The 56,642-nt window shown below is 70.4% G+C and carries 47 protein-coding genes and 2 tRNA genes (1 of these 49 running past the window's edge); 17 read left to right on the top strand and 32 right to left on the bottom strand.

What is annotated here, in order from left to right:
- The 5 genes from exoE to GTY96_RS31700 form a co-directional block, all read right to left on the bottom strand.
- On the bottom strand, positions 1–1,240 hold the 5' portion of the coding sequence (gene exoE / locus GTY96_RS31720; RefSeq protein WP_143905788.1) for a polyisoprenyl-phosphate hexose-1-phosphate transferase ExoE. It extends 128 nt beyond the left edge of the window; only the first 1,240 of its 1,368 coding nucleotides appear in the window; it begins with the start codon at positions 1,238–1,240; the stop codon falls past the left edge of the window.
- Positions 1,241–1,351: 111 nt separating this feature from the next.
- Positions 1,352–2,089, bottom strand: a complete 738-nt coding sequence (locus GTY96_RS31715) for a CpsD/CapB family tyrosine-protein kinase (RefSeq protein ID WP_143905786.1) — start codon at positions 2,087–2,089, stop codon at positions 1,352–1,354.
- Positions 2,090–2,126: 37 nt separating this feature from the next.
- Positions 2,127–3,536, bottom strand: coding sequence for a GumC family protein (locus tag GTY96_RS31710; protein WP_143905784.1), 1,410 nt, complete (start codon positions 3,534–3,536; stop codon positions 2,127–2,129).
- Between the two features lie 35 nt (positions 3,537–3,571).
- Complete coding sequence (locus GTY96_RS31705) at positions 3,572–4,720, bottom strand: hypothetical protein (protein ID WP_186002076.1); 1,149 nt, start codon at positions 4,718–4,720, stop codon at positions 3,572–3,574.
- Between the two features lie 84 nt (positions 4,721–4,804).
- On the bottom strand, positions 4,805–5,374 hold the full coding sequence (locus GTY96_RS31700; protein ID WP_143905780.1) for a polysaccharide biosynthesis/export family protein: 570 nt from the start codon (positions 5,372–5,374) through the stop codon (positions 4,805–4,807).
- Between the two features lie 407 nt (positions 5,375–5,781).
- Here GTY96_RS31700 and GTY96_RS31695 point away from each other — a divergent pair, with 407 nt between their 5' ends.
- Positions 5,782–5,973, top strand: a complete 192-nt coding sequence (locus tag GTY96_RS31695; protein WP_143905778.1) for a hypothetical protein — start codon at positions 5,782–5,784, stop codon at positions 5,971–5,973.
- 371 nt (positions 5,974–6,344) lie between these two features.
- Entirely contained in the window at positions 6,345–7,907 is a 1,563-nt protein-coding gene (locus GTY96_RS31690; RefSeq protein ID WP_201756581.1) for an endonuclease/exonuclease/phosphatase family protein, read from the top strand.
- Between the two features lie 44 nt (positions 7,908–7,951).
- On the opposite strand, the gene GTY96_RS31685 is transcribed toward GTY96_RS31690, so the two are convergent.
- Positions 7,952–9,490: a phospholipase D-like domain-containing protein gene (locus GTY96_RS31685; RefSeq protein WP_161666666.1), complete on the bottom strand. Its 1,539-nt coding sequence runs from the start codon at positions 9,488–9,490 to the stop codon at positions 7,952–7,954.
- A 495-nt stretch (positions 9,491–9,985) separates the two neighbouring features.
- Between GTY96_RS31685 and GTY96_RS31680 the strand changes: the two genes are divergently transcribed.
- Genes GTY96_RS31680 through GTY96_RS31665 form a run of 4 tightly spaced genes read left to right on the top strand, consistent with a single transcriptional unit; the run spans position 9,986 to position 13,034 of the window.
- Complete coding sequence (locus GTY96_RS31680; protein WP_143905772.1) at positions 9,986–10,429, top strand: EVE domain-containing protein; 444 nt, start codon at positions 9,986–9,988, stop codon at positions 10,427–10,429.
- Complete coding sequence (locus GTY96_RS31675; protein ID WP_161666665.1) at positions 10,426–11,016, top strand: DUF4291 domain-containing protein; 591 nt, start codon at positions 10,426–10,428, stop codon at positions 11,014–11,016. The genes GTY96_RS31680 and GTY96_RS31675 overlap by 4 nt, the downstream gene beginning before the upstream one ends.
- A 52-nt stretch (positions 11,017–11,068) precedes the next feature.
- Positions 11,069–12,208, top strand: a complete 1,140-nt coding sequence (pheA, locus tag GTY96_RS31670; RefSeq protein ID WP_143905768.1) for a prephenate dehydratase — start codon at positions 11,069–11,071, stop codon at positions 12,206–12,208.
- A complete protein-coding gene (locus GTY96_RS31665) occupies positions 12,201–13,034 on the top strand; it encodes a prephenate dehydratase (RefSeq protein ID WP_161666664.1) in 834 nt (277 codons plus the stop codon). The genes pheA and GTY96_RS31665 overlap by 8 nt, the downstream gene beginning before the upstream one ends.
- On the opposite strand, the gene GTY96_RS31660 is transcribed toward GTY96_RS31665, so the two are convergent.
- Both GTY96_RS31660 and GTY96_RS31655 read right to left on the bottom strand, forming a co-directional pair.
- The gene (locus GTY96_RS31660) at positions 13,024–14,142 is read right to left on the bottom strand and encodes a 3-deoxy-7-phosphoheptulonate synthase (protein WP_143905764.1); all 1,119 of its coding nucleotides are present in this window, start codon (positions 14,140–14,142) and stop codon (positions 13,024–13,026) included. The genes GTY96_RS31665 and GTY96_RS31660 overlap by 11 nt on opposite strands.
- Positions 14,143–14,238: 96 nt before the next feature.
- On the bottom strand, positions 14,239–14,805 hold the full coding sequence (locus tag GTY96_RS31655; RefSeq protein ID WP_161666663.1) for a tetratricopeptide repeat protein: 567 nt from the start codon (positions 14,803–14,805) through the stop codon (positions 14,239–14,241).
- Positions 14,806–15,054: 249 nt separating this feature from the next.
- On the opposite strand from GTY96_RS31655, the gene GTY96_RS31650 reads away from it, so the two are divergent.
- Positions 15,055–16,674, top strand: a complete 1,620-nt coding sequence (locus GTY96_RS31650; RefSeq protein ID WP_161666662.1) for a Na+/H+ antiporter — start codon at positions 15,055–15,057, stop codon at positions 16,672–16,674.
- A 25-nt stretch (positions 16,675–16,699) separates the two neighbouring features.
- Here GTY96_RS31650 and GTY96_RS31645 read toward each other — a convergent pair whose 3' ends face one another.
- From GTY96_RS31645 to GTY96_RS31625, 5 genes are all read right to left on the bottom strand, one after another.
- Entirely contained in the window at positions 16,700–19,432 is a 2,733-nt protein-coding gene (locus GTY96_RS31645) for a N,N-dimethylformamidase beta subunit family domain-containing protein (RefSeq protein ID WP_161666661.1), read from the bottom strand.
- Positions 19,433–19,631: 199 nt separating this feature from the next.
- A complete protein-coding gene (locus tag GTY96_RS31640; protein ID WP_161666660.1) occupies positions 19,632–20,438 on the bottom strand; it encodes an NAD-dependent epimerase/dehydratase family protein in 807 nt (268 codons plus the stop codon).
- 480 nt (positions 20,439–20,918) lie between these two features.
- Positions 20,919–22,586, bottom strand: a complete 1,668-nt coding sequence (locus GTY96_RS31635; RefSeq protein ID WP_143905753.1) for a sigma-54-dependent transcriptional regulator — start codon at positions 22,584–22,586, stop codon at positions 20,919–20,921.
- Between the two features lie 46 nt (positions 22,587–22,632).
- Entirely contained in the window at positions 22,633–23,586 is a 954-nt protein-coding gene (locus GTY96_RS31630; RefSeq protein ID WP_143906052.1) for a GGDEF domain-containing response regulator, read from the bottom strand.
- A gap of 120 nt (positions 23,587–23,706) precedes the next feature.
- The gene (locus GTY96_RS31625; RefSeq protein ID WP_143905751.1) at positions 23,707–23,985 is read right to left on the bottom strand and encodes a glutaredoxin family protein; all 279 of its coding nucleotides are present in this window, start codon (positions 23,983–23,985) and stop codon (positions 23,707–23,709) included.
- A gap of 22 nt (positions 23,986–24,007) precedes the next feature.
- On the opposite strand from GTY96_RS31625, the gene GTY96_RS31620 reads away from it, so the two are divergent.
- Entirely contained in the window at positions 24,008–25,201 is a 1,194-nt protein-coding gene (locus GTY96_RS31620) for a DUF4388 domain-containing protein (RefSeq protein ID WP_143905749.1), read from the top strand.
- Positions 25,202–25,214: 13 nt separating this feature from the next.
- Here GTY96_RS31620 and GTY96_RS31615 read toward each other — a convergent pair whose 3' ends face one another.
- Positions 25,215–26,837, bottom strand: coding sequence for a penicillin-binding transpeptidase domain-containing protein (locus GTY96_RS31615; RefSeq protein ID WP_161666659.1), 1,623 nt, complete (start codon positions 26,835–26,837; stop codon positions 25,215–25,217).
- A 167-nt stretch (positions 26,838–27,004) separates the two neighbouring features.
- Here GTY96_RS31615 and GTY96_RS31610 point away from each other — a divergent pair, with 167 nt between their 5' ends.
- Both GTY96_RS31610 and GTY96_RS31605 read left to right on the top strand, forming a co-directional pair.
- Positions 27,005–27,847, top strand: coding sequence for an ABC transporter permease (locus GTY96_RS31610; RefSeq protein ID WP_143906050.1), 843 nt, complete (start codon positions 27,005–27,007; stop codon positions 27,845–27,847).
- The gene (locus GTY96_RS31605) at positions 27,844–28,755 is read left to right on the top strand and encodes an ABC transporter ATP-binding protein (RefSeq protein WP_143905745.1); all 912 of its coding nucleotides are present in this window, start codon (positions 27,844–27,846) and stop codon (positions 28,753–28,755) included. Before GTY96_RS31610 ends, GTY96_RS31605 begins: the two co-directional genes overlap by 4 nt.
- A 19-nt stretch (positions 28,756–28,774) precedes the next feature.
- On the opposite strand, the gene GTY96_RS31600 is transcribed toward GTY96_RS31605, so the two are convergent.
- Complete coding sequence (locus GTY96_RS31600) at positions 28,775–29,005, bottom strand: sulfurtransferase TusA family protein (protein WP_143905743.1); 231 nt, start codon at positions 29,003–29,005, stop codon at positions 28,775–28,777.
- A 243-nt stretch (positions 29,006–29,248) separates the two neighbouring features.
- On the opposite strand from GTY96_RS31600, the gene GTY96_RS31595 reads away from it, so the two are divergent.
- Positions 29,249–31,204: a DsbA family protein gene (locus GTY96_RS31595; RefSeq protein ID WP_143905741.1), complete on the top strand. Its 1,956-nt coding sequence runs from the start codon at positions 29,249–29,251 to the stop codon at positions 31,202–31,204.
- 98 nt (positions 31,205–31,302) lie between these two features.
- Here the strand turns inward: GTY96_RS31595 and GTY96_RS31590 are convergent, their stop codons facing one another.
- Both GTY96_RS31590 and GTY96_RS31585 read right to left on the bottom strand, forming a co-directional pair.
- Entirely contained in the window at positions 31,303–31,689 is a 387-nt protein-coding gene (locus tag GTY96_RS31590; RefSeq protein WP_120539974.1) for a RidA family protein, read from the bottom strand.
- Between the two features lie 80 nt (positions 31,690–31,769).
- Positions 31,770–33,977, bottom strand: a complete 2,208-nt coding sequence (locus tag GTY96_RS31585; RefSeq protein ID WP_143905739.1) for a RelA/SpoT family protein — start codon at positions 33,975–33,977, stop codon at positions 31,770–31,772.
- A gap of 159 nt (positions 33,978–34,136) precedes the next feature.
- Here GTY96_RS31585 and GTY96_RS31580 point away from each other — a divergent pair, with 159 nt between their 5' ends.
- On the top strand, positions 34,137–35,375 hold the full coding sequence (locus GTY96_RS31580) for an FHA domain-containing protein (RefSeq protein ID WP_143905737.1): 1,239 nt from the start codon (positions 34,137–34,139) through the stop codon (positions 35,373–35,375).
- Positions 35,376–35,534: 159 nt separating this feature from the next.
- Here the strand turns inward: GTY96_RS31580 and GTY96_RS31575 are convergent, their stop codons facing one another.
- Positions 35,535–37,214, bottom strand: coding sequence for a serine/threonine-protein kinase (locus GTY96_RS31575; RefSeq protein ID WP_143905735.1), 1,680 nt, complete (start codon positions 37,212–37,214; stop codon positions 35,535–35,537).
- Between the two features lie 112 nt (positions 37,215–37,326).
- Here GTY96_RS31575 and GTY96_RS31570 point away from each other — a divergent pair, with 112 nt between their 5' ends.
- The gene (locus GTY96_RS31570; protein ID WP_143905733.1) at positions 37,327–38,094 is read left to right on the top strand and encodes an FHA domain-containing protein; all 768 of its coding nucleotides are present in this window, start codon (positions 37,327–37,329) and stop codon (positions 38,092–38,094) included.
- 95 nt (positions 38,095–38,189) lie between these two features.
- Here the strand turns inward: GTY96_RS31570 and GTY96_RS31565 are convergent, their stop codons facing one another.
- Positions 38,190–38,552 carry a TraR/DksA family transcriptional regulator gene (locus GTY96_RS31565; protein WP_120564404.1) on the bottom strand — a complete coding sequence of 121 codons (363 nt, stop codon included), beginning with the start codon at positions 38,550–38,552 and terminating at the stop codon, positions 38,190–38,192.
- Positions 38,553–38,677: 125 nt separating this feature from the next.
- Here GTY96_RS31565 and GTY96_RS31560 point away from each other — a divergent pair, with 125 nt between their 5' ends.
- Positions 38,678–39,559, top strand: a complete 882-nt coding sequence (locus GTY96_RS31560; RefSeq protein ID WP_143905731.1) for a DNA integrity scanning protein DisA nucleotide-binding domain protein — start codon at positions 38,678–38,680, stop codon at positions 39,557–39,559.
- 10 nt (positions 39,560–39,569) lie between these two features.
- Here the strand turns inward: GTY96_RS31560 and GTY96_RS31555 are convergent, their stop codons facing one another.
- The 6 genes from GTY96_RS31555 to dnaK form a co-directional block, all read right to left on the bottom strand.
- The gene (locus GTY96_RS31555; protein WP_143905729.1) at positions 39,570–40,139 is read right to left on the bottom strand and encodes a PspA/IM30 family protein; all 570 of its coding nucleotides are present in this window, start codon (positions 40,137–40,139) and stop codon (positions 39,570–39,572) included.
- A 22-nt stretch (positions 40,140–40,161) separates the two neighbouring features.
- A complete protein-coding gene (locus tag GTY96_RS31550) occupies positions 40,162–42,441 on the bottom strand; it encodes a vWA domain-containing protein (protein WP_161666658.1) in 2,280 nt (759 codons plus the stop codon).
- 35 nt (positions 42,442–42,476) lie between these two features.
- Positions 42,477–45,008, bottom strand: a complete 2,532-nt coding sequence (locus GTY96_RS31545) for an AAA family ATPase (RefSeq protein WP_161666657.1) — start codon at positions 45,006–45,008, stop codon at positions 42,477–42,479.
- A 51-nt stretch (positions 45,009–45,059) separates the two neighbouring features.
- The gene (locus GTY96_RS31540) at positions 45,060–45,467 is read right to left on the bottom strand and encodes a thiol-disulfide oxidoreductase DCC family protein (RefSeq protein WP_161666656.1); all 408 of its coding nucleotides are present in this window, start codon (positions 45,465–45,467) and stop codon (positions 45,060–45,062) included.
- Between the two features lie 27 nt (positions 45,468–45,494).
- Positions 45,495–46,340: a hypothetical protein gene (locus GTY96_RS31535; protein ID WP_161666655.1), complete on the bottom strand. Its 846-nt coding sequence runs from the start codon at positions 46,338–46,340 to the stop codon at positions 45,495–45,497.
- A gap of 218 nt (positions 46,341–46,558) precedes the next feature.
- Positions 46,559–48,472: a molecular chaperone DnaK gene (gene dnaK, locus GTY96_RS31530; protein WP_143905720.1), complete on the bottom strand. Its 1,914-nt coding sequence runs from the start codon at positions 48,470–48,472 to the stop codon at positions 46,559–46,561.
- Between the two features lie 407 nt (positions 48,473–48,879).
- On the opposite strand from dnaK, the gene GTY96_RS31525 reads away from it, so the two are divergent.
- On the top strand, positions 48,880–49,968 hold the full coding sequence (locus tag GTY96_RS31525; protein WP_143905718.1) for a diacylglycerol/lipid kinase family protein: 1,089 nt from the start codon (positions 48,880–48,882) through the stop codon (positions 49,966–49,968).
- 57 nt (positions 49,969–50,025) lie between these two features.
- Here the strand turns inward: GTY96_RS31525 and GTY96_RS31520 are convergent, their stop codons facing one another.
- The 5 genes from GTY96_RS31520 to greB all read right to left on the bottom strand — a co-directional run bounded on the left by GTY96_RS31520 (position 50,026) and on the right by greB (position 54,265).
- Complete coding sequence (locus GTY96_RS31520; RefSeq protein WP_161666654.1) at positions 50,026–50,787, bottom strand: SAM-dependent methyltransferase; 762 nt, start codon at positions 50,785–50,787, stop codon at positions 50,026–50,028.
- An 87-nt stretch (positions 50,788–50,874) separates the two neighbouring features.
- On the bottom strand, positions 50,875–51,192 hold the full coding sequence (locus tag GTY96_RS31515; protein WP_143905714.1) for an HP0495 family protein: 318 nt from the start codon (positions 51,190–51,192) through the stop codon (positions 50,875–50,877).
- A 35-nt stretch (positions 51,193–51,227) separates the two neighbouring features.
- The gene (locus GTY96_RS31510; RefSeq protein ID WP_143905712.1) at positions 51,228–52,547 is read right to left on the bottom strand and encodes a PhoH family protein; all 1,320 of its coding nucleotides are present in this window, start codon (positions 52,545–52,547) and stop codon (positions 51,228–51,230) included.
- 176 nt (positions 52,548–52,723) lie between these two features.
- Entirely contained in the window at positions 52,724–53,719 is a 996-nt protein-coding gene (locus GTY96_RS31505; RefSeq protein WP_143905710.1) for a beta/alpha barrel domain-containing protein, read from the bottom strand.
- 9 nt (positions 53,720–53,728) lie between these two features.
- Positions 53,729–54,265 (bottom strand): transcription elongation factor GreB, encoded by a 537-nt coding sequence (gene greB, locus GTY96_RS31500; RefSeq protein WP_143905708.1) that lies wholly within the window; start codon positions 54,263–54,265, stop codon positions 53,729–53,731.
- A gap of 170 nt (positions 54,266–54,435) precedes the next feature.
- On the opposite strand from greB, the gene GTY96_RS31495 reads away from it, so the two are divergent.
- Positions 54,436–54,508 (top strand) — tRNA-Lys (locus GTY96_RS31495).
- 12 nt (positions 54,509–54,520) lie between these two features.
- Positions 54,521–54,593: transfer RNA gene (locus GTY96_RS31490), tRNA-Glu, on the top strand.
- 163 nt (positions 54,594–54,756) lie between these two features.
- On the opposite strand, the gene GTY96_RS31485 is transcribed toward GTY96_RS31490, so the two are convergent.
- Positions 54,757–55,110, bottom strand: coding sequence for a DUF2019 domain-containing protein (locus GTY96_RS31485; RefSeq protein WP_161666695.1), 354 nt, complete (start codon positions 55,108–55,110; stop codon positions 54,757–54,759).
- The gene (locus tag GTY96_RS31480; protein WP_161666653.1) at positions 55,110–56,618 is read right to left on the bottom strand and encodes a hypothetical protein; all 1,509 of its coding nucleotides are present in this window, start codon (positions 56,616–56,618) and stop codon (positions 55,110–55,112) included. Before GTY96_RS31480 ends, GTY96_RS31485 begins: the two co-directional genes overlap by 1 nt.
- Positions 56,619–56,642: the final 24 nt, after the last annotated feature.

Raw genomic sequence — 56,642 nt, 5'->3', positions numbered from 1 at the left:
ACGCTCCGTAGGGGTAGCGGATCTGCGCCCAGCCCGTGATGCCCGGCTTCACCGCCTCGCGCACGCCGTAGAACGGGATCTGCTGCTTGAGCTGTTCGGTGAACACCGGCCGCTCCGGCCGGGGACCCACGAAGCTCATGTGGCCCAGCAGCACGTTGAAGACCTGCGGGATCTCGTCGATGCGCGTGCGGCGGATGAACTTGCCCACCCGGGTGACGCGGTCGTCGTTGGAGCGCGCCCACACCGCGCCGTTCTTCTCCGCGTCGGTGCGCATGCTGCGGAACTTCCACAGCGGGTACGCCCGGCCGCCCAGGCCCACGCGGTCCTGCCGGTAGAAGACGGGGCCCCGGGAGTCCAGCTTGATGGCCAGCGACACCAGCACCAGGAAGGGCGACGCCATCAGCAAGAGCAGCGACGCCACCGCCAGGTCGAACATCCGCTTGAAGGCCCGCCGCAGCGGCGACACCGTCATCTCATCCGCGAAGGCGAAGTCGCTGGCGCGCAGGAACTGCACCGGGATGCGGCGCAGCACGCGCTCGCAGAAGCCAGCCGCGTCGTACACCCGCCGCCCGTCCAGCCGGCAGCGCAGGAGCGAGTCCACCCAGTTGGCGCCGCGCATGTCGTCCGCGGCCTGCACCACGTAGGAGGCGTTGAACCGGGACGCCGTCGCGTCCAGCGACTCCTCCACCTTGCGCGGGTCCACCAGGGCCACCACGCGGAAGGACCCCTCGCCGCCATCTTCGATGGCGCTCGCCACCGCGCGGGCCTTGAGGCCATCCCCCACGATGAGCACCGCGTCGGGTTCGCCCACCAGGGCGCGGATGGACACGCGCACCACCAGCGTGCCGGCCAGGGCCCCCATCGCGCCGCCCAGCAGCGTCCCGGGGGGCAGCACCACCGGGAGGACCAGCGGCAAGAGCAGCATCACCACGCCCGCCACCATCGCGGTGACGCCCGCGGCCTTGAGGAAGCGGTAGCCGCGCGTGCGGTCCTCGGCCGCGATGCGCAGGTCGTAGAGGTCCAACAGGTACAGCGTGAACTGGAAGGTGACGACGAAGGCCAGCCCCAGCCCCACCAGCGTCGGCCACAGCGTGGCGAGCGGCGGGCGGGTGCCCAGGGGCGCGAAGAGGGCCGCGCACGCCGCGGCTCCCGCGACACAGGCCAAGGCGATCGCCGACGACTCAGCGAGAAAGAACGTCAACTTCTTGGCTGAAAAGTAGTGATGGAAAACGCGAAGCACGTGACTCCTCCAACCCCGACCCGCCGCCACTCCAGGCCCCCCGCCCTTCGCGCCTCATCGGCGCGAGGAGCGGGTTGGGCCACGAAACACCTTCACCGCTGCGTCACCGCGCTACTTCTTCACGTAGTTCTTCAGGTACGGGGTCGCGTTCACTTCCGCCCCGTTGAGCACGCAGCCCACCAGCGCCGCGCCCGCCAGCTGCTCCACCGCCTGGTTCACCACCTTGGAGGGGGTGACGTTGGCGCGGATGACCATCAGCACGCCGTCCATCTGGTGGCCCAGGATGGCCGCGTCCGCGAACGGCAGCGTGGGCGGCAGGTCCACGTACACCTCGTCGAAGCCCTCGCGCACCGCCTTGAGGAACTGCTTCATGCGGGCGCTGGCCAGCACCTGGGTGCTCTCCTCCGGCGTGGAGCCGGCGGGGATGACCGCCAGCTTCGTGGAGTTGAAGCGCCGCACCACGTCGCGCACGTCACACTCCCCGGCCAGCAGCTCCGCCAGGCCCTGCTTGTTACGCATGCCCAGCGTGGGGGCCACCTGCCCCCGGCGCAGGTCCGCGTCCACCAGCAGGATGCGGCGCTCGGGGTTCGCCCGGGCGGCGGCCAGCGCCAGGTTCACGCTCGTCACCGTCTTGCCCTCGCCGGGCATCGCGGAGGTGAGCGCCACCACCTTCATCGGACGCTGCTCGCGCATCCGCTCCAGCCGGTAGTACAGCGTGCGGTATTGCTCCGCGGCCACGGAGGCAGGGGCCGTGAGCGTGACCACCCGCCGGTCCACCGCGTTCGAGGAAGCCCCGCTGTCATCCATGCGCGGCAGGAAGTTCCCGGCCCGCTCCATCGTCGAATCCATCTGGTTTTCTCCAATCCTTTCCATCTGGGGGCGGCAATTAATTCAGGGACGTGGGTGACGAGACGCTGTTCTTGCTGCCGTTCATTGGCATCAACACGCGCTTCTCCGTCTTGCCTTGCATGTTCGGGACCACCGCCAGGACGGGCAGCGTCAGGCGCTCGCGGACCTCGGAGCCGTCGCGCAGGCTGTCGTCGCGCATCTCCAGGACGGTGCCGGTGAGGACCCCCAGGGCCAGGGCCACCAGGGCGGCGATGAGCAGCCCGCTCATGCGGTCCGGGCGGGCCGGCGCGGAAGGCACCCCGGCGGGCGAGATGACGTTGAACAGGCTCTGGGCGCTCTTGGCCTCCAGCTCCTGGGCGATCTCCGCCTCCACCTTGCGGCTCACCACGCTCTGGTACTTGGTGCGGGCGATCTCGTAGTCGCGGTTCATCACGGACAGCTCCTGGGCCCAGCGGGGCGTGTTGTTCAACCGCGCCTGGTAGGCCTCCGCCTGCTTCTGCAGGTCCATGATGTCCTTCTGGATGTTGGCGACGAGCAGGGTCACGCGGGTGCGCTCGTTGCGCTCGGCGGTCATGCGGCCCTCCGCCTCCTTGCGCTGGCCGTTGATGTCTCCCAGCTCACGCTCCATGCGCTTCACTTCCGGGTGGTCCTCCGTCCACTGGGTCTTGGCCTGGGTCAGCGTGCGGGACAGCCCGCTCTCCGCCGTCTCCAGCCGGCCGGCCTCGCTGTCCGCCGCGTTGCGGGCGCGGGCCAGGTCGGAGCGGCGCGCCTCCGCGGTGCGCAGCTCCTCGGACTTGGTCTGCAGCTGGGCGCTGATGCGCTCCAGGCCGCGCATGTTCATCTCCATCTGCTCGGGCAGCTCGCCCAGGTGGTCCACCTTGAAGCGGGAGATCTTGCTCTCCCAGGAGGACACGGCCTTGCCCATGGAGATCATCTCGCCGTTGAAGAGGTCCGTGGCGCGAGCCGCCTGCGCCTGACGGATCTTCAGCGTCTCCTCGGAGAAGATGGCCGGCAGGCGGTTGGTCACCTGCGCCACCACCTGCGGGTCGCGCCCGGCGTAGGTGAGCTCGAAGGCCGTCTCACCCTCGACGCGCACGGTGATGTCCTTGCGCATCTGCTCCACCGCGGCCTCGACGCCCTTCTCGGAGACGAGCTCCGGGTAGAGGTTCATCTCCTCGATGGCCTTCTGCAGCACCGGCCGCGCCAGCAGCTCCTGGCGCACGGTGACCAGCCGCTGTTCGATGAGCTCGCTCACCGTGCGCTGGACCATCTCCTCCCCCGGGCGCTGCGGCTCCACGCGCACCACCACCGATGCCTCATAAATGCTCGGCCGGGTCACCACGATGGCCACGCCCAAGACGAAGATTGCCGCAGCGATCGCCCCCACCAGGGCCTTGCGACGCCACAGCGCCGCAAGCATCTGGTCCGCCGTCATCCCACGCTCCATGATCCGCTCCTCCATGCCTCGAACTCGAAAGTTGCCTACCAAGGTGTCATGACCAGACGGAGGGCGAACACGTTGCGTGTCAGGTCCCCCGCACCGACGACGTCCGCCGCGCCCACCTGCGCGATGCGGTCCACCGCCCCCTGCAGCGCGAGCTTCCGGCTGAGCCGGTACTCGACGCCTCCTCCCACCGCATAGCCCTGCGACACGTTCACGGTGTTCCGCCACTCCTTGTAGTTGTGTCCTGGCGCCGCCCCGTTGCGGAAGAAGCTGGCCGCGCCGAAGGCGGACAGCCGTTGGGTGAACCGGTGCGCGCCAATCAATGACGCGTAGTCCGCCCACACCGCTCCGGAGAAGCCGCTGGCCCCCACCAGGTCGTGCCCCGTCGCGAAGCCCAGGTCGGTGCGCTCACCCTCGCGCATCAGCTCCAGCGACACGCGGGGCAACCACCCACCGCGAGACGAAATCGAGGGCAGGTAGCGCACCGGCCCGGCCCGGACGGTCAGCGTGGTCGGGCGGCCCAGCCGGTAGCGCAGGGCCGCCGCCGCGCTGTGCGCCTGGCTGTAATCACCGTCGTACAGGAAGCCCTGGTAGCGGTACTCCGCGCCCAGGGACAGCCGGCGCGTGGTGCGGTACCACAGCTCCACCGAGGGGGTGTGCGCGTAGCCCGCGACCCGCCCCGGTTCGATGATGCGAGTCGCTTCGAACAGGTAGTTGCCGCGGACATCCATCCGCTCCGTCACGCGCCCCGTGAGCCCCACCCGCGTCTGCGCATAGAAGGTGGGGGACGTGGAGCGCGCCAGGCCGTCGCGCGGCAGCGACGTGGGGTCGGAGACGCGGAACACCCTCGCGCTGGCGTCCAGCCGCAGCCGGCGCGACAGCACGTCGCGGAAGCCCAATCCCAGGCGGTGATCGAAGGTCACCTTGCCGGAGCCGTGCCGGGCCAGGAGGTCCCCGGCGTAGTACGAGTCGAACGTCACCTGCTCGTTCTTCACGTCCAGGCCCAGCCGGGGGGACAGCTTCGTCATGAACTGCCCGTTGGTGCCATTGGCGCCCAGGCGCAGGTCATTGTCGAAGCGCTCCTCCGCCGTCAGGCGCAGTCGCGGCGCCAGGATGGTGGCTGCCTGCGCGGCCGGCGCGGCGATGAGACAGCCTGTAATCACTGCTCGCTTCCAGTTGCCCCTCACCGCCGCCCTCCCGTCCAAACCCACACGCCCACGCTCCCTGCCTCTGGATGTCTGTCTTTCTTTCGACCGCGCGTCCGGCCCCCGTCACGGGACGACGACGGTGTCACCCGGCCGCAGGATGACGCTCTCGCCCTTGGGGGAGACCAGGTCGCTGTAGCGCACCGGGAACTGCCCGCCGTTGCCGTCCGTGCGGATGACGACGATGCCGTCGGAGTTGGCGAAGTCGGTGAAGCCGCCCGCCAGCGCGATGGCCTGCAGCAGCGACACGCGGCCCCGCAGCGGGTAGGCGCCCGGGTGGGCCACTTCGCCCGTCACGAAGACGCGGGTGCTGTTGACCTCGCGGACGATGACCGTCACGCGCGGCTCCTGCACGAACGGCTGGAGGCCCGCCTTGAGCGCCTCGGCCAGCTCCGTGGGCGTCTTGCCCGCGGCCTGGATCTCCCCCACCATCGGAACGGAGATGTAGCCGTCCGGGCGCACCGGCACCGTGCGCGACAGCTCCTGATCCCGCCACACACTCACGTCGAGCACGTCCTCACGGCCAATGCGGTAAGGCTGATCCGCGTTGTCGACCTTCAGCGTTTGCTGGTGAGCACAACCCGACAGGAGGAGCATCCCCATCACCGTCCAGAACCCCGTGCGCCGCATTCCCATCTTCCGCTCTCCTTCGTTCACTGATGTCCGCGCGAGCCACCAATCACACGCCCCGAAGGGCCGGGCGGTGCGCTTCTGGCGGAGGCTCTTAGCAGCGCGTGTGCCAGCGGCCAGGCGGAGGGAAATCCCTTGGAATGCGGTGGGTTACGGCGTGCCACATCGTGCGCACATGGGAGCATCCGGGAAAAATTCCGGTCCCCCCCCGCTGTTCTCGGCTGTGCTTTCTGCCGTTCGGTTCCACGGGGTGGAAGAGGTTTGCCCAACGCGCCCCACGCCACTTCCACCGCGCAAAACGCTTCCTCTGGGGCCCGGGTAACAACACCCCGGCACGGGTCTTGAAGAGTGGATGTGCGTCGGACAGCGGTTGCGGTTCAGGGGTCCAATTCAGTCACCAAGGGGACAGCGGAATGGGCAAGGTGGCAGGGGCGGTGGGGGTGGTCTTCATGCTCGGGACCAGCGTCGTGGGCCTGATGGGGGCCTCGCTGGGCAACGGCGTCGAGGCGGGTGTCCTGGGCATGGTGGGCCTGGCCCTCTATGGAGGCAGCGCGCTCTTGAGCAGCAGGGCGGCGGTGCCCGCTGGCGTCGCGAAGCAGGCTTGAAGCCAGTCCTGAAGGACTGAGGGAGTCACGGGCCTTCGGGCCGGAGCGCGACGTGGGGAGCCCAGGCTTCCCTCCGCGTCCGGTCCGGGGGCCCTTTTTTCTACGCGGGTGAACCCCGTCGCGTTCGAGCCTTCATGGCCAAACCGTGAGGGAACAATGCACCCACCGTGAAGCCGTCTCACGGCGGTTGAAAGAATCTCCTCCCCCGCACAGACGCCCGGCCCTCCCGTGCAGCTTGATTTCACGGCGAGGGCCGGCCTCACACGCCTCGGGGATGACGAATGATTCGCGGTACACCAGGTGAATCAAGCTCGACGAACAGCCTTCGCACGCATCCGCGCGTGCTTCGTGGACTCAGGACACTCGCTCGAATGGCGGGGATGCTCGCCGCCGTCGTCCTGCTGTCCGCATGCCCCGACGGGCGTGGCCCCGCGCAAGGCGGCCCCCGGCTCCCCGAGGGCGCGCTTCCCTCCACCACGGTGGGGCTCGACTACGAGGCTGTGTTCACGGCGTCGGGCGGCCTGCCTCCGCTTCGCTACACGCTGACGCCTCCTCCTGGCTTCTCCTTCTACTTGGGGGAAGGGAGGCTGACAGGTCAAAGCACCGAGGCTGGCGACTTCGCGCTCACCGTCAGCGTGACGGACGCGAATGGCGAAGAGGACACCCGCACCTATCCGCTGAAGGTCTGGCCCTTTCTCGAGGTCGTCAGGGCCACGCTCCCCCCTGCCATCGCAGGCGCCAGCTACGAGCAAGTCCTCGCCGCCGCGGGCGGGGGTCCTCCGCTGCGATGGTCCCTGACGGAGGGCTCGCTGCCGACCGGCGTCTCGCTCTCAGACGATGGAGTGCTGACCGGCCTCCCGCAGGAGCAGGGCATCCATCCCCTCACCCTGCGAGTGCAGGACGCCAACGGCGCGACGTCCGAAGCGCGAATGGAGCTGGTGGTCCTCGGCCCGGACTCGCAATCCGATGGAGGGCCTGCGCCCTCGACCTTCCCGCTGTCGGTGGCCAACTGGAACATCGAGTGGTTTGGGGACACGCAGTATGGACCCAGTGACGAAACGCTTCAGCTGACCAATGCCCAGGCGGTCATCGCCGACGCGGGCGTGGACTTCTGGGGCCTGGCTGAAATCGTCGACACGGCGCACTTCAACGCGTTGAAGGCACGGCTGCCCGGCTACGACGGCTTCCTCGCGAACGACGCTTCTCGCGTGTCGTCCGGTTCGAGCCAATACTCCTCCTCCGACCAGAAGGTGGGGGTGCTCTTCAAGTCGGACGTGGTGCAGGTGCTGCGAGCGGATGTCGTCCTCACGAATTACCGCTACGAATTCGGCACGCGCCCGCCCCTGCGGGTGGACCTGCGCGTCAAGCGGGGCGACACCACCGTGGATGTGACGGCGTTCGTCATCCACATGAAGTCCGCCACCAGCCCGACGGATTACGCTCGCAGGGCAGTCGCCGCCAGGCAGCTCAAGGCCTATCTGGACCTCAACCTGCCCACGCAGCGGGCCCTGGTGGTGGGCGACTGGAATGATGACGTGGACATGTCCATCGTCACCGGCACCGACCCCAGCACCGGTAAGCCGTACGAAACGCCCTACCGCAACTTCGTCGACGACCCGGACAACTACATGTTCACCACCCAGGCCCTGTCTCAGGCTGGCGTGGGGAGCACGGCGAGCCGCAACACGTTCCTCGACCACCAGCTCGTCACCAATGAACTGTGGGCTGATTACGTGACCAACTCGACCACGGTGCTGCGCCCGAACATCTCCCAGTACCGTTACACCACGTCCGACCACTATCCCATCATCAGCCGTTTCAACCTGGGCCAGCATTTCGGGAGTGGGATTGGAGGCACGACAGCTCAGACGGATGACATTCCGGGAGCCCCCCCTCCTGCCCCTGATTCGCGGGGCGTCGAAGCCGCGCCATGAGTCGCCGCTGCGTCGCCAGGAAGACCCGCTCTTGAGCACCCACCTCAGGGCTGGCGCGGCTCCGCTTCCGGAGCCGCGTCGGCCGGCGGCGCGGCGGAGGTGGGCAGGGGCGGCACCTCCTGCTCGGGCCGTGGCGGTTGTTGGGAGCCCTCTGCCTCCTGGCGGCGCAGGCGCAGCGCGCGGCTCCATAGGGCGATACCGGCCCAGACCCCCAGGAGCGCCACCGGCACGGCCACGGCGTGGGGCCAGTACAGCGCCACGCCCGCGAGCGCCAGAGGCACGACCCCCGCGCCGAAGACGACCTTGGACTCCGTGCGGCCCAGCTCGCGGTGGTTGGTGACGGCGGCGCCCACGGTGTTGCCCAGGCGCACGGCGCCCGCGGCCGCGCGGCTCATGCTGCCCCGCCGGCCAGGAGTACCCCGCCGCGCGCGAGGCAGCAGGGGCGCGGCCTTGAGGCGCCGCGCCCTTCCGTCGAGCACCACCTCGGTCGCGTGCTCCAGGTCCTCCAGGTACATGGCCTCCATCCGCTGGGCGAAGGGGCCATCCTCCACCGCGACGTCGATCTCGGAGTTGCCCAGCCAGCTCGCGGGGTTGAGGTTGGACGAGCCCACGCGTGCCCAGGTGCCATCCGCCACCGCCGTCTTGGCGTGGAGCATGGTGCCATTCCATTCATAGACACGGATGCCGGCCTCCAACAGGGGTCGGTAGCCGGCCTGCGTGAGGGGGCGCAGCGCGGGGATGTCACTGCTGCCGGGCACGAGCAGCCGCACATCCACGCCATCGCGTGACGCGGCCCGGAGCGCCTGGACATAGGCGGCGGTGCCCACGAAGTACGCGTCGGTGAGCCACAGCCGCTGGCGCGCGAGCGAGGCGATGAGCTGGTCCACGCGGAACAGGCCCGCGCTCCAGGGGACGCCGGCCACCACGCGCAGGGCCACCTCGCCCATGGGCAGCGAGGCGCGGGCGGAGAGGCAGGCCTCCTCGTCGAGCGGAGCGCCCACCGTGCTCCAGCCCTGGGCGAAGGCACGCACGAGGTCCGCCACCGCGGGGCCGCGGATCTCCAGGCCGGTGTCCCGCCACGGGGCCACGCCCCTGGCCGCGTCGCCCACCCACTTGTGGCTCACGCACAGGCCGGACACGAACCCCACCTCCCCGTCCACGGTGAGCGTCTTGCGGTGGTTGCGGCCCAGCCACGCCAGGGGCCGGTCGAACTGGAAGGGATTGAAGCAGCGCACCTCCACGCCCGCGTCGCGCAGCGTGCGCCAGAAGTGCCGGGACGCGGTGCCCTGACAGCCCAGCCAGTCGTAGAGCACGCGGACCTGCACGCCGTCCCGGGCGCGGGCCATCAGCGCGTCCGCGAAGGCGCGGCCCACGTCGTCGTCCTCGATGATGTAGTTCTCGAAGAGGATGGAGCGCTGGGCCTCGTGGATGGCGCGCAACCACGCGGGGTAGTTCTCGCGCGCGTCGCGCAGCAGGTTCACGGCGTTGCCCGGCATGAGCGGCGCGCCAGCGGCCCGGGAGAAGACCTGCTCCGCCAGCCCATGCTGCCTGCCGCGGATGCCCGAGGATTTCACGAGGGCCACGTTGTGTCTCCTCGGGCCAGCGAGGCGCCCACCCAGGTTCCAGGTGAGGTGCGCTCCGTGAAGGCCCGTCGCAAGGGTCCGGGCCTGGAAGACGCCACCGCCCTCCCCCACGCAGCGGGGGCTCGCCCGGCAGGCTGTCGTCCCCGCGAAAGGGGGTCCGGGGACGGAGGGGTGCGCGGCGAGACGCTGGCTTCCATGCGCGACCTTTCCCCCGAGCGCGGTGCGCCGGGTCCCTCGGTGCGAGGCGATGCGGTTTCTCGTGGGCCACCGGTGCTGCGATCCGGTGGCTCTGCGCTTCCTATCCTTCCCACGTGCCTCGCCCCAAGGACGACTTCGGGACGTTCACGCTTCTTCTCGAATGAGGCCCATGCGCTCCGCGAGCCTCACCCCTACGCACCGTCTTCTCCGGGGCATCGCATGGGGCCAGGGAGACGGCACCGTGGGGCTCTGGTGCGTGACTGACGAAGCACCTGCCCTGCGCTAGGGTGCGCGGCCATGGCGACTCGGCGGTACTGGTTGATCAAGAGCGAGCCCTCCGTCTACGCGTACGCGAAGCTGGAGGAGGACGGCAGCACGGCGTGGACGGGCGTGCGCAACTTCGAGGCCCGCAACAACCTCCGGGCCATGACGCCCGGGGACCTGTGCCTCTACTACCACTCCAACGAGGACAAGGCCGTCGTCGGCGTGGCGCGCGTGCTCTCGAAGCCCGGGCCCGACCCCACCGCGCCCGGCGAGGACTGGGCCTCCGTGGACATGGGCCCCGTCGTCGCCTTCACCACCCCGGTGACGCTCGCCACCATCAAGGCCACGCCCGCGCTCAAGGACTTCCCGCTGCTCACCCGCAGCCGCCTGAGCGTCACGCCCACGCCCACCGAGCACTTCGAGCTCGTCCTGAAGATGGGCAAGACGAAGCTGCCCAAGGCCCGAGCCCGCGCATGAGCGCCGCCCGCGAAGTCCGCGCCGACTTCGACCGTGCGTCCATCGTCGTGTACCAGGCCTACCCCGACGCCATCGCGGACGTCGCCGTGAAGCAGCAGCGGTTCGGCCCGCCCTTCTCCGTGGGCCGGATGACGTGGATCAAGCCCAGCTTCCTGTGGCTCATGCACCGCTCCAACTGGGGCCGCAAGAGCGGCCAGGAGCGCACCCTCGCCGTCCGCATCAAGCGCTCGGGCTGGGAGGAGGCGCTGGGCGGGGGAGTCCTCACCGGCTACGAGCCCCGCGCCCACGGCGCGCCGGACACCTGGCGCAAGGCCTTCGAAGCCGCGCCCGTCCACATCCAGTGGGATCCGGAGCGCACGCTGCGTGGCGCGGGCCTGCCCCACGACAGCATCCAGGTGGGGCTGAGCCGCGCCGTCATCCAGCGCTTCGTGGAGGACTGGACCGTCTCCATCACCGACCTCACCCCCCTGGTCCAGAAGCTGCGCAAGCACCTGGACGACGGGCGCGCGGACCAGGCGACGCGCCACCTGCCGAAGGAGTCCGTCTACCCGGTGCCCCCGGAGCTCGCCCGCCGCCTGGGAATGTGACGGGGCCACCGGAGATCCCCTCGGCTCCGACGCGAGTTGTTATGTTCGGGCGATGGCGGACATCCCCAACCTGGAGACCCTGCGCACCTCCCTCGAACGCGTCGACGAGGAGATCCTCGACCTGCTCCAGCGGCGCATGGCCCTGGCGGACGACGTGGCGCGCGCCAAGCTGGTGACGGCCTGGCCCTTCCGGGACCCCCAGCGCGAGGACCTGCTCTTGCGCAAGCTGCGCGGCCGGGCAGCGGAGCGAGGCCTGGATCCGCATGAGGTGGAGCGCCTCTACCGCGTCATCCTGGACATGTCCGTCGCTCGCCAGCAGGGCCTGCTGACCCGCCTGGACACCACGCCGCTGCGGGTGGGGTATCTGGGCGTCGAGGGCTCCTACAGCCACCTCGCCGCCCGCCAGCGCTACGCCCACAGGCAGGGCGGCGTGCTCCTCACCGGCTTCGACTCCGCCCGGCAGGCGGTGGAGGCCCTCAAGCAGGGGGCGCAGGACCTGCTGCTGCTGCCCATCGAGAACACCACCGCCGGCAGCATGAACGAGACCTACGACGTGCTCGCCGCGGGCGACGCCGTCATCACCGGCGAGGTGGTGAGCCAGGTGGACCACCGGCTCTTGGGCGTGAAGGGCGCGAAGCTGGAGGACCTGCGCGAGGTGCTGTCCCACCCGCAGGCGCTGGCGCAGTGCGAGGACTTCCTGCGCACGCACGTGCCGCGGGCCCGCGCCGTGTTGGGGCCGGACACCGCCGTCGCCGCCCAGATGGTGGCGGACCGCAATGACGTGACCGTGGCCGCCATCGCCAGCGAATCCGCCGCGGCCCGCTTCGGCCTCGTGGTGCTCGCCAGCGACCTGCAACCCGGCGCCGACTTCACGCGCTTCGTGGAGGTGGGGCGCCAGCCCACGCCGCTCGCCCCGGACGTGCCCTGCAAGACGTCCCTGCTGGTGGTGCTGGAGCACCGCCCCGGCACGCTCGGCCAGGTGCTGCAGCGGCTCACGCAGCGCGGGGTGAACCTCTCCAAGCTGGAGTCGCGCCCCATCCCGGGCGCGCCGTGGAAGTACCGCTTCTACCTGGACGTGGAGGGCCACGCCGCGTCCGCGGCGGTGACGGCGGCGCTGGAGGACCTGCGCCCGCTCACCTCGTCGCTGCGCGTGCTGGGCACCTACCCGCGCGCGGAGCCCATCGATGGCTGACGCCGCGTCCCGCCGCATCGCCTTCCAGGGCGAGCTCGGCGCGTACGGCGACGAGGCCACCGGCGCGTTCTTCGGCCCGGCGGTCACGCGGGTCCCCTACCCCACCTTCCGCGCCGTCTTCGAGGCCGTGGCCTCGGGCGCGGTGGAGGGCGGCGTCGTCCCCATGGAGAGCGCGCTCGCGGGGCCCGTGGCGGAGGTCGTGGACCTGCTCCTGGAGTTCACCCCGCCCATCTCGGGAGAGCTGCGCCTGCGCGTGCGCCACTGCCTGCTCGCGCCCCCGGGGCACACGCTTGAAGGCCTCACGCATGCGCTGTCCCATCCGCAGGCGCTGGCGCAGTGCGCGGGGTGGCTGCGCGGGCACCACCTCCAGCCCGTGCCGGAGGCGAACACCGCGGTGGCCGCCCGGCGCGTGGCGCAGGAGGCCACCCCGGGCACCGCGGCCATCGCCAGCCGCGCGGCGGGGGAGCGCTACGGGCTCACCGTGCTGGCGGAGGGCATCGAGGACTCACCGGACAACGCCACGCGCTTCCTCGCGGTGGGCCCGGCCGTCCCGCCGTCCCTGGGAGCGCGCTGGAAGACCTCCGTGGTGCTCACCCTGGACAATGGGCCCGGAGCGCTGGCGGGGGTGCTGGGGGCCTTCGCCGCGCGAGGCGTGAACGTCGCGCGGCTGGAGGCCCGGCCCGGCGGCGTCCGCGCCTGGGACTACCGCTGGTGCCTGGACGTGGACGGCGCGGAGGACTCCGCGCCGGTGAAGGCCGCCCTGGACGAGGCCCGGAGCGCCTCCACGTCGCTCCAGGTCCTCGGCAGCTACGCGCTCAACGATTGACGGTCTGCGTCCCGTCGCCGTTGCGCACGGCCTCCGTGTACGCGCCGCGCACGATGCTCGCGTAGCGCTGGAGCGCGCCCAGCTGCTCCAGGCGCAGCGCCTGCGGCCCGTCGCACAGGGCCTTCTCCGGCGTCGGGTGGAAGTCCACCAGCACCATGGACGCGCCCGCGATGAGGCCCTGGCCAATGGCGTGGAAGATGTCCGGCAGCCCGTCCGGCGGGGCCTCCGCGCGGCCAATCGCGTGCGAAGGGTCCACGCACACCGGCATGCGCGTGAGCCGGCGCACCACGGGCACGTGCGCGAAGTCCACCATGTTGCGGTGCGGGTCGCCCAGGTGCGTCTTCACGCCGCGCAGGCAGAAGACGATCTTCGGGTTGCCCTCGCTCGCCACGTACTCGCACGCGTTGAGGGACTCCTCCAGCGTGATGCCCATGCCGCGCTTGAAGAGCACGGGGAAGGTGTGCTGCTGGCCAATCTGCTTGAGCAGCTCGAAGTTCTGAGCGTTGCGCGTGCCCACCTGGAGCATCACGCCCGTGGGCGTGCCCGCCTGCTTGAGCGCGTCGTTGATCTCGTCGATGTGGCGCGGGTGCGTCACCTCCATCGCGACGACCTTGATGCCGTGCTTGCCCGCCGACTCGAACACCCAGGGCAGGCACTTCGCGCCCAGGCCCTGGAACTCGTAGGGGTTGGTGCGCGGCTTGTACGCGCCCATGCGGGTGGTGGTGATGCCGCAGCGGGCGAGCGCCGCCATCATCGCGTCCACGCTCTCCAGCGAGTCCACCGCGCACAGGCCCGCGAAGAGGTTCACCGAACGGTCGTCGAAGGTGACGCCGTTGTATTCGAAGCCCGCCGTGGTGCGGTGGCCGCCGTGCCGGCCGATGATCCGGTACTTCTGCGACACCCGGACCACCTGGCGCACGCCGGGCAGCTGCTGGAAGGGCTCCAGCGGGACCTGCGAGGTGGAGCCCAGCAGGTACAGCTCCGTGATGGTGGACTCCGCGCCCTGCACCACGTGGGCACGGGGGGTGACGCCCTCATACTGCGAAGCGAGTTTCAGGACGGCGTTCACGACGGATTCGGGGGAATCCGGCTCGAGCATCACGATCATGCGAAGGGTTCTCCTGTGGGGGGCGACCGCTCGGCATTCAACACCGCGGGTGCTCTCTTTCCCTCCCCATTCGTACGGAAAATGACGCGGAGCGGCTCAAGAGGAGGCGGGGCGCAGCCGGGTCGCCAGCTGGGTGTAGTGCTCCCGCTGGGTAGGGTCACCCAGGTGCTCCCAGACGTCCGCCAGGGCCTTGGCGGCCTCCACGTAGGCAGGCGAGAGCTGGAGCGCCAGCTCGAACACCTGACGGGCCAGCCGGTAGCGGGCCTTGTCCGGCCGCCGCCCCTGGGTCAGGAGCGCATTACCCAGATGGTAGACCTCGACGGCCGCCGCCTCGCGGTAGCCGGGGGTGGGGTTGAGCTGAACCGCCCGGGCCATCAGCAGGGCGGCGGCCTCCGGCTCCCCCAGTTCCAGCTGACACAGGGCGGCCTCCCGGTGGGGGTCCGCCGCGGACGGGTCCAGCTCGATGGCGCGCTGGAAGCCCGTCAGCGCCTCCTGGGTGCGCCCCAGTTGCTTGAGCGCGGACGCCTTCGCGGTGAGCGCGGGGAAGTGGCGCGGATCCACGGCGAGGACCTGATCGAACGACTGGAGCGCGGCCTCGTGGTTGCCGGCCATGGAACGGTGGACGCCCTCGTTGAACGCCGCGTACAGCAACGACCTGGACATCGGTCCCCCATCGGACGGGTTGCGCGGGCCGCATGCCGCCACGCGGCCCGAAAGCGCAAGCCTGTCACCGGGGGACCGCGCTCCGCAAAGGCGCGCCCCTTCCCCGGCTGATGGCATCCATCGGGTTGCGCTGATGGCGCCGGCGGCCTCCCAGGAGACGGCCGTTTCAGCCGTCTGGAATTCGCCACTGTCCGGGACAGGCCTTGCGGCGCCACGCCGCTCCCAGGCGGAATCGGTCCCGAGGCCCTCATGCTCGTCTTCGAGATCGTCATCGCGCTGCTGCTGGGAGGGGCGGGGCTGGCGGCGGTGTCCCGGCGGATCGGCACCCCCTACCCGGCGCTGGTGGCGCTCGCCGGAGCGGTGCTGGCGCTCGTCCCGGGGAGTCCCGAGCTGGTGTTGGATCCGGAGCTGGCGCTCACCCTGTTCGTCGCCCCGGTGCTGCTGGACGCGGCCTTCGACGCCTCCCCCCGGGACCTGCGCGCGAACTGGCGTCCGGTGGCGAGCCTGGCGCTGGGGGCGGTGGCGCTCACGGTCATCGCGGTGGCGGGGGTCATCCATTGGCTGGTGCCAGCCATCCCCTGGGCCGCGGCCATCGCGCTGGGAGCCATCGTCGCGCCCCCGGACGCGGCGGCGGCCACGGCGGTGCTGAAGCAGTTGCAGCCGCCGCACCGGCTGCTCGTCATCCTGGAGGGCGAGAGCCTCTTCAACGACGCGAGCGCCCTGCTCATCTACCGGCTCGCCGTGGGCGCCATGGCCGCGGGTGGCGTCCTGGGCTGGAGCGCGGTGCCCGTGATGCTCGTCGTCACGGTGGGCAGCCTGCTGCTGGGGGTGGTGCTGTCGCGGTTGAGCCTGCGCATCAACAGCCACGTGGAGGACGTGTCCACGGCCGTCATCACGCAGTTCGGCAGCACGTTCGCCGTGTGGATCCTCGCCGAGCGGCTGCACCTGTCCGGCATCCTCACGACGGTCGTCTACGCGATGACCATCTCGCGGTCGGCCTCCACCCTGATTCCCGCGCGGATCCGCATCCCCTCCTACGCGGTGTGGGAGGTGGCGGTGTTCGTGTTGAACGTGCTGGCCTTCGTGCTGGTGGGCTTCCAGCTGAAGTCCATCGTCGCCCGGTTCGACCGCGAGACGTGGCTGGAGTACTCGGCGATCGCCGCGGCCGTCACGGGCGCGGCCATCCTCGCGCGGATCGCCTGGGTGATGGGGGCCGCGGCGGTCAACCGCTGGCGGCAGCCCCCGGCGACGTCCAGCGTCGTCACGCTCTCCGCGCGCGCCGCGGTGCTGGTGGGCTGGTGCGGCATGCGGGGCATCGTGACGCTGGCGGCGGCGCTGGCCCTGCCCACGGGCGGCTCGGGTGGCGCGGCCTTCCCCTACCGCGACCTCATCCTCTTCACGTCCTTCGCGGTGGTGTTGGGAACGCTGGTCGTGCAAGGCCTGACGCTGCGTCCGCTGATGACCCGGCTGAAGCTGGACGACGATGGCGAGGTGGACCACGAGGTGCGGGTCGCGCGCGTGGAGACGCTGCGCGCGGGCCTGGAGGCCACCAGTGAGACCCCCGGCACGGAGCTGGCGGTCCTCGTGCGCAAGCGCTACGAGCTGCAGCTGCGCCGCGCGCGCCAGCGCCTGGAAGAGCGCTCGAGCATGGGGCCCCCGGCGCCAGGGGCCGGCTCGCCATGGGGCCCCCCCACCGCCGACGCGGACATGGTACGGGCCGCCATGTCCGCGGGGCGCAAGCGCCTGGTGGATCTCCGGGCGAACGGCACCATCGGAGACGCGGCGTTCCAGCAGGTGGAGCAGGAGCTGGATTGGTCGGAGCTGGACCTGCAGCAGATCCTCCGGGCGGCCTCGCCCGACGAGGCGTGACGCCCGCGCGTCCCCACGGCTGCGCTCAGGGCGCCGGAGCGACCGTGGTCCCCACGGTCACGACCTGGGTCGCGGTCGCGCGCACGCCCTTGCCGTCCGTCGCGGTGAGGGTGACGGTGTAGCGCCCGGGCATGAGGAAGCGATGGGTCAGGTACCCCACCTCCGCGGTGGTGCCATCGCCGAAGTCCCACTGGAAGCGCTGGATCCAACCTCCGGGCTCCACCGTCTTCGAGCGCGTCGCGTCCAGGTAGACGTCGAAGGGCGCCTGCGAGCCAGTGAAAGGGCCGCCCGTGATGACGGGAAGGGGCCCGGACGCGGGGCTCCCCGGGTCCGTGCGTGAGAGCCGGCGCACCGTGGAGGCGCCCTGCTCCACCACCAGCACGGTGCCATCGGGCAGCCTCGCGATGCCCGTGGGCAGGCTGAAGGTGGCCCGGTCCCCCGCGCCATCCTGCGCGCCATGCGCGCCAGTGCCGGCGAAGGTCCGCACGCGGCCGTCGCTCACGGAGCGGATGCGCTCGTTGCCGGTGTCCGTCACGAGCAGCTGGCCGTCGTCCCAGGCCGCGCCCAGCAGCGGCATGAACAGCGCCGCGCGCCCCAGCCCGTCGGCGAAGCCCCCGGTGGAGTTGCCCGCGGGCGTGGTGGTGGTGAAGGCGCCGTCGAGCGCCACGCGCCGCACGGAGCGGTTCCCGGTGTCGACAATCCACAGCGCGCCCCCACCCACGGCGATGCCCGTGGGCCGCTTGAACCGCGCCAGGCTGCCGACACCGTCGGTGCTGCCAGCCCCCTTCTTCCCGATGACCGTGCTCACCCGCCCGTCCGGGCTCACGCGCGCCAGCCGGTGGTTGAAGGTGTCCACCACGTAGAGGTCCGTCCCCGCGAAGGCGAGCCCGCTGGGCGTGGAGAAGCGCGCGGCGGTCCCCACACCCTCCACGTTGCCGGAGCGCCCCTCGCGCGAACCGGTGAAGGTGCTCACCGTCCAGCGGGCATCCCGCGCGATGCGCACGACGCGGTGATTGCCCGTGTCCGCCACGTAGAGGGTGCCATCGGAGCCAACGGCGATGGCCTGCGGAGAGCGCAGCGCGGCGCTCGCGCCGGGGCCCTCGCCCACGCCAGCGACGCCGGTGCCCGCGACGGTGGACACGGTCCTCGCCGCGTCGTTGGCGATCATCCGCACCACGTGGTTGCCCGTGTCCGCGACGAACACGTTGCCCGCGCCATCCACGGCCAGACCGACGGGACGACGGAAGCGCGCGGACGCGGCCGGACCATTCTGCAGGCCCTCCTGGAATGCACCGCCCGCGAACAGGGTGACGCTCGCGGCCTGCCCGGCGCGGTCCACCGGCCGGGTCTGCCCTGAGCCGAAGGTGTCTCCCGCCTCGGCCGCCAACAGCCCCGCGCGCCGGAAGATGTTGTCGGTGATGCGTTGGACACGCGCGTCGGAGTAGTTCGGATTCGACAGGGCCCGGGCCCACGCGATGCCCCCCCCCGCGAAGACGAAGGCCCCCGAGGGCGCGGTGTAGAAGCCCGCGTTGTGCCAGTTGCCCTCGCCCAGGTTGCTGATGACCGGGGAGCGGGCCAGGGGCGTGAACCCCGGGGGCGCGCGGCCGTTGGTGACGGCGCGGTCCATCTCGTAGCCCACGATGGACGGCAGGGTGTCGCCTTCGCTGAGGCCGGTGCCTTCGAAGGGCCACGCCCCCGCGTTCGCCACCACGAAGGGCTGCTCGACGATCCCCCACGCATCCGACATCACGCCGATGAAGCCGTTCTCCGGCTCGCTGATGGGCGCGTCGCGCCAGCGCACGGTGGTGACGTTGGAGCCCGCGCGGGGGTCCTCCTTCATCGACAAATCCTTGTAACAGACCTGCCTGCGGTGCGGGACGCCGGTGCCAGAGGGCTCCAGCCGGATGAGCCAGAAGCTCGTGTCGCCCGCGAAGGCTGCCAGGTTCACCCCGGAAGCCAGCGCCGCCTCCACCGCCGCGCGCGCGGGCCGGGACCAGTACTCGTCGTGCCCCACCGCGATGAACAGCTTCTGCCCCAGGGCGAGCGAGGGATCGCGGTCCAGGTCCACGTTCGTCACATAGGACAAGTCGTAGCCCTTGGACTCGGCCCACAGGACGAACGAGTGGACGTAATAGAAGTACTCGCCCGCGCCGCTGCCGTCGGCGAAGGGCCGGTCGAAGGACACGATCTTCGCGTGGCCGCCCGTCAGGCCCAGCGAGTCCGTGTACAGGCTCTCACCGCCCCAGGTGTTGTACGCCTGGAAGGTGGTGAAGGGGACCTGCACCAGGGCGCTGCCCTTGCGCTCATCCGCGCGCACCACGAAGAGCACGTAGGACTGGAGCCCATCCTCGCGGATGAGCTTGAGCAGATAGACCCCGCTCGGCCAGGACGCCTGGGTCTGCACGGTGAAGGACGTGGGCCAGCGGCACTCCACCAGACCGGTGGTGCGGTCCGGCACCGGATCCGGCTGGGGGCCGACGGCCACGGGAGCGCCGGTGGCCATCTTCCGGGAGCCGAGCCCGCCGTAGTAGCCCATCCGGTAGAGCTCCCAACGCACGGTGTGGCCGCCGTCGGTTCGCGCATGGATGTCGATGGAGTCCCCGTGCTGGACGCTGGTCGCGCCCGCGTAGCCCTCGAGCTGGGACGAGACCGCGGCCCGGGTGAGCCGCCAGTCCGAGCTCCCAGGCTCGGCGTTCTCCCGGGCCATGATGCCGGGCTTCGTGGCCGAGGACAGCAGGACCGCGACAAAGACAGACATCCACATGGGCATCCCCCCGGAGGCCGCGCCTGAACCACTGCCTCCCTGCTACCCGCCCCAACGCCCGTCGGGACCAATGCATGGGAGCCACGCGACGAGGCCGGGGCGTGTCCGACGGCGTGGGGGCGCGCGGCGTCCGGCATGCGGCACTGTCCGTGCTGGAGCATCCGGAACCCAACCGGGTCGTGTCAGTGAAGGGCTATGCCCCCTTCTCCTCCTCTTCCATCGCCGCGAGGAATCCCGTCGTGAAGTCCGGATGGCGAGGCGTCCACCCCAGGGCCTCCAGCTTCGCGGCGCGAATGGCCCGGTCTCCCCGCAGGGATTCATGGAGGGAGTCGAGGGGCACGCGGGGCGGCAGGGGGAGCCCCAGCCGCTGACAGAGCCAGGACGCGGTCTCCTCCTGGGTCGCGGGCCGACGGTCGGCCACGCAGTACACCTCGCCGGGAGCACCACGCTCCAGCACCACGCGCACGGCGTGCACCAGGTCATCCACGTGCACGCGAGACAGCCGTCCCCCTCCGGATTCGGGGATGCGCAGCGTACCGGCCTTGAGGCGACCGGAGGTCCCGCGCCCCGGCCCGTAGATGCCCGCGATGCGCATCACGCTCGCGCCCAGCGAGAGGAAGCGCGCCTCCGCATCCAGCCGCGCGCGGGAGGAAGCAGATGTCGTGTCGACCGGCGTGGACTCATCCACGGATCCACGCGCGGCGCCATAGACGCCGGTGGAGGACAGGTAGACGAGCCGCGAGGGACGGACCCGCGACAGCGCTTCGGTGAAGCGGGCGTCCAGGCCGGCCTCGGGAGGAACGGAGTCGACGACGTGCGCGCCCGGAGCGCGAGCCAGCGCGTCGTCGAGCGACACCACCCGTGCACCCGAGCCTTCCAGGATCGCTCGGCGGGAGGCATCGCGAGTGGTGGCGAGCACTTCGCGGCCGGACCGGGCCTCTTCCACGGCGAACCGGGTGAGCGTGTAGCCACAGCCAAGCAGCACGAGCGGTGCGGTCATGGCCACCGCGATACCGGGCAACGCCCACCTCGCGCAAGGGCATGCCGCCCTCTGGAGAACGAGCCGTCCTCCTTCCGGAGCAGGACGGCCGACGGCCAGAGCATGGCGTCCTCACGGCCCTGGCCGCGAGTCTAGAAGGGGCGCCTCCGCGGACACGAGGCCTCCCTTCAAATGCGCGGGCCAGCAAGCAATGCGGCCAGTGGCCCGAACGTTTCCGCCACGGATGCCAGCCCGCGCATCCGCGCGACCTCCCTGGACGGACGCGTGCCCACAGGCGCCCTGCACGGACGCAGGCCCGTGTACCCAGAACTCCGCGCGACCACGCATGCAAGCTCGCGCGTCCACGAGACGTCCCTGCGCGGACGCAGGCCCGCGGGCTTCCCGCACGGACGCAGGCCCACGGGCTCCGAACTCCGCGCTACCACGGTTGCACGCCCGCGCGTCCGCGCGACCTCCCTGCGCGGACGCGGGCCCGCGGGCTCAGAACTCCGCGCTCGCACGCGGGTCGATGATGCCGCACTCCTTGATCTTGTAGAGCAGCGCCTTGTAGCTGATGCGCAGCTTCCCGGCGGCGCGGCGCTTGTTCCACGCGGTGCGCTGAAGCATCGCGAGGATGGCCTCGCGCTCGGCGAGCATCGCGGCGCGCTTGCCGATGTCCTTGAGCGACAGCTCCCCTGCCGGAGGCGGCGGGGGCGGAGGCTGCGGCGCGTCGAACGGGTTCGCGTAGCGCTGCGGCGCGACGGCGTTGAACGGCGAGGAGTCCGTCCCCAGCGACACCGGGGGCGGCGTCAGGGAGCTACCGCGCGCGGGCATCTCCAGCACCTGCACGCCCGGGTTCGTGGGCGGCGAGTGCGACGGCGGGGCCGCGAAGACGCGGGCCGCCTCGTCCATGTGGCGCGACGGCGGCGTGCTGAAGTCGTCACCTCCGCCGAAGGACGTGGGCAGCGACGGGGCGCTCGCCGGCGCACGACCACCGGCGTGGATCTCATCCAGCACCAGCGTCGGGTCCTTCAGCACGCACAGCCGGCGCACCATGTTCTCCAGCTCGCGAACGTTGCCCGGCCAGTCGTAGTCGCCGAACGCGTGCAGCACCTCCGACGGCAGCTCGGAGACGTTCGTCATGAAGCCCCGGCCATACTTCTTCAGGAAGTGGTCCGTCAGCGGCACCACGTCCTCACGGCGCTCACGCAGCGGCGGAAGGCGGATGGCCACCACGTTGAGGCGGTAGTAGAGATCCTCGCGGAAGTTGCCGAGCGCGATCTCCTTCTCCAGGTCGCGGTTCGTCGCCACCACCACGCGGCTGTCCACGCGGACGCTCTTCTTGCCGCCGACGCGGAAGAACTCCTCGTCCTGCAACACCTGGAGCAGCTTCGCCTGGAGCCGGATGGCCATCTCGCCAATCTCATCCAGGAAGATGGTGCCCTGATCCGCCAGCTCGAACTTGCCCGGCTTCTCCGCCGTGGCGCCCGTGAACGCGCCGCGCTCATGGCCGAACAGCTCGCTCTCCAGCAGCTCGCCCGGCAGCGCCGCGCAGTTCACCTTGATGAAGGGCCGGCCGTGGCGCTGGCTGCGCGCGTGGATTTCCCGGGCGATGACCTCCTTGCCCGTGCCGGACTCGCCCAAGAGCAGCACCGGCACGTCCGTGTCCGCGATGCGCTCCACCAGCGCGCGGGCGCGGCGCATGGCCGGAGAGTTGGAGATGAGCACGCGGGCCTCGGCGGCGGCCTCCGAGGGAGACAGCACCACGCGAGGCACCGGCGCGCTCGCCTGCCGCTCCGGCACCCGAGTCCCCAGCGCCCGCGCGAGCACGTCCTGCAGCTCATCGTTGCCAAAGGGCTTCGCCAGATAGTCGGACGCGCCCATCTTCAGCGCGCGCACCGCGTCATCCGCGCCCGACAACGCACTCAACACGATGACCGGGGCCGTTCCCCCCGTGCTCCGGTAGCGGCGCAGCACCTCCAGGCCGCTCATCTCCGGCATCACCACGTCCAGCAGCACCGCGTCGAACGAGCCGCCGGACAGCATCTCCAGCGCCTGCGAACCACTCGAGGCACAGCGCACCTGATACCCAGAGCTGCCCAGCAGCTCGGACAGGAACGTGCGCACCGACTCCTCGTCATCCACCACCAGCACCGCGATCCGATCCATCCCCACGCCTCCGCTCGCCCTGTGCATCAAACCCTCGTGAACTTCCTCAAACCGACAACAGCCGGGCCGGACCGGCGGCCCGCCGAATCTCGCGTGTTCGTCTCAAGGTCTGCAGCGCGGCGCCCAACAGCTGGTTGGGTCCCCCCACCGTGTCCGGGAAGCTCACCGCGCCCAGCTCCAGCGACGTGCGCACCACGCGACCTTCCATCTGGAACCGGGCGGCCTCGAACCGGGCCTCCACCCGCGCCAACACCTCCGGCACCGCCTCCTCGGGCGTGCCCGGAAGCAGCATCGCGAACTCGCTGTCTCCCACGCGCGCCACCGCGTCGGCTTCACGCACCGTCTGCCCCAGCACCACCGCGCTGTAGACCAGCAGCCGGTCGGCCATGCTCCTGCCGTGCTCCTTGCGCAGCGCGCTCCACCCGCTCACTTCCGCCGCCACCACGGAGAATGTGCCCCCGTAGCGCTCCGTGCGACGGGCCTCCAGTCCAATGAGGGCCAGCAGGAAGGGACGGTTGTAGAGCCCCGTGACCGGATCATGCAGCGCCAGCGCCGTGCCTGCCTCCTCACCCGCCGCCGCGCGCTCCACCGACTGCTTGAGGCGCATCTGCGCGTGCAGCTTCGTGGACAGCTCCGCGCCATCCACCGACCGCGGCACCACGTCCACGCACTGCCCCTTGTCCACGCAGAAGCGCCACGCATCCCGGTCGTGCGAATCCACCAGGTACATCATGGGAACCGTGCCCCGGCTCACCTGCCGCAGGCGCCGCGCCGTCTGCAACGCCGCGTAGTCCGGCGGCTGAGCGGCCAGCAACACCGCGTCCGGGCGGATCACCTCGAAGAGGGGCACCGCCGCGTCGAAGCGCGTCAGGGGAACGACTCGGAAGCCCTCTCCTCCCAACGACGCCCGGGTGCGCTCCAGATCCTCTGCTCGAGGCTCCACCACCAACACCGTGGGAGGCTGCCCCGACTTTCCGGCCCGCTTGCGCCTCACGCCCACCACCGTCCCCTCCCCTCCAGCATTTTCTGCCCCACCACCCCTCCCGACCGCCCAGATTTACAGCCCCGTCCCTCTCAAGCCCTACCTATCCCCTCGGATTTCTTAGGAAAGGGCACTCGGCTACCCATCCTGGCCCACGGTTTTAGCAATGGGTATGCCATTCATCACCTCACGGAGACGCGCCTCCAGCCCTTCGGCGTCCACGCGGTGCTTGAAGGCAGGCACGCCGTCGATGAGGACCACGGGGATGTCGTAGCGCCACGTCTCGAACAGCTCGGGGCTCTGGAGGATGTCGGTGACGTGGATTTCGAACGGCAGGCGGGCCTGGACCTGCTCCACCACGATGAGCGCTTTCTCACAGAGGGAGCACCGGGGTTTCGAGTAGATATCGACTCTCATTGCGTTGCAGGATGGGCGCTCGATGCGCGGCGTGTGTGGTGATTTTTCGACGATGCCCCTCAAGGACCTGGTCGTCCACCTCGGGAATCGCCGGGCCACCGGCACCCTGAACGTGGAGCGGGGAGACGTGCGCAAGCAGCTCTTGCTGCGCGACGGCCACGTCATCACCGCCAGCTCCAACCAGCCGCGCGAATACTTCGGTCAGTTCCTGATCAACCAGGGGCACCTGACGGAGGACCAGCTGGAGCGCGCGTTCGCCACCCAGGCGGAGACGCACATCCTGCTGGGGAAGATCCTGATCATGACGGGCACGGTGTCGGAAGCCACCGTGCGCACCACGCTCTCCCACAAGTTCCGGGAGATGCTGCTGGATGCGTTCACCTGGGAGGAAGGCGGCTTCGACTTCCGCGCCACGGACGTCGCGCCGGAGCTGGAGGGCCTGGACGTCAGCGTGGACCTGCTGGACGTGCACCGCGAGGGCGAGTTCCGCGAGACGGCGTGGCAGGCCATCCGCGCGGTGTTCCCCTCCGGCTCCGTCCGGCTGGAGGTGGACGAGCGCAAGCTGACGGACCGCAAGGCGGGCAGCATGGACGAGCGCATCGTCCAGTTCGCGCGAGACGGCCTGAGCATCGACGGCATCGCGCTGGCCCTGCACGCCACCGACTTCTTCCTCTACCAGCGGCTCTACGCGCTCTACCGGCAGGACGCGCTGAAGGTGTCGGACGAGGCGCCCCTGCCCGCCCCGGATCCGGGCGCGCCCACCGTCGTGGTGGTGGAGGACGATGACGACGACCTGCCCTCGGGCGGCGTCATCGGCTCCGAGTCCTCCTCCGACGAGGTGCTCCAGGCCGCCCGGCTCTTCCTGGACGCGGGCAACCTGCGCGACGGCGAGGCCCTGGCCCGGCGGGCCCATGAAATCTCCCCGTCCGAGCACACGGCGAAGCTGCTGCGGGACGCGGAGACGCGGCTGCTGGTGGAGCTGCGCAAGGCGTTGATGGAGCCGTCGCGGGTGCCCGCGCTGCGCGTGTCGCCCGCGCACCTGAAGACGCTGCCCCTGACCTCCCCGGAGCGCTACCTGCTGTCGCGCATCGACGGGCGGCGGGACGTGGCGGCCATCGTGCACGTGTCGCCGCTCCAGGAGCTGGAGGCCCTGAAGTTCTTCCAGGGCTTCGTGGACACGGAGCTGGTGAAGCTCACCCCGCGTCCGCTGTCCTGAGACAGGCGGCCGCTCAGTGCTTGCCGGCGGCGCCGGCCGGGGCCGTCACCTCGACGGGCGCGGGGACGCGCTCCAGGGCCAGCCGCAGGGCCTCGCGGCCCAGGTAGGAGCCGCGGATGCGCCACTTGGGGTCGTTGACGATGAGGGCGGCCACGGCCACGCGCGGGTGGTCCTTGGGCGCGAAGCCGACGAACCACGAATAGTCCCGGAAGGGCTCGCGGTCCGCGAGCGTGCCCGTCTTGCCCACGGCGTTCGGGACCTGGAAGCCGCGCTCACGGAAGATGTGGCGCGCGGTGCCGTGGGTGACGGTCTCCTCCAGCATCTTCGTGAGCGCGTGCGCGGTGGTGGGCGTGAGCACGGGCTCCGGCTCCGGCAGGGGCATGAAGGGCTCGGGCTCCACCAGCACGGGGTCCACCCAGCGGCCCTCGTTGGCGGCCACCGCGGCCAGCAGCGCGCCGTGCAGCGGGGACAGGTACACGTCCCCGAAGCCCGCGCCGGTGTTGGCCAGCGCGAAGCCGTCCTCAGGGATGTACGCGAGCGACACGTCCAGGGGCTGGGCGAAGGGAATCTCGCGGTTGAAGCGCAGGCGCGCGGCCATGCGCTTGAGGGCCTCCGCGCTCAGGTGCTTGCTGGTCATCTTCGCGAAGATGACGTTGGCGCTCTTGCCCATGGCCATCGCCAGCGAATAGCAGGCGCCGTCGCGTTCGGTGTCCTCCAGCTGCCGCTCCGACAGGCGGCGCTTGCCGCCGTGGAAGCACGCCTCCGTGTCGGGTGAGACGCCGGCCTCCAGCAGCGCGCTGCCGGTGACGATCTTGAAGATGCTCGCGGCGGGGTACACCGCGCGAATGGGCAGCCCGCGCAGCTCCGGCTTCGCCTGCGAGTGCTCCGCCATCGCGAGGACGCGGCCCGTGGAGGGCTCCAGCACCACCGCGGCGCCGTAGGGCACCTGGTAGTTCTCCATGATCTTCGTGAGGGACGCCTGGAGGCCGGGGTCGATGGTGAGCACCTGATCCGGAGCGTCCTTGCCGCCCTTCACCACCAGCTTGCTGTTCACCAGCTTCGCGCGGGCCACCAGGTCCTGCGCGCGAGGCAGCCCCTGCAACTTGCCGAACGGGGGCGCCTTCTCCCGCGAGGGCACCGGCAGCGGAGGCACCATCCCGGGCTCCAGCGCCGCCCCGTCCTTCGCGGCCAGCACCTCCGCCAGCGCGCGAGCATCCACCGGGCGCGTGTCCGGCCCCGAAGCCGGCTCGCTGGGGCTCTCCCCGGCTCCCGACGGGCTCGCGGACGCGGTCTTGGGGGCGGACGGCTCCACCTCCCGCGCGCCGGGGGCCTGGGGGCCGGAGGCGGCCGAGGCTCCCGGGACGGGCGTGGCGGTCCCTGCCGCGGCGCTCGCGCCTGGCGTCCCGGAGTCTGGCGACGCGGCGGCCTGGGCGGCCTCCACCTTCTCCACCAGCGCCCGGGCCCCCACCGGGCCGGCATCCGTCCCCAGCGCGTGCACCGCCGCGGCAAGCGTCTGGGCATCCGACGGAGCGGCGGCGGACGGCGCGAGGCCGGCATCCGGCCCTGGCGCGGAGGCGCCCAGGAGCAGCGTGAGGGGGAACAGCGGCAGGGCAGCGAGGAGGCGGCGAATCATCATGCTTCAGGGCTCTCCTTGGGGGGCAGGGAGCAGGCCGCGGGATCCTAGTCGCTGAGAGCGCGCTGTCCACGGCTTGCCCCCTCGGCCGCCTTCTTCGTCCAGGAGAAACCTGGGAAGAGGCCGGGAGGTCCAGTAGGGTCCTGTGCACCTTGGACGGACTCAAAGAGATGGTGGTGATCTGGGCAGCGGAGCTGCGCCGGGCCGTGCGAAGCGGCCGGGCCGTGGTGCTGCTCGGGCTCTACAGCATGTTCACCGCGCTGGTGCTGCTCGTGGTGGGGTACATCACCCGCGAGGTGCAGGGGCAGGTGAACGACAAGCTGGCCGGCGCCGACGCGGATGCGCTGCACCTCGGGGTGCTGGGGTTCCTCACCAGCAACGACACCGCGATGATGGAGGCGCTGGCGCAGGTGCCCATCGTGGTGCTCATCGTCTTCAAGATCACCCTCTTCTTCCTGCCGGCCTACATCGCGCTGATGGGCTTCGACCAGGTGAGTGGCGAGGTCGGCCCGCGCTCCATCCGCTACCTCACCGTGCGCGCGCGCCGCGCGTCGGTGCTCTTGGGCAAGTTCCTCTCCCAGGCCACGCTGCTGTTGGGGCTGGTGCTGGTCATCGACCTGGCCATCTTCATCTACGCGCGCATCCTCAACCCCGACTTCGCCTTCGGGGTGCTTGCGCTCAACCTGCTGAAGTTCTGGGGCGCCACGCTGGTCTTCTCGCTGGCGTACGTGGCCCTCACCACCCTGTGCTCCAGCCTCTTCCGCAGCCCGGCGGTGAGCCTGGTCTTCAACTTCATCCTGCTCTTCGTCTTCTGGCTGATGGACTCCGTGGGGCGCTCGGTGAGCGATGAGAGCGTGCTGCGCTACCTGCGCTACCTGTCTCCGTCCTATTACTCGGGCAACCTCCTGCACCCGCGGCTCGCGGAGTTCGCCCTCAGCGGCGCGGCCTACTCCGCCTTCGCGGCCATCTTCCTGATCGGCGCCTACGGCGTCCTGCGCACGAGGGACCTGTGAGCGACCTGGCCATCGAGCTGTCCAACGTCTCCAAGCGCTTCGGCCCCAAGGTCGCCGTCAACGCGGTGAACCTCCAGGTGCGGCAGGGCGACGTCTTCGGCCTCATCGGGCCCAACGGCGCCGGCAAGACGACCACCTTCTCCATGATGTGCGGCTACCTCTACCCGTCCGAGGGTTCGCTGCGGATCATGGGCGTGTCGCCCACCACGCCCGGCGCCCTCAAGGGCCGCGTGGGCGCGCTGCCCCAGGACGCGGTGCTGCCCCCCGGCTGGGAGGTCGGCGCGCTGCTCACGTACTGGGCCCGCCTGTCCGCCCTGCCCCAACCCGAGACCGAAGCGCGCGAGGCGCTGGAGAAGGTGGGCCTGATGGAGGCCTGGAAGGTCCAGACGCAGGCGCTCAGCCACGGCATGGCCAAGCGCGCCGCCATGGCCCAGGCCCTCATGGGCCGCCCGCCCCTGGTCCTCCTGGATGAGCCCACCGCCGGCCTGGATCCGCGCATCGCCGCGCAGGTGCGGCAGATCATCAAGGACATGAAGGGCACGCAGACGGTGGTCGTCTCCAGCCACAACCTCCAGGAGCTGGAGGAGCTGTGCGACGCAGCGGCCATCCTCGACAAGGGGTCGCTCGCGCAGGCCGGCACCATGTCCGAGCTCACCGGCCAGGGCGCGGAGTTCCGCGTCCAGATCGCCCGGGGTGACATCATCATCCCGGAGATCACCTCCCTGCCCGGCGTCACCGACGCGCGCATGGAGGGCACGGAAGTGCTGCGCGTGCGCTTCGACGGGCAGGCCCACAAGGCCGAGGAGGTCATCAGCCGCACCGTCGGCCACCTCCTCCAGCACGACGTGCTGATCCTCGGCGTCAGCCGGGGCCGCCGCCTGGAGGACCGCGTCCTGCAGCTGCTGTAGTCACATGCCCCACGAGCGCTCACCCCGCCTTTCGCACCCAGCCCACATAGTGGGTGCCCCGACGCTCCATCCGCACGAGCTCGTTCCCGGTGGCCTCGCACCACGCGGGCAGGTCCGCCTCCAGGCCGCGGTCGGTGGACACCAGCTCCACCAGGGTCCCGGGCGTCAGACGACGCATGGCCTTGGCGATCTCCAGGATGGGCACCGGGCAGAGGGCCCCGGACGTATCCACGCGCACACCGGCTTCCATGGCCGGGCATCCTCTCACGGCGACGCGCCCGCGGCAGGTGCCCCAGCGCGCATGAGAGGGAATTTTGGTCCTCCCAACGTCGTTGTCCGCCCCTTCGAGGCCTCCAGATATGTGGCGAACGCAGGCGGTCATCGCGGCTTGCGCGTCTGGAATTCCCTCTGTTAAGTACCCCGCCCCTTTCCCTACCCAGACACCCGCTTGGGGCCCGGAGTCGGACCTATGGCGCAGGAGCATTCCCAACCCATGAAGCCCAATGTCATCGTGGCCCTGTTGGTGGGCTTGGTGCTCGGGTTCGTTGGCGGCCGTGCCGCCAGCGGCTCGAAAGCCACCCCTGGTAACACCCCCACCGTCGCGCAGGGGGCCAACAAGCCCGCGGCGCGCCAGGTGGACCCCACCGTCTTCAAGGTGCCCATCGACGGCGCTCCCTCCAAGGGCAGCGTCAACGCGCTCGTCACCGTGGTGGAGTTCTCCGACTACGAGTGCCCGTTCTGCAGCCGCGCGCACAACACCGTCGTGCAGCTCCAGAAGGACTACGGCAGCAAGCTGCGCGTGGTGATGCGCCAGAACCCGCTGTCCTTCCACCCGCACGCCAAGCCCGCGGCCCTCGCGGCGCTCGCGGCCGGTGAGCAGGGCAAGTACTGGGAGATGCACGACGTCCTCTTCGCCAACCAGAAGAAGCTGGATGGGGAGAGCCTGGAGGGCTACGCCAAGCAGATCGGCCTGGATGTGGCCAAGTGGAAGGAGGACATGACCGCGCAGCGTCTGTCCGACACCATCAACCAGGAGCAGGCCCTGGCCCAGCAGCTGGGCGCCAACGGCACGCCGGCCTTCTTCATCAACGGCCGCTTCCTCTCCGGCGCGCAGCCCATCGAGAACTTCAAGGCCCTCATCGACGAGGAGCTCGCCAAGGCCGAGGGCCTGGTGAAGACCGGCGTCGCCCCGTCGCAGGTGTACGCGCGCACCGTCGAGAAGGGCCTCGAGCGCGCCCCCACCCGCGCCGCCCAGGCCCCGGAGCCGGCCGCCGCCGCGAAGAAGGTCGAGATCCCCGCGGACTCGCCCGTCTTCGGCCCGGCCACCGCCAAGGTGACCATCGTCGAGTGGTCCGACTTCGAGTGCCCGTTCTGCAGCCGCGCGGTGCCGACCCTCACCAAGATCAAGGACACCTACGGCAAGGACGTGCGCGTGGTGTTCCGCCACCAGCCGCTGCCCATGCACGCGAACGCGAAGATCGCGGCGCAGGCCTCCATGGCCGCCCACGAGCAGGGCAAGTTCTGGGAGATGCACGACAAGCTCTTCGCCAACCAGCGCGCGCTGGACCGCGCCAGCCTGGAGAAGTACGCGCAGGAGCTGAAGCTGGACATGGCGAAGTTCAAGGCCGCCCTGGACAGCGACAAGTTCGCCGCCAAGCTGGACGCGGACTCCGCGGCGGGCATGGCCGTGGGCGCCAACGGCACGCCGGCCTTCTTCATCAACGGCCGCTTCCTCTCCGGCGCGCAGCCCTTCGAGGCCTTCAAGCCCCTCATCGACGAGGAGATCGCCAAGGCCGACAAGGCGCTCGCCGCCGGCACCAAGGCGGAGGACCTCTACGCCAAGCTGAACCAGGACAACGTGAACGCCGCTCCGGCCGCCCCCGCGGCGCCCGCCGAGCCGGCCGTGCAGAAGGTGGAGCTGGGCAGCGCGCCGGTGCGCGGCGCGAAGAACGCGCCCGTCACCATCGTCGCCTGGTCCGACTTCGAGTGCCCCTTCTGCGGCCGCGCCGTGCCGACCATCGAGCAGGTGGAGAAGGAGTACAAGGGCAAGGTCAAGTTCGCCTTCAAGCACCAGCCGCTGCCCTTCCACCAGCACGCGAAGATCGCGGCGCAGGCCTCCATGGCCGCGAACGAGCAGGGCAAGTTCTGGGAGATGCACGACAAGCTGTTCGCCAACCAGCGCGCGCTGGACCGCGCCAGCCTGGAGAAGTACGCGCAGGAGCTGAAGCTGGACATGGCGAAGTTCAAGGCCGCCCTGGACAGCGACAAGTTCGACAAGCAGATCGAGGCGGACATGGCGGACGGCGCCGCCAAGGGCGCCAACGGCACGCCCACCTTCTTCATCAACGGCCGCACGCTCGTGGGTGCGCAGCCCTTCGACGCCTTCAAGAAGGTCATCGACGAGGAGCTGAAGAAGGCCGGCGGAGCCGTGGCGGCCGAGGCGAAGTAGCCCTCCCGCGCAGCCTCCCCTGCTGAAGCACCGAAGGCCGTCGGCTCCCGAAGCGGGAACCGGCGGCCTTCGTGTTTCCAGCGTGCTTCCGGTGTCGCTCAGGAGACGGCGATGGCGTCGATCTCCACCTTGGAGCCGCGCGGCAGCGCGGACACCTGCACGGTGGCGCGGGCCGGGGGGGCCCCGGTGAAGGCGCGGCCGTAGACTTCGTTCACCTTCGCGAAGTCGCCCAGGTCGGTGAGGAAGATGGTGCAGCGAACGACGTGGGAGAAGTCCAGGCCGCTGGCCGCGAGCACGGCCTTCAGGTTCTCCATCACGCGCTCGGCCTGCGCGACGACGTCGCCGGGGACGATCTCCATCGTCTTCGGGTCCAGGGGAATCTGGCCGGACAGGAAGGTCAGCTTCCCGGCGTCCACCTGCACCGCCTGGGAGTAGGGGCCAATCGCCTTGGGGGCGTCGTCGGAGTGGATTGCCTTGCGCGCCATGCAGCACACCTCGCGTTGAGGCGGCCCCCCACGAGAACGGGGGACCGCGGGTCCGCCGCGCGCTGTAGCACAGGCCGGGCCTAGATTCGCTCGACGGAGTAGACGCCCGTCAACCGCTCGATGGAGCGCATCAGGTCCGTCAGCTGCTTGAGGTCGGAGATGGTGACCTCGAAGGTGTTCACCGCCCGGTCGTCGCCGGTGGCCCGGCAGTTGGCCTGGGAGATGTTGACGCTCTTCTTGGAGAACGTGTTGGTGATGTCCGCCAGCAGGCCCGGCCGGTCCGCCGTCAGGACGCGCAGCGTCACGGGCCGCTTGAAGTCGCCCTTCACGTCCCAGGACACGTCCACGCGCCGCTCGGGGTCCGTGGCCAGGGCCTTCTCACACCCCACCGTGTGCACCGTCACCCCCCGCCCCCGGGTGATGAACCCCGCGATGGGGTCCCCGGGAACGGGGTTGCAACAGCGCCCGAAGCGCACCAGCACGTCGTCCACGCCGCCAATCTGGACGCCGCTGCGGTTGTTGCGCCCCACCAGCCGCTTGGCCAGGTCCGTCATGCGCGACAGGCCCGGCAGCATGGAGCCGTTCGCCGCCGTGCCGTTGCCGTCCACGGGGCGCGGAGGGGGCTCCGCCTGCGCCAGCTTGTCCTGCGGCACGATGCGCAGCACCAGCTGCTGCGGCGTCACCTTGCCATAGCCGATGGCGACCAGCAGGTCGTCCTCGACGCGGAAGCCCAGCTCCTCGGCGACCTTCTTGAGCTCGCCGTTCTTCATCTGCTTGTTGAAGTTGAGCTGGAAGCGCTTGAACTCGCGCTCCACCAGCTCGCGGCCCAGCTGCAGGCTCTTGTCGCGCTGCTGCTGCTTGATGAAGCCGCGGATGCGCTGCTGCGCGCGGCTCGTCTTGACGAAGGTGAGCCAGTCCTTGGACGGGTGCGCCTGCGGGCTGGTGAGGACCTCCACCGTGTCGCCGTTCTTCAGCTTGTAGCGCAGGGGGACGATCTTCCCGTTCACCTTCGCGCCCACGCACCGGCCGCCCACGTCCGAGTGGATGGCGTACGCGAAGTCCACCGGCGTCGCGCCGCGCGGCAGGCTGCGCACGTCGCCCTTGGGCGTGAAGACGAAGACCTCGTCGGTGAAGAGGTCCACCTTCACCGTCTCCAGGAACTCCTTGGGGTCCTTGAGGTCCTGCTGCCACTCCATCAGCTGGCGCAGCCAGGCGAACTTCTCGTCGTCCTTGGAGATGGGCGCGCGGCCTTCCTTGTAGGCCCAGTGCGCCGCGATGCCCTCTTCGGCGATCTTGTGCATCTCCGCGGTGCGGATCTGCACCTCCACGCGCTCGCTCAACGGACCAATCACCGTGGTGTGCAGGGACTGGTACATGTTGGGCTTGGGGATGGCGATGAAGTCCTTGAAGCGCCCCGGCACCGGCTTCCACATCTGGTGCACCATGCCCAGCGCCTCGTAGCAGGCGGGGACCGCGGGCGCGATGATGCGGAAGGCGATGATGTCGTGGATCTGATCGAAGTCGATGCCCTGCGACTTGATCTTCTTCCAGATGCTGTAGACGTGCTTGAAGCGGCCGGAGACGTCGCCCTTGAGCCCGCGCTCCTGGAGCTTGGCGCGCATCAGGTCGCACGTGTCCTCGATGTACGCCTCGCGCTCCTTCTTGCGCTTGTTGAGCTGCTCCTCCAGCGCGAAGAACTCCTGCGGCTTCACGTAGCGGAAGGACAGGTCCTCCAGCTCCGTCTTGATCCAGGAGATGCCCAGGCGGTTGGCCAGGGGCGCGTAGATGTCCAGCGTCTCCTGTCCGATGCGGGCCTGCTTCTCCTCGGACATGTGATCCAACGTCCGCATGTTGTGCGTGCGGTCCGCCAGCTTCACGAGGATGACGCGGATGTCCTGCGCCATCGCGATGATCATCTTGCGGAAGTTCTCCGCCTGCTTCTCCTCCTGGGAGAGCGTCGCGGACGCGGAGAACTTGGACAGCTTCGTCACGCCGTCCACCAGCTGGGCGACCTCCGGGCCGAACAGCTCCGTGAGCTCCTCCGCGGTGGCGAGCGTGTCCTCGATGGTGTCGTGGAGCAGGCCGGTGACGATGGACGCCTCGTCCAGCTTCAGCTCCGCCAAGATGCCCGCCACCTCCAGCGGGTGGACGAGGTAGGGCTCTCCCGACTTGCGGAGTTGTCCCTGATGGACCTTGGCCGAGTAGACGTACGCCTTCTTGATGATGTCCAGGTCGGGGTCCGGGTGGTACGACGCAACCCGCTGCAGGATGTCGTTCAGGCGAATCATCGAGGCGGTGACAATCGTAACTGCCTCAAACAGCAGGGGCAACGTCGCCCTGGAACATCGCGTCTCCCCGGCGGGTCCTGGACCCTGGAATCCCCGGGGATTGGCTCAAGGCATTCGTTGACCCGGCGTTTCACGCCCTCGTAGATTGGCCCTCCGACCATGTCTCAGCTTCTGCTGTCCGCGCTCCCGGTGGTCTGCCCGAACTGTGACGGTTACAACCCGCCACGCTCGGCCACCTGCGCACTGTGCGGCCAGGCGCTGGGAGAGGCCGCCCCGGCCCCCCGCGTGGTGGCCGCGCCTCCCGCCCGGCCGGCGACCCCGCCGCCCGGCCCGGGTCGCCCCGCCGCGGTGTCCAGTTTCACGCGTCCGGGTGAGGTCCTGGCGCCGCCTACGCCGCCCCCGCCGCCCAGCGCGGTGCCCCCCGGGCTCAAGCCCTCGGCGCGCACCCCGCCGCCCACCGCCGCCGCCGGGCTGATGGTGGAGGCCCGCCGTGCGGCGGCCCCCGCATCCGGTACCCCGCCCCCCCCGCCGCGAGCGGGGTATGGGCCGGCCCTGCCGCCCGCGAACACCCGCCCGCCCCCGCCCGTGCCCGACAGCGCCCTCCCCGCCCGGGGCGGCACGGGTGGAATGGCGCCGGTAGGTGCTGGCACCACAGCCCCGGCGAACACGGGGGCCACGGCCCCGGTGGGGACTGGCTCGCCGCCCGCGACCACGGGGGCCACGGCGCCCGCGGCGCGTCCACCGCCGGTGGCTTCTCGCTTCGGACTGGCGGTGATCGCCGGGACGACGCGCGGCCAGCGCTACAAGCTCCCGGTGACGGGGTGCGTGGTGGGCCGCCAGCGCGGCGCCATCCTCTTCCCCGACGACGTCTTCGTGTCGCCGCTGCACGCCACCTTCCTGGTGAAGGACGGCGCCCTCTTCGTTCGCGACGAGTCGAGCGCGTCGGGCGTCTACGTCACCTTCGCCGGCACGGAGGCCCTGGCGCCCCGGGCGCTCTTCAGCGCGGGCCAGCGGCTGTTCCGCTTCACCGGCCGCGTGGAGGCCCCTCCGCCGGTGGTCGGCCGCCCCAACCCATACGGCTCACCGGTGCCGCTGGGGCAGGCGCTCTACGGCGTGGAGGAAGTGCACATGGGTGGCAGGGCGGGCCGCGCGGTGGTGACGGCGGCGGCGCTGCTCACCATCGGACAGGCGCACTGCGACCTCGCCTATCCGCACGATGAAGGGCTCGCCGGCCGGCACTGCGAGCTGAGCCCCACGGCGACGGGCGCCATGCTCCGCGACCTCTCCGGCGGACTGGGCACCTTCGTGCGAATCCCCCCGGCCACGGAGCGGCCCCTGCGTCCGGGCGACCGGGTCCGCCTGGGCCAGCACGTGATGCAGGTGGAAACGCTCGGCTGACGGAGGCTCCTCCGGGCCGACCCGCCGGGCCCCGCGGGGGCATGCCTCACGTGCGCCGCGGGTGGCCGTCTCACCCAAAGGTCCGAGGGTCTGGGGCACGAACACGCCCGACCGCCCGCGGTCCGGGCCCACGCGCTTCAAGCCGCGGGGCCCCACGATTCAGGGGGACGAGGGACGCGCCACGGGGCTGCCCAGCCGCAGCTCGATGTACGCACGCGCCCGCGAATCCGGCATGTCGGTCAGGTGGCGCACCCACCAGCCGCGCGCCTCATCCGTGTTCTCGCGCTGCCAGTACAGCTCGCCCAGCTTGAGCGCCAGCTCCGCCTCCGGGTTGAAGAGGAAGGCTTCCTTGTAGCTGGAGGTCGCGCGGGTCAGCTCTCCCGCGAGCACGTCGCGGTCCCCGTCCTGCGTCAGCTTGCGCGCCTTGTCCACGTTGCGCGAGGTGCTGGGGATCTGCCGCAGGTACTCGGGCTGATCCGTGCCCGCGGTGAGCTGGCGAGGGGCGTTGGGCGGCGGCTGGTACTGGTTGCCTTCGCTGCCGCTGCCCGCGCCCACGCCGAAGTAGTAGACGAAGAAGCCCACCGCCCCCAGCACCAGCACGGTGGTCAGCGCCTTGAAGAAGAGGATGATCCCCTCGCCACCGCTGGGGGTGGAAGCGGACACGGCGGTGCGGCTGCCCCGCACGTCCTCGGGTGACAGCGTGGCCTCCTCCGACACCGGGGTGCGCGCGTTGGCCAGCCCCTGCACGGTGGCCTCCACCGTCACGTCGTTCCAGCCGGTGTCGTTGCGCGAGGAGTTGTGCGCGGCCTGCGACTTGCGCGGGATGGGGGCCAGCACGTTGGAGGCCTGCGGACGGCGTCCCCCGGTCTCGGCCGCCCCGCCCCGCCGGCGCTCCTTGTCGACCGCCAGCAGCTCCGTCTTGAAGGCCGCGGCGTTGGCCGGCCGGTCATCCGGGTCCTTGGACAGGACGCGGAGGATCAACCGCTCCATTCCCGGGGAGATGCGCGCGTCCGGACGGCGGCGCGTGGGGGGAGGAGGCTCCTCCGTGAGGTGCTTGGTCGCGAAGCCCACCGCCGAGTCGGACTCGAAGGGCAGCAGGCCCGTCGTCAGCTGGTAGAGGATGACGCCCACCGCGTACAGGTCCGAGCGGTGATCCAACACCGCGCCCCGCGCCTGCTCCGGCGACATGTACTCGGGGGTGCCGCACACGAAGCCCGCGCGCGTGAGGGCCGGGCCCTCGTCCTGCGAGTCGGTGATCTTCGCGATGCCGAAGTCCAGCACCTTCACGAAGTCCGGCTCGTTGCGGCGCTGCTCCACCATGATGTTCTCGGGCTTCAGGTCCCGGTGGATGACGCCCGCGCCATGCGCGTCCGACAGCGCGCTCAGGATCTGGAGGACGATGCGCACCACGCGCGCCTCGCCCAGCGGCCACTCACGGCTGAGGAGCTGGTGCAGGTCCTGCCCGGCCACGTACTCCATCGCGATGAAGAGCGCGCCGTCGTCGGCCTGGCCGAAGTCCAGCACGCTGATGGAGTTGGGGTGGTTGAGCCGGCTGGCCGCCTTGGCCTCGCGCTGGAAGCGCGCGACGGTGCGCTCGTCCGACAGCAGCGTGTGGCGCAGCACCTTCAGCACCACGACCTTGTCCAGCGCGAGCTGCCGGGCGCGGTACACCTTGCCCATGCCGCCCTCGCCAATCAGGGCCTCCACCCGGTACTTGGCGGCAATCGTCTTGCCGACGTATTCGTCGCCGCCCTCCGCCGAGCGCAGGAGCGTGGCGCCGCAGGCGGGGCAGTAGCGGGAAGAGTCTTCGGCTTCAGCGCCGCAGGAAGGGCAGTACACGTCAGCGTCCAGTGAGTGGGGTCGGGACTTCACCACGTCGCTCGGGTGGGGAGCAAGCCGCGTGCGCCAGGGCCCCACAACGCCGCGCGGGCCTGCTAGAAGGGACCCTCCCATGGACGCCGTGGACTACTGCCCCCGTTGTGACACCGAGAATTCCCGGGATGCCACCGTCTGCCGAGCCTGCGGCTCGGCGCTGCGCTCCGGAACGATGGTGATGGCCGTGGCGCACATCTCGTCGCGCCCCCAGGTGTCCATCCGCGTCGTACGGGCGGACGGGGGCCCCGAGTCCCTCGTGCGCATGCAGCGCGACACCCTCACCTGCGGCCAGCAGGCGGACATCGCGCTCAACGACGACCCCTTCATCATGCCCGTGCAGGCGCGCTTCTTCTTCTCCGGCGCGCGGCTCGCCGTGGAGGACGTGGGCGGCGCCAACGGCGTCTTCGTGCGCCTGCGCAACGAGCGAGAGCTGCCCGCCGGAGGCGAGCTGCGCCTGGGCCGCCAGCGGCTGGTGCTGGAGCCCATCCCCACCGCGGCGCTCGGTCCGGGCGGCACGCAGGTGTGGGGCTCGCCGGATCCGGGCTACCGGCTGCGGTTGATCCAACTGCTGGAGGGTGGCCTGCGCGGCGCGGCCTATCCCCTCAAGGACGGCGACAACCTGCTGGGTCGCGAGCAGGGGGACATCGCCTTCCCCACGGACGGCTTCGTGTCCGGGCGGCACGCGCTGCTCCAGGTGCGGGGGGACCGGCTGATGGTGCGGGACGTGGGCTCGTCCAACGGCACCTTCATCCGTCTGGCGGGGCCGACCTTCGTCGACAACGGCGACCACTTCCTCATCGGCCGCCAGCTGCTGCGCGTGGAGATCCAGCCCGTCGCGGCCTGACGCGGGCTCCACCGTCCGCGGCCTCCTCCCGCGAAGGGAGGGCCGCACGGGCCCGTGATGGCACCGTGCGGCCGGGAAGGTGTGACGCTCCGGCCTCAGCCGTAGGACTTCTCCTTCTTCTCCTGCTCCTCCTTGCAGCGGATGCAGAGCGTCGTCACGGGACGCGCATCCAGGCGCTTGGGGGAGATGTCCTCCTCGCACCGCTCGCAGATGCCGAAGGTGCCGTCTTCCACGCGCTTGAGCGCGCCGTCGATCTTCTGCAGAAGGAACTTCTCCCGGTCGCGCAGACGGAAGACCATGGACTGGGTGTACTCGGAAGCGGCCTGGTCGATTTCGTCAGGCAGGTCGTCCGTGTCGAAGGACGATTCCTCCACCAGGGTCTTCTTCGCGCTTTCGAGCAGGCTCGTTTTGCTGTCCTCGAGCATCTTCTTGTAACGCTTGAGATCTTTCTGGTTCACAGCCTGCGGCTCCGTTGGACGGGTAGAGGGGGCCTGACCCCGAAAAAAAGGGCCCGAAAGCTTTATTCATGCAGATTGCAGTGTCAAGCTGACCTGCTTCAAATCGTGGGTGCATGAGGGGCCCCTTGAGCGACAACACGAAGTTCGATCGAGAATTCTTGCGCTCGGCGCTTTCCCTGGCCGCCAAGAGCGACGTCGACCACTTCCTCTACATCTGCGACACGCCCATTCCTCCCGAGGACCTGCGAGGTCGTCCCGCGCGCAAGAAGCTCGTGTACGCGGTAACGCTGGACAAACTGGCGCAAGAGCTCCTCGCCAAGAAGGTCCGGGCGCTCGTGATTCCCGCCTATGACTACTCGCGCACCGAGCGGGTGAAGGTGGCGCTCGTGTCCGCCCTGTCCCAGGGGGCGTTCAAGGAGGGCGACCTGGTGCTCTGCATGACGGGCAAGGTGGGCCGGGCGCCGGACACGCTGATGCAGATGCGGATCGGCGGGTCGCTGGACGACCGGCTGGCCATCGAGGGCGTGAAGCTGGGCGAGGAGTTCAACTCGCAGGTGGTGGACGCGCTCATCCAGCTGGCGCTCCAGATTGGTCAGGAGGGCTTCGAGGGTCATCCCATCGGGACCATCATCACGATTGGCGACCACACGAGCGTGCTGGAGAAGAGCCGGCAGCTCACCATCAACCCGTTCCAGGGTCTGTCGGAGGCCGAGCGCAACGTGCTCGACCCGAAGATCCGCGACGCCATCAAGAACTTCTCCGTGCTGGACGGCGCGTTCGTCATCCGCGAGGACGGCGTGGTGCTGTCCGCCGGCCGCTACCTGTCCGCCAACGACGACACGGTGAAGATTCCCCTGGGACTGGGCGCCCGCCACGCGGCCGCCTCGGGCATCACGTCCACCACCCACTGCATCGCGCTCGTCGTGAGCCAGACGTCCGGCGCGGTGCGCCTGCTCAAGGGCGGCAGCATCGTGCTGGAGCTGCACCAGACGGCGCGGCGCACCTAGCGCGGCGGCCCTACTTCACGCGCTCCGGCGCCGCGGCGGGCCGCTGCTCCTCGCGGTAGATGTCCGCCAGGGCGTGGGCCTTCTCCACCTCGTCACGCGCCGCCTCCAGCGCCAGCACCCGGTCGAAGCGCTCCACCTGCTCGCGGAGCGCCTCGGTGACGACACCGCCCGCGGCGATGCGGACGGACGCGCTCTCGCGTTCGATGCGCAGGTCGGCCACGCGCTCGCCCAGCTCGCCGGCCGCGGTGAGCAGCAGCGCCGAGTCCTGCTCCGCCCGGCGCAGCGACTCGCGCGCGGACTCCAGCAGGCGCTCCGTCTGCACCCGGTCGCGCTCCAGAACGCCCACGCCCTTCGCGTCCCCCCGCTCCTGGGCCGTCTGGCACCGGCCGGCGATGTCGCCCAGGCGGGCGGTGTAGCGGGTCACCCCGCGGGACAGCTCCCCCTTGAGGGCCAGCAGCGTGGCGGCGGACTTGCGCACCTCGGAGGACTGGCGCTCCAGGTCCTCGATGAGCCGGTCGAACGTGGCCAGGGGATCCACGGGCGCCGGGGGCGCCTTCTTGCGTTTGAGGAAGCCGAACATGGCGCGTGCCTTGGGGCGCAGTCTACCCGAACGGACGGCAGAGCAGCCGCACCCGTTCCAGCGCGTCGCCCACCGGACGGCCTCCCGCGGCCAGCGCGGCCAGGTAGCGCGCGGGCGTGAGCCCGTAGACGGACAGCAGGTGCTGCAGCAACACCACGCTCTCCGTGGCGCGCCGGTCCGCGGACGCGAGCGACGCGGCCTCGCCCACCGCCTCCAGGATGTCCACCACCCGCGCCACGAGGTCCGGACCGGGCACCTCCGGCACGGCCGGCGGCGCGGGCGCGGCGGGGAAGAGCGCGTCGAAGGACGCCTCCACCGCCACGCTGGCTCCGGGCGTGCGTCCGGCGGCCACCGCCTCCAGCGCGTCCAGGTGCGGAGCCAGCGCCTCCAGTGCTTCCAGGGAGGCAGGCACGTCGCGCGGCAGCAGCGTGCGCCAGGGCGTGTCGAACTCCGTGCGGGCCCAGCGGATCTCCTCGTCGGAGAGCGGATGGTAGAAGGCACGGCCCCCGGCGGCGCGCTGCTCCAACACCAGGGACTTGAGGTCCGCGTTCTCCTCGCCCAGCGAGATGAAGCTCAGCGAGATGTCCAGGGCCCCCATGGGCGCGCGGGTGCGGCGGATGAGGTCCAGGTCCACGCGATCCTCGCCGTCGGTGATGAGCACCACCGTGGCGCGCGCGAGGTACGGGTCGCGCCCCTGCGCGGCCCGGATGGAGTCGAAGGCGGACAGGAGGGCCAGCGAGATGTCTGTCTGTCCCTCGGCGGGCGAGTCGCGGAAGAGCTTTTCAATCTGCCGGGTCGCCTCCGCGGCGGTGTCCACGCGGGCCAGCTCCGTGGGCACGTCGTTGAAGAAGCTGAAGTAGAGCGGGTCGAAGCTCTCCTCGCGCCTCGCCTTGACCCGCAGGTTGTTCAGCTCCGCGATGATCAACGCGTCCCGGAAGCGTGCCCGCGCACCGTGCATGGACCCGGACGCGTCGCAGACGTACACCCGCACGGCGGTGCGCTTCACCTTGCGTGGACGGGGCGGAGGCGCGTCATCCAGATAGGTCCGCACCAGCTGCCGGTGCGCGGCGAGGTCCTGGAGGAGCCGCCGGGGATCGGTGATGACGAAGTGGTGGACCTCGTCCAGGCTCCCCGTCGTGGCGAAGGACATCGTCTGCGTCGGATAGGGCACCTGCCGAGGAACGGCCCGCGCCGAGGCCGTGTCCGCTTCGACCACTTCCTCGGTCAGCGAATCCTCCACGTCGAAGTAGCGGGCGCACCCGGCCGCCAGGTCGAACGTGGCCAGCTGTTCCGGCTTCAGCGAGAACGCCAGGTCCGCCAGCTGCTCGTCCGGCGCGTCCGCGTCTTCGCGGCCGGAGTCCTCCGCCGCGTCCGACTCTCCAAGCCACTGGAGCCGCGCCTCCGACTCGGCCTCCTCCACCATCCGCGTCAGCCGGTGCTCCGGGGGCAGCAATGGCGTCAGCGCGCGCCGTGCGGCGGAGGCCAGCTCCGAGTCCCCTGCCTCCAGCGCCCGCTCGTAGAGCCCCTGCAGGGAGCGGTAGGCCCCCCGGGGGTCCTTCTTCGCGCCCTCTCGCACGTCGCGGACCAGCGCCTCCAGGGAGCGCGTGGGCGGCACCTCGCGCACACGCTCGCGCGCCTCGGCCACGTCGTTGCGCAGCGCCATGCTCCGCGCGCGGTCCGCGTCCGCCCCCAGACGCAGGAGCAGTTCATGGGCGAGGTCCAGGTCGCGCCGCTTCTGCACCAGGTCGATGACGTTCTCACGCGCGCGGGCGGCCAGCAGCTCCGCGATGGCCAGCCGAGCGTGGGTGGGGGGCTGCTCGCGGGTCGTGTCGCTGGGGCGCGCGAAGATCTCGAAGGGGGCCTCGTCCCCGGCCTGCGCCTCCAACGGCCGGCTGAAGAGGTCCGCCACTTTCACCGCGCGGGCCAGCCGCACGAAGCCCCGGTCCAGCGCGGTCAGGGCCCCCGCTGGCACCTCTCCAGCGCGGTGCGCCCGCTCCACGAGGCGAAGGCACTCATCGTACTCCTCCAGGGCCTGGCTCGCGCGAGCCCCCAGGCCCTGCGCGAGCGCCCCCGCCCTGCCCCGCTGGGTGCCCAGCGCGAGCAGCAGCCGGGCATCCGCGGCGGTGTGGACGCCCACCCGATCCAGCTCGCGGTCGAGCGCCACGAGCACTGGCAAGGTCAGGTCCTCCGGCCCCCGCAGCTTGCGGCCGAAGGGCCAGGACCACGCGGCCCCCCGCGCCGTGGCGGGCTGTCGCAGCGCATCCAGGCGCTGCCGCAAGGGGGTGAGTCGACGCGCCAGCACGTCTCAGCGCCGCCTTCCGTGCACGGCCGCCGCGCTCACGGCGCGGTCCGCCGCTCCAGCACCTGCCGGCTGAAGCGCCCGAAGTCCTCGTCGATGCCGCGAAGCTGCGCGGACAGCTTGCGCGCGCTGTCCCCCAGCTCCCCCGGAAGCGTCTCCAGCATGCCCAGGGTGGCCTTGAGCCGCACCAGCTCCCCCTCCTTCAGCGCGAGCAGGGGGAAGCGGCTGCGCACCAGCCGTTCGAAGGTGCGCTCCGCGTCGGCGCGACCATTCAGCGCCTCCGGGGCGGGCAGCGCGGACAACAGCTGCGTCAGCCAGCTGCGCAGGTACTTGATGCGCGACTGGAGGAAGGACAGCTCCGCCTCGGCCACCGCGGCGCGCACCGTGTCGGAGAGGAAGGCCGCCGCCGACGGGGGACGCGCCGCCATCAGCTGTCCATCCAGCCCCACCAGCGCCGCCATCTCGCCATCGGGGGCCTGCGCGGACAGCTCGCCCCGGTAGTAGGTGTACGCATCCCCGTTGAGCACGGCGTTCGGGGCAGGGGGCGGGCTGGCGACCTCGCGCGACAGCACGCGGGCATGCTCGCGCAGGCGCGTCTCCATCAGGTCGCGGCACTCGGCCAGCACCGGCTCGGCGGTCACGCCCTCGCGCCGCAGGTTCTCCGCCACCGCCTGCACCGCGCGGCCGTACTGCTCGATGCGCTCGAACGGGGTCGCCCCCAGCACCTCGCGCGCGTACGCCACGCTCAGCGGACGCAGCAGCTCCTGCTTCAACCCGACCTGCGCCGGGTCCAACGCCGTCAGCGCTTGCTCCAGCTGGGAGAGGCGCCGCGAATCCGCGGAGAGCGCATCCAGCGGATCCTTGCGGCCTCGGGGCGCGCCCGCGGGGAATGCCGCCGACACCCTGCGCCGGAGCGCGGCCACCACCCGCTGGCGCGTGTCCCGGTCGGCATCGCGCAGCCGCTCGTGGAGGGAGGGGACGGCCTCGGTGATCGTCGCGGCCAGCGCCCCCATCACCCCCAGCTCCTCCTCCAGGTTCTCCGCGAGCCCGGCCAGCCACTCCATCTTCACGCTGTCCTCGAAGGCGAGCCCCTCCGCCGCGGACGCGCTCATCTCCAGCGCCTGCTCCAGGAACCGCGCGGACGCCTCGCACAGCGCGGAGTATCCCGGCCGCAGCTCGGGGACCGTCCGGCTCAACTCCAGGACATCGCGGATGGCGACGAGGAGCGCCACGCCTCCTCGCCCTTCGCCCTGCCCCACCGTCATGCCCCGCGACAGCCGCTGCTCCAGCGCGGCCACCAGCGCGCGCGCCGCCACCAGCAGCGGGGCCCGGTTCTGGCCGTGGCGCGGCCCCGGCACCAGCTTGCCCAGGACGCCGCGCGCGGTGCTGGACACCACGCCCGCCTGCCAGTTGCGACTCAGCCCCTCCGCGGCGTTCACGTCATCGGCCGCCGCCAGCGCCGTCGCCTCGCGCTCCACGCCGCCGCCCAGCTCCTGGCGCACCTTGCCCAGCACTTCGTCGAAGGTGCGCTGCTCCAACCGGACGATCTCCAGCTGCGCCCGCTCGCGCGGGTCCACCGCGGCCTTGAGCAGCGCGTCCGCCTCCGCCGCGGGCGGGCCGCCCAGCAGGAAGAACCAGCGCAGCGCGTCCAGGTCCTCCACCGTCGCCTCGAGCGGCCGGTCCGGGCGGCGATAGATTTGATCGCGCACCACCGCCGCCTTCAGCGTCCACAGCGCCTTCACGATCGAGCGCTGCGAGAAGTACTTCGTGGGCACGTAGTCCGGCAGCTTCGACACCTGCGCCACGAGCGCGCGCTCCAGCGCGTCCGTCAGCATCTCCACGCCCTCGAGCACGTGGCCGGGCACCCGCACCTGGGCCACCGCGTCCTGGAGCAGATCCAACTGCTGGAGCGTCAGCGTGGCGCGCAGGTCCGGCCGCGTCCCGTGGACGAAGCGGTGCATCATCGCGGCCCGGCTCTCCCGCCGCGCGAAGGCCTTGGGCACGAAGCTGATGAAGCTCAACCGGTCCGCGAACGCCAGGAGCAGCTCCGGCGAGCGCGCGAGCACCTCCGTGAGGTACCGGTTGCTCGTCATCACCACGCACTCGGTGCGCCCGGCCGTCACCTTCCGGCCGTGCTTCAGCTCCCGCTCGTACATCACGTTGAGGATGGAGCGCAGCAGCATGTCCCGGCCGTCGAAGACCTCGTCCAGGAACGCGTGCACCGAGCCCAGCATCCCCTCGTCGGTGAGGTATTCGGTGCGCCCCGTCTCCGTGAGCACCTTGAAGTCCACCGGGCCGATGAGGTCCGTCTGCAGGGTGGTCTCCGCGATCTGCTTGGAGAACAGCGAGGGCAGCCCGGACACCTCGTCCGTGATGCGCCCCAGGACGGCGCTGGCGACCGCGCTCTTCGCCGTCCCGGGCGGCCCCACCACCAGCACGTGCTCGCGGCAGAGCAGCGCCAGCTCGATCTGCGTGAACAGCGTATCCCGCTCCAGGTACGTCTCTCTCAGCTCCCCGAAGAAGCGGCGAAAGGACTGGGCGGCCTGCAGGTTGGGAGGAGGCGAGGTCACGGAGGGCCAGGAGCGAACGGGGAAGGACGCATGCTACCCGCCCCCCTTCCCCTATTTGAAGTGCACCGCGCAGGCCCCGTCGGGGCAGTTGCGACCCGCGATGCGGAAGCGGTAGCGGGCCACCACCCCATACACCGCATCCGCGAGCTGGCGCAGGCCCGGCACGTAGTACACGTAGAGGAGGCGGCCCAGCGGCCGCCGGCCCAGCGCGCGAACGATGGCCTCCGCCCCTTCCAGGACGCGGCCGTCCGCCTGGATGAGCTGCATGGCCTTCTCGCACCGCTCCAGCCCCACCCCTGGAAAGGCGTCGAGCACGCCCTCGTCGCGGAACGAGAGCAGCCGCGTGCCCTGCCCGCCGACCAGCCTGCGCATCTCCCGAGCAGCCCCGCTGCAGATGCGGCAGTGGCTGTCGTAGAGGACCACGTCATGTCCCGGCGGTGTCGTCTGGAGCGTCGTCACGCGTCACCTCCCCACGGACCCAGTATGTCAACGCGGCCGGAGCATCTCATGCAGTTGTCCGTGCACCGCGCGCCAGATGTCGTGTTGCCGCTCAATGGGATCCATCAGCGCGAGCCCCACCGATGTCGCCGGAGAGCTGCCCTGGAAGGCGGAGTACTGTCGGATGCGCGTCCCTCCGGTGCCGTCATCTTCGAAGATGAACTGGTTGGTGCCGCGCAGCGGGTGGCCGTCCAGGGTGGTGATGTGGACCGTGCGCTGGGTCTCGTTGAGCTTCACGGTGATGGGGGCCCACACCGGCGGCGGCCCCTGCTCCTCCAGGAAGAGCCGGGCACCATCGGTCAGCGCGCTCGCCGCTGGCCGCAGGGAGATACCCGCCGCGCCGAAGAGCAGCTCCGGGTTGCCCACGAACGCGGCGTAGGCCTCCCGCGCGGACACGCCGGGAATGCTGCTGGCGTAGTCGGTGAGGGATGTGGGGGCTCCCGGGATGGGCGGGCTCGGATCCAGGTGGCCCAGTTGCTTGCGCGCGTACGTGTCCATCGCCGTGCCCTTGTCCAGCGTCACGCTGAAGGCGGCGGCCTGGGTCTGCTCCAGGAGCAACGCCCCCTGCTTCACCTGCTCCTTCAGGGAGCCGGTGGGCCTCGGTGGGAACGCGCCCCCCACCCCGAAGTCGAAGCCATTGCCCTCCCGCGCCCGGGCCGGCCGCGCGGGAGGCGTGGCCGGCGCGCTGGCGCCCTGGAACACCTCCACGGAGTTGGCTGGGGCCGCGGGCGCACGGGACGCCGCCTCCGGGCGCATGGGCAGGGGGCTCAAGCCCACCTCGGAGGCGCCGAGGTCGGGGAGCACGCCGGACAGCAGGGATTCGATGCGGGACATGGCGGGACACCTTCTGGAGACAGCGAGGAACCCGCCCGCTCCTTGCAGTGCCTCCGCCAATGGCCGCGCACGTGAAATCGCGCGGTTGCCTCCGCCCTGCATCCCGCGTCCGGAACGCCCGTCCAGCGGCGCGGAAGAAAAGAGAAGGGCCGGCGCCCCTCGTCGGAGCACCGGCCCTGGAGTCTCAGCCCCCGCCTCGCGGTGGGGACCTCACGGCCTTACGACTGGCGGAACTCGGCGTCCACCACGTCGTCCTTCGCGGACGGCTGGGCGCTGGAGCCCGGCGCCGCGGAGGGCTCACCGCCCGGAGGAGGCGTGGCGCCCGGCGCGCCGCCGGTGGCGCGGTACATCTCCTCCGCCGCCTTGTAGCTGGCCTGCTGGAGCTTCTCGAGGGCCGCCTTGATGGCGTCCTTGTCCTGGCCCTCGCGGACCTTGTTCAGCTCCGCCACCCCGTCCTCGATGGCCTTCGCCACGTCGGGGGTGAGCTTGTCCTTGTTCTCCTTGACCATCTTCTCCGCGGCGTAGGCCTGGCTCTCCGCCTGGTTCTTCACCTCGACCAGCTCGCGGCGCGACTTGTCGGCGGCCTCGTTGCTGCGCGCGTCGGTGACCATCTTCTCCACTTCGTCCTTCGACAGACCGGACGAGTGGCTGATGGTGACCTTCTGCTCCTTGCCGGTCGCCTTGTCCTTGGCGTTGACGTTGAGGATGCCGTTCGCGTCGATGTCGAACGTCACCTCAATCTGCGGCACGCCGCGCGGCGCCGGGGGCATGCCGGTCAGGTGGAAGCGGCCGAGGCTGCGGTTGTCGCCCGCCATCTCGCGCTCACCCTGCAGCACGTGGATCTCCACCTGCGTCTGGCCGTCCGCCGCCGTGGAGAAGGTCTCCGACTTGCGCGTGGGGATGGTCGTGTTGCGCTCGATGAGCTTCGTCATCACGCCGCCCAGCGTCTCCACGCCCAGCGACAGCGGCGTCACGTCCAGCAGGAGGATGTCCTTCACCTCGCCGGAGAGCACGCCCGCCTGCACCGCGGCGCCCACCGCCACGACCTCGTCCGGGTTCACCGTGCGGTTCGGCTCCTTGCCGAACAGCCGCTTCACCGCCTCCTGCACCATGGGGATGCGCGTGGTGCCGCCCACGAGCACGACCTCGTTGAGGTCCTTGGGCTCCAGGCCCGCGTCCTTCAGGCACTTGCGGCACGGCTCCAGCGAACGCTCCACCAGAGGGCCAATCATCTGCTCGAACTTGGCGCGCGTGAGCTTCACGTTCAGGTGCTTGGGACCGGACGCATCCGCCGTGAGGAACGGCAGGTTGATGTCCGTCTGCATCGCGCTGGACAGCTCGATCTTGGCCTTCTCCGCCGCCTCCTTCAGGCGCTGGATGACCATCTTGTCCTTGCTGACGTCGAGCCCGGTGTCCTTCTTGAACTCGCTGATCAGCCAGTTCATGATCTCCAGGTCGATGTTGTCGCCGCCCAGGTGCGTGTCGCCGTTGGTGGCCAGCACGTCCACGACGCTCTCGCCCACCTCCAGGATGGACACGTCGAAGGTGCCGCCGCCGAAGTCGTAGACGGCGATCTTCTCATCCTTCTTCTTGTCCATGCCGTACGCGAGCGCGGCCGCGGTGGGCTCGTTCACGATGCGGCGGACGTTGAGGCCGGCGATCTCACCGGCGTCCTTGGTGGCCTGGCGCTGGGCGTCGTTGAAGTACGCCGGGACGGTGATGACCGCCTCCGTCACCTTCTCCCCCAGGTAGTTCTCCGCGGCGCGCTTGAGCTTGAGCAGCACCTGCGCGCTGATCTCCGGCGCGCTGTACTGCTTGCCGCTGATGTCCACGCGAGCGTCGCCGTTGGGGCCCCGGGCGACCTTGTAGGGGACGAGCTTCGCCTCCTCGCTGGTCTCCTCGAACCGGCGGCCCATGAAGCGCTTCACCGAGTAGACGGTCTGCTCGGGGTTGGTGATGGCCTGGCGCTTCGCCACCTGACCGACCAGGCGCTCCCCGTCCTTCGTGAACGCGACCACGGACGGCGTGGTGGGGGCGCCCTCTTCGTTGACGATGACCTTGGGCTCGCGACCCTCCATGATCGCCACCACGCTGTTCGTGGTGCCCAGGTCGATTCCGATAATCTTGCCCACGGTTCCCATCCTCCGGAAATGACTGCGTTTTTCCTACGAAATCCCGATGTAAGCCCAACGTAACCACCCCCCCCGACGTGTCAAACGCCAGGACGGGTTTCCCCGTAGGCCCGGGCACCCAATGCAAAGGTGATGACGCCCCCTGCGTAGCGCAGTGCGCAGCGGCCCTCCGAGGGCCCGTCACCTGAACGCCATCTCCACGCCACGGGTGCGTAACGCGCTCTACACCGCCGTCACCCCGCGGTAGCAACCAGGCGGTCGCAGTGGGGACCAGCTGACCGTTCAACCCCTTGGAATCACATCAAGGTGCGGCGCTGACGCCTCGCGTCAGGGGTTGGCGAGAAAAGTGCACAGTCCCCACCGCGTCAGCGCTGTCATACCGCTCCCCGCCCCTTTGGAGTCGTCCCATGCTGGTTCAGCCCCTCCGTTCCACGGACTTCCGCCGCTCGCCGACGGCGCTTCCGTCCGCGGAACCGAAGGTCGCGGTGCTGCTGAACGCGAACGCCCGCAAGGTGGACGCCCGGGTGGTCAAGCTGATGTCGCACGTGGTGCCGGAGGAGGACCTGTTCCTGTCCCGCTCGCCGCTGGACGCGCGCCGCATCGCGCAGACGGTGCTGGAGCGGGGCTACCCCACGGTGTTCACCGGCGGCGGCGACGGCACCTTCATGGGCTTCGTCAATGAGGTCCTGCAGCAGGTGGGTCCGCGCGGGAAGTTCGCCGGCCAGACGGCGCCGCGCTTCGGCATCCTCAAGCTGGGCACGGGGAACGGCATCGCGGCGTTCGTCAACGCCTCCAGCACCCGGGGTGATGGCATCCTCAACGACGTGGTGCGTGCCCGCGCGGCGGAGGTCCCCGGCGTGCGCACCATGAACCTGGTGCAGGTGAACGGGCAGCGCGCGCCGTTCGCGGGCCTGGGCGTGGATGGCAAGGTGCTCAACGACTACATCGCCGTGAAGGAGTCGCTGGGCAAGGGCCTGTTCAAGCGGGTCATGTCCGGCGGTGGCGGCTACTTCTCCGCGGTGGCCTTCAAGACGGTGCCGCACTACCTCACCAGCTCCGTGCAGGTGGAGTGCGAGGTCGTCAACGGCGCGTCGGAGGCCTACCGCCTGGGCGCGGAGGGCCAGACGGTGGGCGCGCCGCTGGCGCCGGGCGCGGTGCTCTTCCGGGGCAAGCTGATGATGGCCGCCGCGGGCACCATGCCCTTCTATGGCTACGGCTTCCGCATGTTCCCCCACGCCAATGATCGCCAGGGCTACCTGCAGCTGCGCCTGGGCCAGGTGACGCCCACGCAGGTGCTGGCCAACCTGCCCCGCCTGTGGAGCGGCCGCTGGGCGCCGGAAGGCCTGCACGACTTCCACGCCCGCGAGGTCACCATCCGCTTCGCGCGACCCATGCCCTTCCAGGTCGGCGGCGACGCGGCCGGCTATCGCGAGCAGGTCACGCTGTCGGTGGCGCCCGAGTCCATCGAGCTGCTCGACTTCAACGGCGTGCAGTAGCGCCCGGCGGTTGAAGGGCCCTGTCTTCCGGGCCCTCCCCCACGCCCAAGCACCGGCTCAGCCGCGGTCGCGCGACGCCGGGGGCTTCTCACCCGGTTCCTTGCGGCGTCCCACCGCGAACGCGTAGCTGACCCCTGGCTTCTGGTTGTGCTCGCGGTGCAGGGCCAGCTCCTCGCGCAGGGAGGCGCTGTCCTGCGAGGCGCCCTCTGGCAGGTGCGCCTCCAGGTCCTTGTAGAACGCGTCCAGCTCCGTGTCGTGCAGCGACTCCACGGACTCCGGCTCGAAGCCGGCGGTCTCCAACGCCTGGAGCAGTTCGCGGGGCAGCAGCAGCGGCGCGCCCAGGCGCTTCTCCCAGAAGTCCAGCACCGGCTTGGGCGTGAAGCGCCCCACGCGCGCCGGGAAGGTGAAGCCCACCCGTCCGCGCTTGCCCAGGAGCGGGCGGAACACACGCAGGGAGACGTCCAGCGGGTACTGCACCCGCCCCGGCACCAGGATGCCGTGGAACGGCCCATCCAGCATGCCCAGCGCGTCCGGCGCCACGCGGCGCACCTCGATGCGATCGGAGAGGCCCTGGGAGCGCACGCGCTCGCGCACGGGGGACACGAGCGCTTCGTCCGTGTCCACGGCCACCACGGAGCACTTCAGCTCCTGGGCCAACAGCACGGCGGCGCCGCCCTCGGGGCCACTGCCGAGCACCAATACCCGCGAGCCCGGCTCGAGCTGGGCCACCTTGGCGAAGCGGCGCGTGGCGTCGTCCGAACCGAACGCGCGCTGCGCCCCCGGCGGGAGGTACAGCGGGAAGTGCTCGGCGGGACTCATTCCACCCTCATATACGCACCCCGGCCGGACTTCCAGCCGCCGGAGGGCTCCAGCCCACCCTGGGGTGGTGCCCGCGCACCGCCTGCCTCACAGGTAGTAGACGATGCGGGGATCCTGGTGCAGCTCCGTGTAGATGGCCCGGCGCTGCTCCTCCGACAGCAGCAGCACCGACACGCTCAGGGACACGAACTTCCCCTTGCGGCTGTGCTGCACATGGATGGAGTCCGGGGACACCTCCGTCCCCATCTTCCGGCGGAAGAGCGAGCGCACGTGCTCCTCGAATTCGGCGGTCTCCTCGACCGTCGCCTTGCCCATCACCTTGTACTCGTAGACAGCGGGGTACTCGATGAGGGGCTTCTTCTCTTCGCCGGGAGCCTCGGGCTTGTCGGTGCCGTCCTGGGTCATGACACGTCTCTATCAGGCGGAGGGCGTCGGGCGCCTCACAACAGGTTGGCCGCCAGCTCGGCCAGCATGCTGCGCTCGCCCTTGGCCATGGTGATGTGGCCGGCGATCTTCTCGTTCTTGAAGCGGTTGACCACGTGAACGAGCCCGTTGTTCGTCGAGTCCACGTACGGGTTGTCGATCTGGAACGGGTCGCCGGTGAGGATGATCTTCGTGTTGTCCCCCACGCGCGTGAGGATGGTCTTCACCTCGTGGGGTGTGAGGTTCTGCGCCTCGTCCACGATGATGAACTGGTTGGGGATGCTGCGGCCGCGGATGTACGTGAGCGGTTCAATCTCCATCAGCCCCAGGTCGATGAGTTCGTGGTGGCCGCGCCCGGCCTTCTTGTCCGCGCGGCTCAGGTTCATCAGGAACTCCACGTTGTCGAAGATGGGCTGCATCCACGGATTGAGCTTCTCCTCGACGCTGCCAGGCAGGTAGCCGATGTCTCGGCCCAGGGGGAAGATGGGACGGCTGACCAGCAGCTTGTGGTACAGCCCCTCCTCCGTCACCTTCTGCAGGCCCGCGGCGATGGCGAGCAGCGTCTTGCCCGTGCCCGCCTTGCCCACGATGGTCACGAGCTTGATCTCGTCGTTGAGCAGCAGGTCCAGGCAGAAGGCCTGCTCCATGTTGCGCGGACGGATGCCCCAGGTGCCCTCCTTGCTCTGGCGCGCGAGCGGCACGAGCCGCGCCTTGGCTCCATGGAAGCGGGCCATGGCGGTGTGGGACGGGTTGAGTTCGTCCTTCAGCAGCACCAGCTCGTTGGGGAAGAGCCGGTCCTGGGCCGGCACCTCCACCTCGCCACCGGGCTTGTAGAGCTGATCCACCATGTCCCTGGGCACGAGCAGTTCGGTGAAGCCCGTGTAGAGGTCGGTGATCTCCACGCGCTCGGTGTCGAAGTCCTGGGCGGACAGGCCCAGGGCGTCGGCGCGGATGCGCAGGTTGGTGTCCTTGGTGATGAAGACGGCCTGGGTCTCCGGCTCGGTCTCCATCAGGTCCAGGGCGACCGCGAGGATGCGGTTGTCCACCAGGTTGCTGTCCGCCATGGACGACGGCAGCGCACGGTCGGTGAAGGCCACACGGAGCATCCCACCGTGCGGCAGCGGGACGCCCTCCTTCAACGAGCCTTCCGCGCGGAACGAATCCAGGTAGCGCGCCACCAGTCGCGCGTTGCGCCCCAGCTCGGAGAGATCGCGCTTGAACTGATCGATCTCCTCGATGACGTAGATGGGGATGATGACGTTGTTGTCCTTGAACCCGTAGATGCTGCGGGGGTCATGGAGGAGGACGTTCGTGTCGAGGATGAAGTTCTTTCGCATCGAGGGCTTCGCGACCTGACCTGGTTCGGGTGCGATTGCTGACGGCGAGCGACGACCTTGGAGGACTGCTTCCTCCAATATAGACACCGAACGAGGGGGCACCAGCCGCATTCCCGCCCGGAACGACGAAGCTCCGTCCGATAGAGCACGGCCGGGACGGGCCTCGCCAAGAGGCGTCAGGAGGTCGCGCTGGCCCGGAGGAAGGATGACCCAGGTTCTTCCCCGTCCAGCCCCGGCGATGGGGGCGACAGCGGATCATATCCGAGCATCTCCACCACCCTTTCGGGCGGAGGGCCGGAGGGCATCCGGGCCCAGGGGAAGCGCGCCTGCAACGCCTCCTCGTCGAGCGTCATTCCCTGCTTCGCCTGGAAGCGCTGTGCCCGGTGCCAGCCGCGCGTGTCCAACCGCCGCGCCAGCCGCCGCGACAGGGGGCTGATCATCGGCGAGGGCGCGTAGAGGGCGGGCTCGCCCTGCGCATCCCGCATGCAGCCCAGCTCCACCGCCCAAGCCAGCAGCCAGCGGGGCCAGCCACGTCCGGAGCGGCGCATGGCGCTGAAGCGGCCCTGGGCGGCGCCGTCCACGAAGGTGAAGCGCGGCTCGTAGATGCACGCGGCGGCGAACGTCGCGGGCATCAACGCCACGGCCTCCGCGCCGATGCGCCGGGCCATCAGGTGCAGCAGCTCCAGGATGTCGCGGGACAGCGAGAGGCCGGGGTGGAGCTGCCCGGGCAAGGGGGGACGGTTCCAGTCGAAGGGGCGCCCCGGATGCTGGAGCAGGAGGCTGTCCAGGTAGAGCAGCGGCGCCTCCGCCGCTGCATGGGTGAAGCCGACCTCCGCGCCCGTGGCCCGGCGCAGGGACAGGTCTGCGACGGGCGCGTGGTAGCGGCGGCTCAGGAAGGTGATGCGCGGCTGGAAGGGGTCCTGGCAGGACAGGCGCAGCTCGAAGGGGCCCACCCGCTCTCGCAGACGCTGGGCGAAGCCGTAGGCGTGGAGGGCGCGCTCCAGGCCCTCGCGGCTGTAGGTGCCGAAGGCCAGGCCCACGCGGTCGCCCCCCGCCTCCAGGCCCAGGTCATCCAACGAGAGGGACTCGCCCGCGGAGGCGGAGAGGTCCAGGCCGCTCAGGCGCGAATAGGTGCGGCGCGAGTGGGGACTGAGCGGTGGCGGCCGAGGCATGGGTGCGTCCTAGTCGTAACGGATGTCCACCAGGGTGAGCTCGATCTCCCCCCGGGGGCGCCGCACCTCCACGGTGTCACCCGGTGCCTTGCGCAGGAGCGCACGGCCCATGGGTGATTCGACGCTGATGCGGCCACCTGAAGCGTCGATCTCGTCAGAACCGACAATCTGGTAAGTGCTGCGAATTCCGCCCTCGTCCTCCAGGGTGACGGTAGCGCCGAAGTAGACTTTCGAGCGGTCCACCTGTTCGGCGGGGGTGACGATGGTGGCGGTGTCCAGACGCTTCTGGAGGAAGCGGATGCGACGGTCGATCTCCCGCAGGCGCTTCTTGCCGTAGATGTATTCGGCGTTTTCTGAACGGTCGCCCTGCGCGGCGGCGGCGGACACCTCTGCGGTGACCTTGGGGCGGGCCTCGTTGAGCAGTTGGAGGAGCTCGCGGTGCATGCGCTCGGCGCCCGTTCGGGTGAGGTAGCGGCGGAACGGCGCCTGCTCCCCTGCCTCGTCGTCCTCGGGGGTGTCAGGCGGGTCGTGAACTTCCTGGGACATGCTCCTGTGTATAGCCCCGGACGCTGACAGGCGGATGTTCACCGAGGGCCGGCACCGGGGGTGTCAGGAAGCAGCGGCTGCGATCGCCAGTGGAACTCGCCCGGCGCTGCTGGTAGGAAGCGCGTCGCGGGGCCGCGTGCAGGGCTCAGAGCTGTGAAAAAAAGAATAGCGAGTCGCTAGCTCAGCTGGTAGAGCACCGGCCTTTTAAGCCGAGGGTCGGGGGTTCGAGCCCCCCGCGACTCAAGCAGTGACGACGTCCCCGTCGTCTAGAGGCCCAGGACGCTGGCCTTTCAAGCCGGTAACACGGGTTCGAATCCCGTCGGGGACATGCAGGAACGCGGGGTTGGACGGGTCAAACCGTCCAACCCCGTTCGTTTCTGACCGCTCAACGTTGTTCCTTCGTTGTTCCCTCGCCGAGAACAACAGGCCCGTCGAGCGCGGGGTTCCGACATGATCCCCAAGTCATCCTAGGGCACACGCCTAGTATCACGTCAGGCCGGATCCAGGGACCAAGTCCCCTCTTCCCAGCGCTTCAGGGCCTCCTGTGCTTCGAAGGGAATGAGCCCTGTTCCCTTCGCGGCCTCTTCCAGTACCGCCTTCGCGTCAACTGTCCGGTGCCGAAGCAGAAAGACTGCCGCCGCCGTCCTCACGTCCATGCGCGGATCCGTGAAGAGCGTGGCGAGTGCATCTCGGCCTGCGTCGCCATGGGCCTTGAGCTGCTTGAACGCAGCCAGCGACTGCTTCGCGTGCTTGTTTCCGGTCTTTGGATCACCGCGCATGATGGCTTCGGTTTGTGCAGCGGCGTGCCGCGCGAACTCTTCCACGATTCTCTGAAGGTCTTCCATCACCACACCCCGTTCCGGACGTTCTCCACGGCGCGCAGTCCGAACGCACGCTGGACTTCAAAGGATTGAGTGCTCAACCACCGCCGCACAGTCATCGTTTCGGAACCCGTGATCCGATAATTGATCGAGGAGTAGATCCCACTGACCTGGGTATGAAGTGCCTTGTCGAGCGGGATGATGTTCTCGGTGTTGTGGAGCGCCTGCGGTCCGAAGCGTGCCGCGTTCCCGTCCGTCTGCTCCACGATGTGGTGCCACTCCTTGCCCTCCCCTGCTGGCCCCATGGCCCTCTTGAACGACTTGAAGGACGAGTAGCCCTTCGGCCCGCTCGACGGCGCTGCACCCTGTGCGCCTTCACCGCTTCCGCCACCTGAACCCGCCGAATCCCCTGCCTTCAGAAGGATGATGGCCGCCCCCGGCCCTCCGCTCAACACCGACGCCGCGCGTCCTACTGGCACCGCGACGCGCTCCAACGCTAGTGCGCCCTCCGACGACAGCGAGAGCACCGGCAACGTGGCTTCCGCACCCGCCGACAATCCCGTCAACGTGCGCGTCGTGGCCGAGGCCGCCCCCCAGGTCGCGATGACGTTCGTCGTCAGCCGCGCCACCTCGCGGACCTGCTCGCCCTGCGTCATGTACCGGAAGCGCTCCCAGTACTCGGGCGATGACGCGATGAGGGCCGCGACGCCAGCGGGCAGGTTGCTCAGCGCCGCGATGCTATCCATGGGGCGGGAGAGGGCCTGCCCCAGCGCGTGGTACAGCTCCACGAAGGCATCCTGTGCCCCATCCAACGAGCGGCTGATGACGTCCGCGTCGCTGTACACCTCGCCCAGGGGACGCCAGTCCGAGGCCTGGAGCTGCGCGTCCACGGCGCGGAAGACGCCGCCCTTGCCGCTGTAGAAGCGGCCCAGCTCGAAGCCGTGCGCACGGAAGGCACTGTCCCGCCATTCGACGGGTGCCACCCTCTGCTGCGTGTTTCCGTTGAGGGCCCACGCGAGGTAGCCATCCGGCCGGAGGACGGCCACCTGCTCCCGGGCGAATCGCTCCACGCGGCGCAGCAGCTCCTCGCGCGAGACTTCGCCGCCCTCCAGTACCTCGCGCAGCAGGAAGCCCGCCGCCATGCGGGGCGGAAAGTTGCCCAGAGTCACCGGCTTCTGCATCAGCTGGCCCAGCAGCCTCGCGGCCTGCACTGGAGTCAGTGCCCCGCCCGCCAGGGGACGCACGTCCTGGGCCTCCAGCCCGGCGTCCGTGAGCAGCTTCTCCCAGGAGTCCTCTTCGGACGCGCTGCGCGGCATGGCATCGCGGACCGGACCGGCCGCACTGCCGACTCTTGCCCCCGTCACTTCGACCACGGGGGCATGGCGGCGCGGCAGCCGCCCCTCGCCCTCGAAGCCTGTGCCTCCGCCCACCGGGCCACTCATGTTCAGCGTCCCGCGATGCCGCGCGGAAGGCATGGACGCGCAGCCCGTCGTCAGCACCGCCAGGGCCAGCAGCAAGGCGTCAGCGCGCATTGTCCACCCCCAGCCCCACCGAGG

The sequence above is a fragment of the Corallococcus silvisoli genome, assembly GCF_009909145.1.
Classification (GTDB): Bacteria; Myxococcota; Myxococcia; order Myxococcales; family Myxococcaceae; genus Corallococcus; species Corallococcus silvisoli.
The sequence above is the reverse complement of the archived record's forward strand: the minus strand, read 5'-3'. Positions and strand labels throughout refer to the sequence as shown.

Bases quoted from the DNA above. Each gene is read 5' to 3' on its own strand.
- GTY96_RS31715 (WP_143905786.1), bottom strand. From the start codon at position 2,089: ATGGATTCGACGATGGAGCGGGCCGGGAACTTCCTGCCGCGCATGGAT.
- GTY96_RS31710 (WP_143905784.1), bottom strand. From the start codon at position 3,536: ATGGAGCGTGGGATGACGGCGGACCAGATGCTTGCGGCGCTGTGGCGT.
- GTY96_RS31700 (WP_143905780.1), bottom strand. From the start codon at position 5,374: ATGGGAATGCGGCGCACGGGGTTCTGGACGGTGATGGGGATGCTCCTC.
- GTY96_RS31695 (WP_143905778.1), top strand. From the start codon at position 5,782: ATGGGCAAGGTGGCAGGGGCGGTGGGGGTGGTCTTCATGCTCGGGACC.
- GTY96_RS31690 (WP_201756581.1), top strand. From the start codon at position 6,345: ATGGCGGGGATGCTCGCCGCCGTCGTCCTGCTGTCCGCATGCCCCGAC.
- GTY96_RS31680 (WP_143905772.1), top strand. From the start codon at position 9,986: ATGGCGACTCGGCGGTACTGGTTGATCAAGAGCGAGCCCTCCGTCTAC.
- GTY96_RS31675 (WP_161666665.1), top strand. From the start codon at position 10,426: ATGAGCGCCGCCCGCGAAGTCCGCGCCGACTTCGACCGTGCGTCCATC.
- pheA (WP_143905768.1), top strand. From the start codon at position 11,069: ATGGCGGACATCCCCAACCTGGAGACCCTGCGCACCTCCCTCGAACGC.
- GTY96_RS31665 (WP_161666664.1), top strand. From the start codon at position 12,201: ATGGCTGACGCCGCGTCCCGCCGCATCGCCTTCCAGGGCGAGCTCGGC.
- GTY96_RS31660 (WP_143905764.1), bottom strand. From the start codon at position 14,142: ATGATCGTGATGCTCGAGCCGGATTCCCCCGAATCCGTCGTGAACGCC.
- GTY96_RS31655 (WP_161666663.1), bottom strand. From the start codon at position 14,805: ATGTCCAGGTCGTTGCTGTACGCGGCGTTCAACGAGGGCGTCCACCGT.
- GTY96_RS31650 (WP_161666662.1), top strand. From the start codon at position 15,055: ATGCTCGTCTTCGAGATCGTCATCGCGCTGCTGCTGGGAGGGGCGGGG.
- GTY96_RS31645 (WP_161666661.1), bottom strand. From the start codon at position 19,432: ATGTCTGTCTTTGTCGCGGTCCTGCTGTCCTCGGCCACGAAGCCCGGC.
- GTY96_RS31640 (WP_161666660.1), bottom strand. From the start codon at position 20,438: ATGACCGCACCGCTCGTGCTGCTTGGCTGTGGCTACACGCTCACCCGG.
- GTY96_RS31635 (WP_143905753.1), bottom strand. From the start codon at position 22,586: ATGGATCGGATCGCGGTGCTGGTGGTGGATGACGAGGAGTCGGTGCGC.
- GTY96_RS31625 (WP_143905751.1), bottom strand. From the start codon at position 23,985: ATGAGAGTCGATATCTACTCGAAACCCCGGTGCTCCCTCTGTGAGAAA.
- GTY96_RS31620 (WP_143905749.1), top strand. From the start codon at position 24,008: ATGCGCGGCGTGTGTGGTGATTTTTCGACGATGCCCCTCAAGGACCTG.
- GTY96_RS31615 (WP_161666659.1), bottom strand. From the start codon at position 26,837: ATGATGATTCGCCGCCTCCTCGCTGCCCTGCCGCTGTTCCCCCTCACG.
- GTY96_RS31610 (WP_143906050.1), top strand. From the start codon at position 27,005: ATGGTGGTGATCTGGGCAGCGGAGCTGCGCCGGGCCGTGCGAAGCGGC.
- GTY96_RS31600 (WP_143905743.1), bottom strand. From the start codon at position 29,005: ATGGAAGCCGGTGTGCGCGTGGATACGTCCGGGGCCCTCTGCCCGGTG.
- GTY96_RS31595 (WP_143905741.1), top strand. From the start codon at position 29,249: ATGAAGCCCAATGTCATCGTGGCCCTGTTGGTGGGCTTGGTGCTCGGG.
- GTY96_RS31590 (WP_120539974.1), bottom strand. From the start codon at position 31,689: ATGGCGCGCAAGGCAATCCACTCCGACGACGCCCCCAAGGCGATTGGC.
- GTY96_RS31585 (WP_143905739.1), bottom strand. From the start codon at position 33,977: ATGATTCGCCTGAACGACATCCTGCAGCGGGTTGCGTCGTACCACCCG.
- GTY96_RS31580 (WP_143905737.1), top strand. From the start codon at position 34,137: ATGTCTCAGCTTCTGCTGTCCGCGCTCCCGGTGGTCTGCCCGAACTGT.
- GTY96_RS31570 (WP_143905733.1), top strand. From the start codon at position 37,327: ATGGACGCCGTGGACTACTGCCCCCGTTGTGACACCGAGAATTCCCGG.
- GTY96_RS31555 (WP_143905729.1), bottom strand. From the start codon at position 40,139: ATGTTCGGCTTCCTCAAACGCAAGAAGGCGCCCCCGGCGCCCGTGGAT.
- GTY96_RS31535 (WP_161666655.1), bottom strand. From the start codon at position 46,340: ATGTCCCGCATCGAATCCCTGCTGTCCGGCGTGCTCCCCGACCTCGGC.
- GTY96_RS31525 (WP_143905718.1), top strand. From the start codon at position 48,880: ATGCTGGTTCAGCCCCTCCGTTCCACGGACTTCCGCCGCTCGCCGACG.
- GTY96_RS31520 (WP_161666654.1), bottom strand. From the start codon at position 50,787: ATGAGTCCCGCCGAGCACTTCCCGCTGTACCTCCCGCCGGGGGCGCAG.
- GTY96_RS31515 (WP_143905714.1), bottom strand. From the start codon at position 51,192: ATGACCCAGGACGGCACCGACAAGCCCGAGGCTCCCGGCGAAGAGAAG.
- GTY96_RS31510 (WP_143905712.1), bottom strand. From the start codon at position 52,547: ATGCGAAAGAACTTCATCCTCGACACGAACGTCCTCCTCCATGACCCC.
- GTY96_RS31505 (WP_143905710.1), bottom strand. From the start codon at position 53,719: ATGCCTCGGCCGCCACCGCTCAGTCCCCACTCGCGCCGCACCTATTCG.
- greB (WP_143905708.1), bottom strand. From the start codon at position 54,265: ATGTCCCAGGAAGTTCACGACCCGCCTGACACCCCCGAGGACGACGAG.
- GTY96_RS31485 (WP_161666695.1), bottom strand. From the start codon at position 55,110: ATGGAAGACCTTCAGAGAATCGTGGAAGAGTTCGCGCGGCACGCCGCT.
- GTY96_RS31480 (WP_161666653.1), bottom strand. From the start codon at position 56,618: ATGCGCGCTGACGCCTTGCTGCTGGCCCTGGCGGTGCTGACGACGGGC.